Annotated in this window: 61 protein-coding genes, 1 pseudogene and 1 riboswitch (2 of these 63 running past the window's edge); of the genes and pseudogenes, 42 read left to right on the top strand and 20 right to left on the bottom strand. The window is 58.9% G+C overall.

Features of this window, described 5'->3' with window-relative positions:
* From Q0Z71_RS05485 to Q0Z71_RS05510, 6 genes are all read right to left on the bottom strand, one after another.
* Window positions 1-612, bottom strand: the 5' portion of a protein-coding gene (locus Q0Z71_RS05485) for a 3-hydroxyacyl-CoA dehydrogenase family protein (protein ID WP_298019391.1). It extends 321 nt beyond the left edge of the window; the window shows 612 of its 933 coding nt (coding positions 1-612); the start codon lies at window positions 610-612; its stop codon lies beyond the left edge, outside the window.
* 8 nt (window positions 613-620) lie between these two features.
* Complete coding sequence (locus Q0Z71_RS05490; RefSeq protein ID WP_298019393.1) at window positions 621-1,388, bottom strand: 3-hydroxybutyrate dehydrogenase; 768 nt, start codon at window positions 1,386-1,388, stop codon at window positions 621-623.
* A 166-nt stretch (window positions 1,389-1,554) separates the two neighbouring features.
* Window positions 1,555-1,812, bottom strand: a complete 258-nt coding sequence (locus Q0Z71_RS05495) for a hypothetical protein (RefSeq protein WP_298019395.1) — start codon at window positions 1,810-1,812, stop codon at window positions 1,555-1,557.
* A gap of 4 nt (window positions 1,813-1,816) precedes the next feature.
* Window positions 1,817-3,796, bottom strand: coding sequence for a methionine--tRNA ligase (metG, locus tag Q0Z71_RS05500; protein ID WP_298019397.1), 1,980 nt, complete (start codon window positions 3,794-3,796; stop codon window positions 1,817-1,819).
* Window positions 3,797-3,893: 97 nt separating this feature from the next.
* On the bottom strand, window positions 3,894-4,973 hold the full coding sequence (locus tag Q0Z71_RS05505; RefSeq protein WP_298019399.1) for an XAC2610-related protein: 1,080 nt from the start codon (window positions 4,971-4,973) through the stop codon (window positions 3,894-3,896).
* A 16-nt stretch (window positions 4,974-4,989) separates the two neighbouring features.
* Window positions 4,990-6,354 (bottom strand): MATE family efflux transporter, encoded by a 1,365-nt coding sequence (locus Q0Z71_RS05510; RefSeq protein ID WP_298019401.1) that lies wholly within the window; start codon window positions 6,352-6,354, stop codon window positions 4,990-4,992.
* A 122-nt stretch (window positions 6,355-6,476) separates the two neighbouring features.
* Between Q0Z71_RS05510 and Q0Z71_RS05515 the strand changes: the two genes are divergently transcribed.
* On the top strand, window positions 6,477-7,235 hold the full coding sequence (locus tag Q0Z71_RS05515; protein ID WP_298019403.1) for an exodeoxyribonuclease III: 759 nt from the start codon (window positions 6,477-6,479) through the stop codon (window positions 7,233-7,235).
* A 17-nt stretch (window positions 7,236-7,252) separates the two neighbouring features.
* Here the strand turns inward: Q0Z71_RS05515 and Q0Z71_RS05520 are convergent, their stop codons facing one another.
* On the bottom strand, window positions 7,253-7,432 hold the full coding sequence (locus Q0Z71_RS05520; protein ID WP_298019404.1) for a hypothetical protein: 180 nt from the start codon (window positions 7,430-7,432) through the stop codon (window positions 7,253-7,255).
* 92 nt (window positions 7,433-7,524) lie between these two features.
* Between Q0Z71_RS05520 and Q0Z71_RS05525 the strand changes: the two genes are divergently transcribed.
* A complete protein-coding gene (locus Q0Z71_RS05525) occupies window positions 7,525-7,734 on the top strand; it encodes a helix-turn-helix domain-containing protein (protein WP_298019407.1) in 210 nt (69 codons plus the stop codon).
* Between the two features lie 686 nt (window positions 7,735-8,420).
* Here Q0Z71_RS05525 and gpr read toward each other — a convergent pair.
* On the bottom strand, window positions 8,421-9,317 hold the full coding sequence (gene gpr / locus Q0Z71_RS05530; protein ID WP_298019409.1) for a GPR endopeptidase: 897 nt from the start codon (window positions 9,315-9,317) through the stop codon (window positions 8,421-8,423).
* A 185-nt stretch (window positions 9,318-9,502) separates the two neighbouring features.
* Here gpr and rpsT point away from each other — a divergent pair, with 185 nt between their 5' ends.
* The 5 genes from rpsT (at window position 9,503) to Q0Z71_RS05555 (ending at window position 12,408) form a co-directional block, all read left to right on the top strand.
* Entirely contained in the window at window positions 9,503-9,766 is a 264-nt protein-coding gene (gene rpsT / locus Q0Z71_RS05535; RefSeq protein ID WP_298019411.1) for a 30S ribosomal protein S20, read from the top strand.
* A 203-nt stretch (window positions 9,767-9,969) separates the two neighbouring features.
* Entirely contained in the window at window positions 9,970-10,746 is a 777-nt protein-coding gene (locus Q0Z71_RS05540; RefSeq protein WP_298019414.1) for a TatD family hydrolase, read from the top strand.
* Between the two features lie 25 nt (window positions 10,747-10,771).
* Window positions 10,772-11,491, top strand: a complete 720-nt coding sequence (locus tag Q0Z71_RS05545) for a DUF4253 domain-containing protein (protein WP_298019416.1) — start codon at window positions 10,772-10,774, stop codon at window positions 11,489-11,491.
* Between the two features lie 24 nt (window positions 11,492-11,515).
* Complete coding sequence (locus Q0Z71_RS05550) at window positions 11,516-12,136, top strand: TatD family nuclease-associated radical SAM protein (protein WP_298019418.1); 621 nt, start codon at window positions 11,516-11,518, stop codon at window positions 12,134-12,136.
* A 38-nt stretch (window positions 12,137-12,174) separates the two neighbouring features.
* Window positions 12,175-12,408, top strand: a complete 234-nt coding sequence (locus Q0Z71_RS05555; RefSeq protein WP_298019420.1) for a GlsB/YeaQ/YmgE family stress response membrane protein — start codon at window positions 12,175-12,177, stop codon at window positions 12,406-12,408.
* Between the two features lie 55 nt (window positions 12,409-12,463).
* On the opposite strand, the gene Q0Z71_RS05560 is transcribed toward Q0Z71_RS05555, so the two are convergent.
* Window positions 12,464-12,862 carry a VOC family protein gene (locus Q0Z71_RS05560; protein ID WP_298019422.1) on the bottom strand — a complete coding sequence of 133 codons (399 nt, stop codon included), beginning with the start codon at window positions 12,860-12,862 and terminating at the stop codon, window positions 12,464-12,466.
* A gap of 17 nt (window positions 12,863-12,879) precedes the next feature.
* On the bottom strand, window positions 12,880-13,632 hold the full coding sequence (locus Q0Z71_RS05565; protein WP_298019424.1) for a sulfite exporter TauE/SafE family protein: 753 nt from the start codon (window positions 13,630-13,632) through the stop codon (window positions 12,880-12,882).
* Window positions 13,633-13,916: 284 nt separating this feature from the next.
* Between Q0Z71_RS05565 and Q0Z71_RS05570 the strand changes: the two genes are divergently transcribed.
* Window positions 13,917-14,144 (top strand): hypothetical protein, encoded by a 228-nt coding sequence (locus tag Q0Z71_RS05570; protein WP_298019426.1) that lies wholly within the window; start codon window positions 13,917-13,919, stop codon window positions 14,142-14,144.
* A 227-nt stretch (window positions 14,145-14,371) separates the two neighbouring features.
* Here Q0Z71_RS05570 and Q0Z71_RS05575 read toward each other — a convergent pair whose 3' ends face one another.
* Window positions 14,372-15,010, bottom strand: coding sequence for a class I SAM-dependent methyltransferase (locus Q0Z71_RS05575; RefSeq protein WP_363316685.1), 639 nt, complete (start codon window positions 15,008-15,010; stop codon window positions 14,372-14,374).
* On the opposite strand from Q0Z71_RS05575, the gene Q0Z71_RS17090 reads away from it, so the two are divergent.
* A complete protein-coding gene (locus Q0Z71_RS17090; protein WP_363316684.1) occupies window positions 14,964-15,131 on the top strand; it encodes a peptidoglycan-binding domain-containing protein in 168 nt (55 codons plus the stop codon). The genes Q0Z71_RS05575 and Q0Z71_RS17090 overlap by 47 nt on opposite strands.
* Before the next feature lie 91 nt (window positions 15,132-15,222).
* Here Q0Z71_RS17090 and Q0Z71_RS05580 read toward each other — a convergent pair whose 3' ends face one another.
* A complete protein-coding gene (locus Q0Z71_RS05580) occupies window positions 15,223-15,801 on the bottom strand; it encodes a hypothetical protein (protein ID WP_298019428.1) in 579 nt (192 codons plus the stop codon).
* Window positions 15,802-15,927: 126 nt separating this feature from the next.
* On the opposite strand from Q0Z71_RS05580, the gene Q0Z71_RS05585 reads away from it, so the two are divergent.
* From Q0Z71_RS05585 to rpsR, 7 genes are all read left to right on the top strand, one after another.
* Window positions 15,928-16,167 (top strand): helix-turn-helix domain-containing protein, encoded by a 240-nt coding sequence (locus Q0Z71_RS05585; protein WP_298019429.1) that lies wholly within the window; start codon window positions 15,928-15,930, stop codon window positions 16,165-16,167.
* 354 nt (window positions 16,168-16,521) lie between these two features.
* Window positions 16,522-16,794, top strand: coding sequence for a helix-turn-helix domain-containing protein (locus tag Q0Z71_RS05590; RefSeq protein ID WP_298019430.1), 273 nt, complete (start codon window positions 16,522-16,524; stop codon window positions 16,792-16,794).
* Complete coding sequence (locus tag Q0Z71_RS05595; protein ID WP_298019432.1) at window positions 16,791-16,988, top strand: hypothetical protein; 198 nt, start codon at window positions 16,791-16,793, stop codon at window positions 16,986-16,988. Before Q0Z71_RS05590 ends, Q0Z71_RS05595 begins: the two co-directional genes overlap by 4 nt.
* Before the next feature lie 59 nt (window positions 16,989-17,047).
* Window positions 17,048-18,091, top strand: coding sequence for an IS30 family transposase (locus Q0Z71_RS05600; RefSeq protein WP_298019434.1), 1,044 nt, complete (start codon window positions 17,048-17,050; stop codon window positions 18,089-18,091).
* A 186-nt stretch (window positions 18,092-18,277) separates the two neighbouring features.
* A complete protein-coding gene (rpsF, locus tag Q0Z71_RS05605; protein ID WP_298019437.1) occupies window positions 18,278-18,574 on the top strand; it encodes a 30S ribosomal protein S6 in 297 nt (98 codons plus the stop codon).
* A 12-nt stretch (window positions 18,575-18,586) separates the two neighbouring features.
* Window positions 18,587-19,036 (top strand): single-stranded DNA-binding protein, encoded by a 450-nt coding sequence (gene ssb / locus Q0Z71_RS05610; RefSeq protein WP_298019439.1) that lies wholly within the window; start codon window positions 18,587-18,589, stop codon window positions 19,034-19,036.
* A 28-nt stretch (window positions 19,037-19,064) separates the two neighbouring features.
* Complete coding sequence (rpsR, locus tag Q0Z71_RS05615) at window positions 19,065-19,316, top strand: 30S ribosomal protein S18 (RefSeq protein WP_235228553.1); 252 nt, start codon at window positions 19,065-19,067, stop codon at window positions 19,314-19,316.
* 172 nt (window positions 19,317-19,488) lie between these two features.
* Here the strand turns inward: rpsR and Q0Z71_RS05620 are convergent, their stop codons facing one another.
* Window positions 19,489-20,649, bottom strand: coding sequence for a stage II sporulation protein P (locus Q0Z71_RS05620; RefSeq protein WP_298019441.1), 1,161 nt, complete (start codon window positions 20,647-20,649; stop codon window positions 19,489-19,491).
* A 128-nt stretch (window positions 20,650-20,777) separates the two neighbouring features.
* Window positions 20,778-20,883: riboswitch (TPP riboswitch) on the top strand.
* Window positions 20,884-21,122: 239 nt separating this feature from the next.
* Between Q0Z71_RS05620 and Q0Z71_RS05625 the strand changes: the two genes are divergently transcribed.
* From Q0Z71_RS05625 to thiD, 6 genes are all read left to right on the top strand, one after another.
* Window positions 21,123-21,428: a thiamine-binding protein gene (locus Q0Z71_RS05625; RefSeq protein ID WP_298019443.1), complete on the top strand. Its 306-nt coding sequence runs from the start codon at window positions 21,123-21,125 to the stop codon at window positions 21,426-21,428.
* The gene (gene thiW / locus Q0Z71_RS05630; protein ID WP_298019445.1) at window positions 21,425-21,922 is read left to right on the top strand and encodes an energy coupling factor transporter S component ThiW; all 498 of its coding nucleotides are present in this window, start codon (window positions 21,425-21,427) and stop codon (window positions 21,920-21,922) included. Before Q0Z71_RS05625 ends, thiW begins: the two co-directional genes overlap by 4 nt.
* A gap of 9 nt (window positions 21,923-21,931) precedes the next feature.
* Window positions 21,932-22,759, top strand: a complete 828-nt coding sequence (gene thiM, locus Q0Z71_RS05635) for a hydroxyethylthiazole kinase (protein WP_298019447.1) — start codon at window positions 21,932-21,934, stop codon at window positions 22,757-22,759.
* Window positions 22,740-23,402: a thiamine phosphate synthase gene (gene thiE, locus Q0Z71_RS05640; RefSeq protein WP_298019449.1), complete on the top strand. Its 663-nt coding sequence runs from the start codon at window positions 22,740-22,742 to the stop codon at window positions 23,400-23,402. Before thiM ends, thiE begins: the two co-directional genes overlap by 20 nt.
* Window positions 23,395-24,045 carry an HAD family phosphatase gene (locus Q0Z71_RS05645; RefSeq protein WP_298019451.1) on the top strand — a complete coding sequence of 217 codons (651 nt, stop codon included), beginning with the start codon at window positions 23,395-23,397 and terminating at the stop codon, window positions 24,043-24,045. Before thiE ends, Q0Z71_RS05645 begins: the two co-directional genes overlap by 8 nt.
* Before the next feature lie 92 nt (window positions 24,046-24,137).
* The gene (gene thiD / locus Q0Z71_RS05650; RefSeq protein WP_298019454.1) at window positions 24,138-24,944 is read left to right on the top strand and encodes a bifunctional hydroxymethylpyrimidine kinase/phosphomethylpyrimidine kinase; all 807 of its coding nucleotides are present in this window, start codon (window positions 24,138-24,140) and stop codon (window positions 24,942-24,944) included.
* Between the two features lie 85 nt (window positions 24,945-25,029).
* On the opposite strand, the gene Q0Z71_RS05655 is transcribed toward thiD, so the two are convergent.
* The gene (locus Q0Z71_RS05655; RefSeq protein WP_298019456.1) at window positions 25,030-25,212 is read right to left on the bottom strand and encodes a hypothetical protein; all 183 of its coding nucleotides are present in this window, start codon (window positions 25,210-25,212) and stop codon (window positions 25,030-25,032) included.
* Between the two features lie 93 nt (window positions 25,213-25,305).
* Here Q0Z71_RS05655 and Q0Z71_RS05660 point away from each other — a divergent pair, with 93 nt between their 5' ends.
* Entirely contained in the window at window positions 25,306-25,512 is a 207-nt protein-coding gene (locus tag Q0Z71_RS05660; RefSeq protein WP_298019458.1) for a helix-turn-helix domain-containing protein, read from the top strand.
* Window positions 25,513-25,592: 80 nt separating this feature from the next.
* Here the strand turns inward: Q0Z71_RS05660 and Q0Z71_RS05665 are convergent, their stop codons facing one another.
* Together Q0Z71_RS05665 and Q0Z71_RS05670 are read right to left on the bottom strand one after the other, a co-directional pair.
* Complete coding sequence (locus tag Q0Z71_RS05665) at window positions 25,593-26,426, bottom strand: deoxyribonuclease IV (RefSeq protein ID WP_298019460.1); 834 nt, start codon at window positions 26,424-26,426, stop codon at window positions 25,593-25,595.
* Window positions 26,427-26,532: 106 nt separating this feature from the next.
* Window positions 26,533-26,691: a hypothetical protein gene (locus Q0Z71_RS05670; protein WP_298019462.1), complete on the bottom strand. Its 159-nt coding sequence runs from the start codon at window positions 26,689-26,691 to the stop codon at window positions 26,533-26,535.
* A gap of 341 nt (window positions 26,692-27,032) precedes the next feature.
* Between Q0Z71_RS05670 and Q0Z71_RS05675 the strand changes: the two genes are divergently transcribed.
* The 7 genes from Q0Z71_RS05675 to Q0Z71_RS05705 all read left to right on the top strand — a co-directional run bounded on the left by Q0Z71_RS05675 (window position 27,033) and on the right by Q0Z71_RS05705 (window position 35,991).
* A complete protein-coding gene (locus tag Q0Z71_RS05675; RefSeq protein ID WP_298019464.1) occupies window positions 27,033-27,398 on the top strand; it encodes a BlaI/MecI/CopY family transcriptional regulator in 366 nt (121 codons plus the stop codon).
* Window positions 27,399-27,402: 4 nt separating this feature from the next.
* Window positions 27,403-29,385 carry a M56 family metallopeptidase gene (locus tag Q0Z71_RS05680; RefSeq protein ID WP_298019466.1) on the top strand — a complete coding sequence of 661 codons (1,983 nt, stop codon included), beginning with the start codon at window positions 27,403-27,405 and terminating at the stop codon, window positions 29,383-29,385.
* Entirely contained in the window at window positions 29,379-29,957 is a 579-nt protein-coding gene (locus Q0Z71_RS05685; protein ID WP_298019468.1) for a hypothetical protein, read from the top strand. The genes Q0Z71_RS05680 and Q0Z71_RS05685 overlap by 7 nt, the downstream gene beginning before the upstream one ends.
* 150 nt (window positions 29,958-30,107) lie before the next feature.
* Complete coding sequence (locus tag Q0Z71_RS05690) at window positions 30,108-30,701, top strand: TetR/AcrR family transcriptional regulator C-terminal domain-containing protein (RefSeq protein WP_298019470.1); 594 nt, start codon at window positions 30,108-30,110, stop codon at window positions 30,699-30,701.
* 186 nt (window positions 30,702-30,887) lie between these two features.
* On the top strand, window positions 30,888-31,217 hold the full coding sequence (locus Q0Z71_RS05695) for a hypothetical protein (protein ID WP_298019473.1): 330 nt from the start codon (window positions 30,888-30,890) through the stop codon (window positions 31,215-31,217).
* Between the two features lie 101 nt (window positions 31,218-31,318).
* On the top strand, window positions 31,319-32,596 hold the full coding sequence (locus tag Q0Z71_RS05700) for a DNA glycosylase AlkZ-like family protein (RefSeq protein ID WP_298019475.1): 1,278 nt from the start codon (window positions 31,319-31,321) through the stop codon (window positions 32,594-32,596).
* A 338-nt stretch (window positions 32,597-32,934) separates the two neighbouring features.
* Window positions 32,935-35,991: an S-layer homology domain-containing protein gene (locus Q0Z71_RS05705; RefSeq protein WP_298019477.1), complete on the top strand. Its 3,057-nt coding sequence runs from the start codon at window positions 32,935-32,937 to the stop codon at window positions 35,989-35,991.
* Between the two features lie 67 nt (window positions 35,992-36,058).
* On the opposite strand, the gene Q0Z71_RS05710 is transcribed toward Q0Z71_RS05705, so the two are convergent.
* Window positions 36,059-36,691 (bottom strand): hypothetical protein, encoded by a 633-nt coding sequence (locus tag Q0Z71_RS05710; RefSeq protein ID WP_298019479.1) that lies wholly within the window; start codon window positions 36,689-36,691, stop codon window positions 36,059-36,061.
* A gap of 449 nt (window positions 36,692-37,140) precedes the next feature.
* On the opposite strand from Q0Z71_RS05710, the gene codB reads away from it, so the two are divergent.
* From codB to Q0Z71_RS05725, 3 genes are read left to right on the top strand one after another with little or no spacing between them, the layout of a single operon-like run.
* Window positions 37,141-38,400 (top strand): cytosine permease, encoded by a 1,260-nt coding sequence (gene codB, locus Q0Z71_RS05715; RefSeq protein WP_298019481.1) that lies wholly within the window; start codon window positions 37,141-37,143, stop codon window positions 38,398-38,400.
* A 22-nt stretch (window positions 38,401-38,422) separates the two neighbouring features.
* Window positions 38,423-39,025, top strand: a complete 603-nt coding sequence (locus tag Q0Z71_RS05720; RefSeq protein ID WP_298019483.1) for a cysteine hydrolase family protein — start codon at window positions 38,423-38,425, stop codon at window positions 39,023-39,025.
* Window positions 39,026-39,031: 6 nt separating this feature from the next.
* Complete coding sequence (locus Q0Z71_RS05725; RefSeq protein ID WP_298019485.1) at window positions 39,032-39,955, top strand: isochorismatase family protein; 924 nt, start codon at window positions 39,032-39,034, stop codon at window positions 39,953-39,955.
* 144 nt (window positions 39,956-40,099) lie between these two features.
* Here the strand turns inward: Q0Z71_RS05725 and Q0Z71_RS05730 are convergent, their stop codons facing one another.
* Window positions 40,100-41,014 carry an AEC family transporter gene (locus tag Q0Z71_RS05730; protein ID WP_298019487.1) on the bottom strand — a complete coding sequence of 305 codons (915 nt, stop codon included), beginning with the start codon at window positions 41,012-41,014 and terminating at the stop codon, window positions 40,100-40,102.
* 471 nt (window positions 41,015-41,485) lie between these two features.
* On the opposite strand from Q0Z71_RS05730, the gene Q0Z71_RS05735 reads away from it, so the two are divergent.
* Window positions 41,486-42,907 (top strand): GntP family permease, encoded by a 1,422-nt coding sequence (locus Q0Z71_RS05735; protein ID WP_298019489.1) that lies wholly within the window; start codon window positions 41,486-41,488, stop codon window positions 42,905-42,907.
* An 80-nt stretch (window positions 42,908-42,987) separates the two neighbouring features.
* The gene (locus tag Q0Z71_RS05740) at window positions 42,988-43,779 is read left to right on the top strand and encodes an SDR family NAD(P)-dependent oxidoreductase (RefSeq protein ID WP_298019491.1); all 792 of its coding nucleotides are present in this window, start codon (window positions 42,988-42,990) and stop codon (window positions 43,777-43,779) included.
* Window positions 43,780-43,835: 56 nt separating this feature from the next.
* On the opposite strand, the gene Q0Z71_RS05745 is transcribed toward Q0Z71_RS05740, so the two are convergent.
* On the bottom strand, window positions 43,836-44,618 hold the full coding sequence (locus Q0Z71_RS05745) for an IclR family transcriptional regulator (protein ID WP_298019493.1): 783 nt from the start codon (window positions 44,616-44,618) through the stop codon (window positions 43,836-43,838).
* 259 nt (window positions 44,619-44,877) lie between these two features.
* Here Q0Z71_RS05745 and ilvD point away from each other — a divergent pair, with 259 nt between their 5' ends.
* The 3 genes from ilvD (at window position 44,878) to Q0Z71_RS05760 (ending at window position 51,140) form a co-directional block, all read left to right on the top strand.
* On the top strand, window positions 44,878-46,560 hold the full coding sequence (gene ilvD / locus Q0Z71_RS05750) for a dihydroxy-acid dehydratase (RefSeq protein WP_298019495.1): 1,683 nt from the start codon (window positions 44,878-44,880) through the stop codon (window positions 46,558-46,560).
* A 56-nt stretch (window positions 46,561-46,616) separates the two neighbouring features.
* On the top strand, window positions 46,617-50,138 hold the full coding sequence (nifJ, locus tag Q0Z71_RS05755; protein WP_298019497.1) for a pyruvate:ferredoxin (flavodoxin) oxidoreductase: 3,522 nt from the start codon (window positions 46,617-46,619) through the stop codon (window positions 50,136-50,138).
* 99 nt (window positions 50,139-50,237) lie between these two features.
* Window positions 50,238-51,140: a dihydrodipicolinate synthase family protein gene (locus Q0Z71_RS05760; RefSeq protein ID WP_298019499.1), complete on the top strand. Its 903-nt coding sequence runs from the start codon at window positions 50,238-50,240 to the stop codon at window positions 51,138-51,140.
* A 199-nt stretch (window positions 51,141-51,339) separates the two neighbouring features.
* On the opposite strand, the pseudogene Q0Z71_RS05765 reads toward Q0Z71_RS05760, so the two are convergent.
* Window positions 51,340-51,601 (bottom strand): annotated as a pseudogene (locus Q0Z71_RS05765) (ATP-binding cassette domain-containing protein); the annotation flags it as partial.
* A 310-nt stretch (window positions 51,602-51,911) separates the two neighbouring features.
* Here Q0Z71_RS05765 and Q0Z71_RS05770 point away from each other — a divergent pair.
* From Q0Z71_RS05770 to Q0Z71_RS05785, 4 genes are all read left to right on the top strand, one after another.
* On the top strand, window positions 51,912-52,754 hold the full coding sequence (locus tag Q0Z71_RS05770) for a tyrosine-type recombinase/integrase (protein ID WP_298019501.1): 843 nt from the start codon (window positions 51,912-51,914) through the stop codon (window positions 52,752-52,754).
* A gap of 314 nt (window positions 52,755-53,068) precedes the next feature.
* Entirely contained in the window at window positions 53,069-53,419 is a 351-nt protein-coding gene (locus tag Q0Z71_RS05775) for a hypothetical protein (protein ID WP_298019503.1), read from the top strand.
* Window positions 53,420-53,449: 30 nt separating this feature from the next.
* Complete coding sequence (locus Q0Z71_RS05780; RefSeq protein ID WP_298019505.1) at window positions 53,450-54,727, top strand: DNA glycosylase AlkZ-like family protein; 1,278 nt, start codon at window positions 53,450-53,452, stop codon at window positions 54,725-54,727.
* 276 nt (window positions 54,728-55,003) lie between these two features.
* Window positions 55,004-55,096: the 5' portion of an S-layer homology domain-containing protein gene (locus tag Q0Z71_RS05785; protein ID WP_298019507.1), read on the top strand. It continues 3,003 nt past the right edge of the window; the window shows 93 of its 3,096 coding nt (coding positions 1-93); its start codon is at window positions 55,004-55,006; the stop codon falls past the right edge of the window.

The following is a 55,096-nucleotide window of genomic DNA, read 5'->3' on the forward strand; positions in this document are numbered from 1 at the left end:
TTCGATGAGGTAGATGGCTTCCCGGAACAGCGCCTGGGCGAACCGGTTCACCAAAAAGCCCGGCACGCTGCGGTTCAGCACCACCACTTGGCGGTGAAGGGTTTCCAGCAGGGCCATGGTCCGGGAGACGCTCTCCTCGGAAGTCCTTTGGTGGCGGACCACCTCCACCAGCGGCAGCATGTGCACCGGCTGGAAGGGATGGGCGATCAAAAGCTGCTCCGGACGGCCGGTGAGCTTTGCCAGCACCTCTGCGTCGATGGAGGAGGTGCAGGAGGCAGTGACGGCCTCCGGGGTGGCATATCGTTCAATGGCCTGATATACTGCCTGCTTCTGCGCCGTGCCCTCGGCCACCGCCTCAAAGACAAAGGTGCAGCCCGCCAGGGCGGCGGGGTCGTTGGTGATGGTGAGAAGCGCCATGGCCGCCTGCTTGTTTTTCTCCGAGGCAAGGCCCTCGGCGATCAGATCGTCCCAATTCCGGGCAACGGCCCTGCGGCAGCGCTCCAATCCTGCCTCCGAATGGCCGATGACCACGCAGGGCAGGCCGTGGCCGATGATCAGCGTCGCCTGACAGGAGCCGATAGTGCCGGAGCCATAAACTGCGATCTTTTCCACGGCGCACCTCACATCATGGCCCAGCCATGGGTCAGGCGCAGGGACTGGCCGGTCAGGGCGCCCCGGTCATTGGACAGGAACACCAGCATATCGGCCACATCCTCCACCGTGGTGAACTGGCCGTCCACCGTGTCCCGCAGCATGATGTTTTTCACGACCTCCTCCTCGGTGATGCCCAGAGAGGCGGCCTGCTCGGGGATCTGCTTTTCCACCAGCGGGGTTTTGATGAAGCTGGGGCAGATGGTGTAGGTGTAGATGCCGTACTCCGCACCCTCCCGGGCAATGGCCTTGGCAAGGCCCGCCACGCCGTGCTTGGCGAAGTTGTAGGGCTCCTTGAGCTTGGAGCCCACGAAGGACTGGACGGAGCCGGTGAACACGATGCGTCCCCCCTTACCGGAGGCCTTCATGCGGCGGAACGCCGCCCGGGATACCAGAAACGCGCCGTCGGCATGGATGGCCATCATTTTTTTCCAGTCCGCGAAGGGATACTCGTCAAAGGGATGGACGATCTGGACACCGGCGTTGGACATCACCAGGTCGCAGGAACCGTAGGTCTCCACCATCTTGTCAAAACCGGCTTCCACCGCCTGCTCGTCGGAGACGTCCATGGGGACGGCGATGGCGGAGAGGCCGCCTCCGGTCAGCTCCCGGACCAGGGCCTCCGCGGCGGGCAGATTGACATCGGCCACCACAACGCCCCAGCCCTCCTCCGCCATGCGCCGGGCGCAGGCCCTTCCAATACCGGACGCGGCGCCGGTGATCAATGCGGATCTCATATCCAGATACCTCCTAAAGTCAGAGCGGTATTCTCCAATACCTGAAAATCTGTTTTTATTGTATCATGGGAGGCGGAGTTTGCAATTGATCGAATCCACAGACTTGATTTGTACGATTTATAAATAATGATAAATTATAATTATTTATTTTATATATAAATATATTTTATAAATCATCCGGCGGAAGATGCTTGGACAGGTGGCTGATAAAGGCCCGGCAGGAGGTGGACAGGCAGCGGTGGGGGTTCCGGGCCAGAACGATGTCCCAATGCTGCATCTCGTCCACCAGTGGGACGCAGGCCGCGTCCTCCACGATTTTTTGAAAGGGCTCCCTCAGCTGCTGGGCCGCCGGAGAAAAACTGTCCACCAGACAGAAAGAAAAAGCCCCGGAGGCGGCATTTGCCGCTTCCGGGACCTTTTTCATGCGATCAGCAGAGCTTTGCGCCTGCGGGGATGGCGTCGTCCACCATGATGAGGTTCAGCTTCTCCTCCCCCTGGGCGGTGTGGACGGCGGAGATCAGCATGCCGTTGCTCTCCAGGCCCATCATCTTCCGGGGCGGCAGGTTCACGATGGCGATCAGGGTCTTGCCCACCAGCTCCTCCGGCTCATACCAGGCATGGACGCCGGACAGGATCTGCCGGTCCATGCCGGTGCCGTCGTCCAGCGTGAACTTCAGCAGCTTGGCGCTCTTCTTCACAGCCTCGCAGGCCTTCACCTTCACGGCCCGGAAGTCGGACTTGCAGAAGGTGTCGAAGTCCACCTGCTCCTCCAGCTGGGGTTCGATTTCAATGGCGGGCAGCGCGGCCTTTTTCGCAGCGGCTTCCAGTGCCTCCAACTCCTCCAGGGCCTTGTCCATGTCGATGCGGGGGAACAGGTTCTCGCCCTTGGTGACGGCGGCGGTCTCCGGCAGGCGGCCCCAGACGGCAGCGGAATCCCAGGTCTGGCAGTCAGCGGGGGCGCCGATCTGGACGAAGAGCTTTTCCATGCTCTCCGGCATGAAAGGCGTCAGCAGGATACCGCAGATGCGGGTGGACTCCAGCAGGTTGTACAGCACATGGGCCAGCCGCGGGCCGTTGGCCTCCATGTCCTTGGCCAGCGTCCAGGGGGCGTTCTCGTCGATATACTTATTGGCCCGCTGGATGACCTTAAAGACCTCCTCCAGGGCCTTGTGGGGGGCAAAGACCTCCATCTGCGCCTCATAGGCGTCCCGCAGGCCGGAGGCCATGGCGGTCAGGTCCCGGTCATATTCCTCGGGTGCCTCCCAGCTCCGGCAGCCCCCAGGCAGCTGGCCGCCGAAGTACTTGCCCACCATGGCGGTGGTGCGGGACACCAGGTTGCCCAGGTCGTTGGCCAGATCGGTGTTGATGGTCTGGATCAGCAGCTCGTTGGAGAAGTTGCCGTCGGAGCCGAAGGGGAACGTCCGCATCAGGAAGAACCGCAGGGCGTCCACGCCGAACTGCTCCGCCAGGATATAGGGGTCCACCACGTTGCCCTTGGACTTGGACATCTTGCCGCCGTCCAGCAGCAGCCAGCCGTGGCCGAAGCACTTCTTGGGCACTGGCTCGCCCAAGCTCATCAGCATGGCGGGCCAGATGATGGAGTGGAACCGCACGATCTCCTTGCCCACGATGTTGATGCCGGGCCACCAGCCCTTGTCGTAGTCGTCATAGCGGTCGTTGCCGTAGCCCAGGGCGGTGATATAGTTGCTCAGGGCGTCCACCCACACATAGACCACGTGACCGGGGTCAAAGTCCACGGGCACGCCCCAGGAGAAGCTGGTGCGGGAGACGCACAGGTCCTCCAGACCGGGGTCGATGAAGTTCCGGACCATCTCATGCACCCGGGAGCGGGGCTGGAGGAAGTCGGTGTTTTCCAGCAGGTCCCGGATACGGTCGGCGTATTTGCTCAGCCGGAAAAAGTACGCCTCCTCCTCCGCATCCTTGACGGGGCGGCCGCAGTCGGGGCAGCAGCCGTCCTTCAGCTGGCTCTCTGTCCAGAAGGACTCGCAGGGTGTGCAGTATTTGCCCTTATAGGTGCCCTTGTAGATGTCGCCATTGTCGTACATCTTGCGGAAGATATATTGGATGGACTGGACATGATAGTCGTCGGTGGTGCGGATGAAGCGGTCGTTGGAGATGTTCATCAGCTTCCACAGGTCCCGCACGCCCCGGGGGCCGTCCACAATACGGTCCACGAACTCCTGGGGAGTGATGCCGGCTTCCTTGGCCTTCTCCTCAATCTTCTGGCCATGCTCGTCGGTGCCGGTGAGGAACATGACATCGTCGCCGGTGAGGCGGTGGTAGCGGGCCAGGGTATCGGTGGCCACGGTGCAGTAGGTGTGGCCGATGTGCAGCTTGTCCGAGGGATAGTAGATGGGGGTGGTGACATAAAACTTTTTCTTTTCCATGGGGACTCTCCTTTATCACGGCGCATCCGAATGAAAGAGCGCCGGTATTTGCTCGTAATCATTCATTATAACGGTATATTTCCCAAATTACAACACTTTAGCCGGGATTTTCCGGGCCAAGATGATCCATGTCCCGGTAACGGGTGAATTCCTCCCACACCGCCTGGACCTCTGGGGTATCCTCTCTGTCCCTGTAGTTTTCCACCGTAACGGTCCAGAGGACCGTCTCGCTGCCGGCCTGATGATCTATGACGGTAAAGGTCTTATCCTGAAAGTCAGAACTGCTTGCTATGGACAGTGACCGCAGCGGCGTCAGTTCCCCATCCACCCAGCGGAAGCAGGTGTCGCCCCAGTCCGCCGCGCTGAAATGCACATGTTCCCAGACCAGTTGGGTCTCCGGGGCGACGCTGGGCGACCACAGCCCGCTCAGGTCTGCATCATGCTGGAAAAGCCCGGTCTTTGGATCATAGAGCCAGAAGGATTCAGACCAGTTGGCGGCGCCCCTTGTCGAAGTATAGTGAAAGTCCAGATAGCCGTCAAAGTCCACATCTTCTACCGTGTAATTTTCCGGGTAATACGCCGTATCATCGGTAAAAGTCTGGATGACCTGACCGCTGGCGTCAGTGACGGTGCCGCCAATGTACACCGGCAGGAAAAACTCACTCAGTGCCGCCTCCCGCATCGGCAGCCTTTGCAGCGTCACCCGATACGCTCCCACGGCAAAGGTCTCCTCCCAGAACGGCGCGTCCGCCTGGGGCAGCGTGCTTTCAAAGCAGGCGGTCATGCTGGCGGGCAGCGGCTCACTCCATTGAACGTCCCAGGTCTGCTCCGCCTGCCCCCGCTCTGTATAGGCGAAGATGCCGTCAAAGGGGTCCTTTTCCCAGAAATGCCGCAGCTCCACCACTTGACCGTCCTCCACACCGTAGATGGAACGTCCGGTATAGCCGGGACCGGTCTGCGCGGTGTACAGCTCCCCAGTGTCCGGGTCCAGCGTATAGCTGTAATAGCCCTTCTCCGTGGAAGTGCTTAAAAGTCCCGCCTCGCCATACAGGGCCAGCAGCTCCGCTTCACTGGGCGAATTTGCGCCTGACTTGGGCGGCGCCAGCAGTCCGGCGGCACCCATCCACCCAAACAACAGGCCGCAGACCAGCAGAAAACCGAGCCTTTGCCGCATCATGAACGCCTCCCTGCGTTTAATTCTCCTCTGCCAGACTTCCCTTCCGTTTCCAGCGGCCGGAGAGATAATAGAGCACCGACAGCGTGAAGCCCAGCGTCCAGCCCACGCCCACGCCGTAGTACATATAGTCCGGGCCATAGTGGTCGGCAAACCAATAGACCGCCGGAACGCGGACCAGGATCAGGGACAGGACCACGTCGATCATGGGGAACAGGCTGTCGCCCGCGCCCCGCATGGCGTTGTTCAGGCAGAACATGACGGAGAACAGGAAGTAGAAGGGCATGATGCACTTCAGGTAGACCGTGCCGGCCTCAATGACCGCGGGGGTGCTGGAGAACATGCCCACCAGCGTGGGGCCCAGAGGGATCAGCACCAGCATCACCGCCGACCAGACGACGGCGGAGACCACGGTGATCCGAATGCCCTGCCGGGCGCGGTCCAGCCGCCGGGCGCCGATATTCTGCCCCACGAAGGCGGTGACGGCGTTGGAGAGGCTCTGCACCGGCAGGAACGCCAGCTGGTCCAGCTTGGAGCCCACGTTGTACGCCGCGGTGAACTCCTTGCCGTAGGAGTTGATCTTGCTCATGACCGCCATGGCGCCGATGGCCACCAGGGACATCTGAATGCCGGCGGGCAGGCCGATGCCCATGATCTGCCGGAACAGGTGCCTGTCGAACCGGCGGCAGAAGGGCCGGATGGCGATCTCCGGATACTTGCGGTTGATATAGAACAGCCCGAACAGCCAGGAGAAGGCCTGGGAGATGATGGTGCCCAGGGCCACGCCCAGAACGCCCATGCCGCAGGCCAGCACCAGGATCAGGTCCAGGGCGATGTTCATCCCCGCCGCAATGGCCAGGAACAGCAGCGTTGTCCGGCTGTTGCCGAGACCGCCCAGAATGCCGGCGTTTAAATTGTAGCCGATGGTGCCAACCAGACCCGCGCACACCACGATCAGGTACAGCCAGGCCTCATAATAGGCCCCGCTCTCCACCCGGAGGAGGGACAGGATCGGCTTCACCGCCGCCACCGCCAGCAGCGTCACAGGGATGGCGGAAAAGACGAAGGAGGTGTAGATCGTGTCCACCGCGTCCCGCACCCGGTCCATCTTTCCCGCGCCGTAAAACTGGGCGATGACCACCGTGCCGCCGTTGGACAGGCCCATAAAGAGGGACGAGAACATGAAGATCACCGGAAAGCCCATGCCCACGGCGGCAAGGGCGGCGTCCCCCACGTATTGGCCCACCACCCAGCTGTCCACCATATTGTAGAGCTGCTGGAGAAAGCTGCCCGCCAGCAGAGGCAGGGCAAAATAGAAAATGTGACCAGCGGGATTTCCCTCGGTCATGTTGCGGATCCCGCTGTTTGAAGAATTTTTAGCCATGAAAACACCCTTTTTTTATCATTAAGAACACTTTACTCTTTTTATGGGAGAAGAGCAATTGTTTTTTTGCAGAGAATCAGATACAATGTGGAAAAGCCATCACACTTCGGAGGGATTTTGCGATGAAACTGGTATCCTGGAATGTCAACGGCCTGCGGGCTTGCCTGGGAAAGGGCTTTTTGGATTTCTGCGCCGGGGCCGACGCGGATGTGATCTGCCTGCAGGAGACAAAGATGCGGCCGGAGCAGGCGGAATTCGACCTGCCGGGCTACATCCGCTTCTGGAACAGCGCCGACAAGGCGGGCTACTCCGGCACCGCCATCTTCACCCGGCGGGAACCGCTGAATGTGACATACGACTTTGGGGCCGATGAGCACCGCCATGAGGGTCGGGTCATCACGGCGGAGTATGAGGACTTTTACCTGGTCTGCTGTTACACGCCCAACTCCAAGGACCAACTGGCCCGCCTTCCCTACCGCATGACCTGGGAGGACGATATCCGGGCGTATCTCCAGGAGCTGGACGGTAAAAAGCCGGTGGTCTACTGCGGCGACCTGAACGTGGCCCACCAGGAGATCGACATCAAGAACCCCAAGAGCAACCGCATGAACCCCGGCTTTTCCGACGAGGAGCGGGCCAAGATGACGGAGCTGCTGGGAAGCGGTTTTGTGGATACCTTCCGGGCGCTGTACCCGGACAAGACCGGGGCCTATTCCTGGTGGAGCTATCGCTTCAATGCCCGGAAGAACAACGCTGGGTGGCGGATCGATTATTTCATCGTATCTGAGAGACTGCGGGAGAGGATCAAAAGCGCGGAGATCTTGAGCGATGTCATGGGCAGCGACCACTGCCCGGTGGTATTGGAATTGGATCTATCATAAAAGAAACGGCCAGCCCGTCAGGGCTGGCTGTCTAGTTCATCGATAAAATCCAGGACTTCTTTTTCAATTTCCTCGCCCATTTGCTGCGACAGTTTTGCGGTAACCAGAAAGTCGGCTCTGCAAAGGATGCGGTCGGCTTCCTCAATCGCGCGTGCAAGGGTTTCATAGGCGGTTTTATAATCTGGCTCATTGGGCATATTTTTCACCTCCAATTTCATTATAGGTCTAAATCACCCTAATTTCAATAGGTCATTGGGGCATAATTTTTACAGGTGATAATATGACTCCAATGAAAGAACGTCGAAAAGCACGCAAATATACACAAGTAAAAATGCAGATGCTAACGGGGATTGACCAGAGTGATTATTCAAAAATTGAAACTGGAAAACGGAATATGACATTTGAGCAATGTCGTCGGATTGCGATAGCACTGAAAACGAGTATGGACTATTTGGCGGGACTAACTGATGATCCCAATCCATATCCCCGAAAAAAGTAAGATCGGCCCTTGTCGGGGCCGGTCTATTTTTTGTAAGTGCCCACTTACGGGGGATGCGCCCCCATTTTCTTTGGGTCTTGCCCAAAGAAAACGGCCGCGCCCGGTCAAAAGAAAGGCGCTTTGGTGTCCACAGTTGGCCCGTTGGGCCAACTGTGGACGAGACGTGGGGTCCCAGAAAGAGACCGATGGAGGTCGATGCTGGATTCTGCGTTGGGCGCGGGCGCGGTTTTGCTGAATCTTTCGGTTTTTAGCCACGCGAATGGGAATTGCGAGGTCGGGCAAAGACTGAAAGGACCAGCGGTTCCTTTCGCTGCCGCTCTTTGATTCCTTGCGGAAGCGCCTGCGTGTGGGGCTTGTACGGGACCGGACATTGTTGAAAGCCTTTCGATATTTACCCCCAATTTGTACCCAAGCCCCCCAAATGCGGGCACGCACTCCTACCCTCGTACCCGGTATAGCGCACCCGGCAGAAGATTTCCGGGCTTGGTGGCACATCTAACCACCACCTCCCGTCCGTCCACAGTTGGCCCGATGGGCCAACTGTGGACACCAAAAAGCGTTTTTCTTTTGGACCGTGCACGGCCCGTTTTCTTTGGCGCAACCAAAGAAAATGGGGGGTGCATTCCCGTGCCGCAAAGCGGCACACCCCCCATCCCCGCCCCATGGGCGGGAACCATCCGGCAAAGTCACGACAACAGCGCGTTCATCTCCTCGATCTCCAGGTCCTGCAAGGCCCAATTGACCCCATACCCCACCACCTTGGAAAGGTCCCGCACCTGCTGGTCGATATCCCGGGGCGTCACCATCAGACTCTGCTTCCCATGACGCAGCTGTTTTTCGTCAAATTCCGTAATGCCGCTCTCCTCCAGCAGGTCCGCCGCAAGGGTGGCGGCATCCACCACAGTCGGGATACCGATGGCGAAGACCGGAACCCCCAGCGTCTCCCGGTTCAGCGCGGCCCGGTGATTCCCCACGCCGGAGCCGGGGATGATGCCGGTGTCCGAGAGCTGCACGGTGGTGCATACCCGGCCGCAGCGGCGGGAGGCCAGCGCGTCGATGGCAATGACCAGTGACGGCTGTACCTCCGCCACCAGGCCCCGCACCGCCTCGGCGGACTCCACGCCGGTGGTGCCCAGCACGCCCGTGCGGAACACCGCCACGGGCCGGAACCCAGCAAAGTGCTTGGGCATGGCGGAGATCAGGTGGCGGGTGACCAGAATATGGTCCGCCGCCAGCGGGCCCACCGCGTCCGGCGTCATGGCGGCGTTGCCCAGGCCGATGACCAGGGCGGGGCCCTCCGCCGGCAGCAGGGGTTTTAATTGGCTCCCCACGGCCCGGACGGCCCGTTCAAAAAAGTCCGCCTTCCGCTGCCAGAAGGTGGTGAGGTCGATGGTGAGGTAGCTGCCCTGTGGTTTTCCCAGTGCTTCTTCCCCCCGCTGGTCCAGAATGTCCACCCGGGTCACGGGATAGCCCTCCTGCTTCTGCTTCACGGCCTTCACGCCGGCCAGGCGGGTGGTCTTTTCCGCGGATTCCTGCCATAATTCCCGTGCCTCCAGGGCCAGGTCTGTGCGTTTTGCAAACAAAATGGTCTCCTCCCAACACAAAATCTTGTGGTCTTGCACCTAGGTTTTGCGCCGGGGGATACAATATACAAAAAATGAACAGAAATTGCAAAAAAACTCTTGCTTTTTGGGAAGTTCCCTGCTAAAATATCATTCTGCACGGTGGAAAATTCCGCCGCGTGAATTTGCCTAAGGAGGTGTTTGGTTTGCCGAATATCAAGTCTGCCAAGAAGCGCGTTCTGATCGGTGAAGTGAGAAACGCACGCAACAAGGCCGCGAAATCCGAGCTGAAGACCGCCATTAAGAAGTTCGAGGTTGCTGCCGCAGAAGGCAATCGCACCGAGGCCGATGGCGCTTACAAGGTTGCTGTGAAGAAAGTCGATCAGGCTGTTGCCAAGGGTGTTCTGCACAAGAACACGGCCGCTCACAGAAAGAGCGCCATGACCCTGAAGCTGAACAAGATCGGCTGATCGCGCTGATACGGTAAAGAGAGGACATCCGTTGGGATGTCCTTTTTTTCATGTGCGGCGCGAATAGCGGGAGCGTTGGGAGAGAAAATGGGGCGGAAATGTCCCCAAGTTTACTGGACCCACGGAAAATTTACAGACTGACCCTTTTTATTTGGAAAAACTATGGTATGATAGCCATACCAGAATTGATATGAGGTGACAGTATGCCGCTGTTCGATACCCACGCCCACTATGATTCCAACGCTTTTAACGCCGACCGGGACGAGGTGCTGTCCGCCCTTCCCGCCGCGGGCGTCGGCCTGGTGCTGGACCCCGGCTGTGACGTGGAGAGCTCCCGGGCCGCGGTGGCCCTGGCGGAACGGTATCCCCACGTCTACGCCGCCGTGGGCCTCCATCCCGAGGACTGCGCCGGAGCGGGCGAGGCGGAGTTTGATGCCATCCGGGAGCTGTGCCGGCATGAGAAGGTGGCGGCCATCGGCGAGATCGGATTGGACTATTACTGGGCGGAAAACCCGCCCAGGGAGTTTCAGCAGGAGGTGTTCCGCCGCCAGCTGGACCTGGCCCGGGAGCTGGACCTGCCGGTGATCGTCCACGACCGGGAGGCCCACGGGGATTCCCTGGCCATCGCGCTGGAATACCCGGAGGTCCGGGGCGTGTTCCACTGCTTCTCCGGCAGTCCGGAGATGGCGGCGGAGCTTTTAAAGCGGGGCTGGTATCTGGGCTTCGACGGCCCCATCACCTATAAAAACGCCAAGCGTGCCCCGGAGGTGGCGGCCATCACGCCATTGGACCGCATCGTGGTGGAGACGGACTCCCCCTACCTGACCCCGGTCCCCTTCCGGGGCAAGCGGAACGACAGCCGGTATCTGCCCTATGTGGTGGAGAAGCTGGCGGAATGGAAGGGCGTCACGCCCGAGGAAATGACGGAGATCACCTGGCGCAACGGCCTGCGGCTGTATGGGCTGGAGGGACGGATCTAACAGAGACAGAAAGAGGGAAAGCACTATGGAAAACAAAACTATCGACAAGATGATTGCCTGCATTGGGTGTCCCTGCCATCTGTTTCATCCCAGCGAGGAAAGGCAGGTTATCATGGCGGCGTATTGGGAGGCAAGGGAACGTGGGGAGCGAGAGGGCTTTATCCCTGTCTTTGTAGCCGCCGAGGACGTTACCCTGTTGGAGTGTTTGGAGATGAACCAAGAGGACGGCAGCGGGGCGGAGGCGGCCCGTCAGGCGGCACTGGCCGCTCCGGTGGAGGACGGCGAGTCCTACTTCGCCTCCCTGCTGGCAGGCAGGAAAGAGGAAGCGGCGGACGGCGGCTTCGATTGGCTGGAGGATGTGCTGGGGGAGCAGGGCGGCGGCGAGGCGATGGATGACTTCTACGGCATGGAGGAACCCATGCTCCTGGCGGAGATCCCTGTGAAAAATCCCTGGGAGGTATTTGCCTACCTGCCCTTCGGCGGCTGGAACGAATGCCCGGATACGCCGGGGCTGATGGCCGCCGCCAAACACTGGCATGAGAAATACGGCGCGGTGCCCGCGGTGATGACCCACGATGTTTTGCAGTTTGCAGTCCCCGCTCCCGTGGACCTGGAGCAGGCCATGGACCTGGCCCTGGAGCAGTACGCCTGGTGTCCCGATATTGTAGACCAGGGGTGTCAGAGCGTGGGGGCGCTGGCGGATGGGCTGGCCCAGTCCACGGTGTGGTTCTTCTGGTGGGACTGAGAGATCAAGTAAGGAGCGATACACATGAAAAAAGGCTTTACCATCACCTATGAATACGGCGGCAACCTGTATGTGAACCCCACCAACCGCTGTAATTTCAACTGTGAATTCTGCCTGCGGCACAACGGCCATGACGGCAGCATCTACACCCACAACCTCTGGCTGGAGCGGGAACCCACCAAGGAGGAGATCCTGGCCTCCATTGAGAGCTGGGACCTGAACCAATACCGGCAGCTGGTCTTTGTGGGCTTCGGAGAGCCCAGCTACCGCATAGACGACATCTGCTGGGTCATCGACCAGCTGAAGGCTCACGGCAAAAAAATATTCACCCGCATGGATACCAACGGCACCGGCAGCCTCATCCACGGCCGGGACATCTGCCCGGATTTCGCGGGGCGGTTCGACATGGTGTCCATCTCCCTGAACACCGACACGGCGGAGAAGTACGACGCCCTGTGCCACCCGGTGCAGGCGGGAGCCTATCAGGCCATGAAGGATTTCGCAAAGGAGATCCAAAAGTACGTGCCCAAGGTGATGATGACGGTGGTGGACACGATCCCCAAGGAGGAGATCGAGAACTGCCGGAGGATCTGTGAAGATGAGATCGGCGCCATCTATCGGGTGCGGGAGTATATCGAGGACTAAAGAGGACCGGCGCTGCCGGAAAGAAAGGAAGAGGACAGATGATCGGTGCATTGATCATGGGCGCCCTGGTGGGCTGGATCGCCGGAAAGCTGATGGGCGTGGAGGGCGGCCTTCTGCGGAATATCGTGGTGGGCGTCATCGGCTCCTTTGTGGGGAGCGCGGTGTTCCGAGCCGTGGGCTTTTACGCGTACGGCACATTCGCCAACCTGCTGGTTGGCGTGGTGGGCGCCTGCCTGTTTATCTGGGTGGGGCGGAAGCTGTTTCATGGTTGAAGGCCCTGTGGAGGGATCTATAAAAAAGAGACGCCGCAAGGCGTCTCTTTTGGATTTACAGCATTTTCAAAAGTTCGATCTGCTCCCCGGAGGGGCCGGTGAAAAACCAGTTCTCCAGCCCGCCGAACAGCGACGGCAGCACAGCTTTTTCCGGCGTCTTGAAGGTGTCCACTCCGGCGGCTTTGATGGCCGCGGCGGTCTGGTCGATGTCGTCCACATAGATGGCGAAGTGGGGGACATTGCCCTCGGTCATGGGCATGGGGGTGGGCGCTTGGATCAATTCCAGCGTGATGCCGCCGAAGGACACCAGCGCCAGCTTCTTCTCCCCCTCCGGCGTGGAGAGAGACGCCTGCTGGGACAGCGCGCCGCCGATCTTTTCATAGAACGCGATGCTCGCGTCCATGTCCGCAGTGTAGATGGCCACATGGCCCAGACCCTGGTAATGTTCTTTCATATGTATTTCCTCCTATATCAAGTGTGGAACAGCAGGGATTTCACAATGATGCTGACGCCGCCGAAAATAAACAGCACGATGGCGCCCTTTTGCAGCTTCCTCTCGTCCAGCCGGGGACCCAGCCAGTTGCCGAAAAACATGGAGAGAGCGGCGGCGGGGACAGATACAAGGCCAAACAGCAGCACGTCCCGGGTCAGCAGGCCGCCCACGGCGTAGGTACACAGGCGGAACAGGTTCTCCCCCAGAAAGAGGAAGCACATGCTGCCCTTGAATTCGCTGTAATCCCTGGCGGTCCGCTGTAAGTAGGCCACGATGAACATGTTGATGCCGAACAGCCCGGCACAGACGCCGGAGAAAAAGGCCACCACCAGCCGGAGCCAGGGGAGGTCCCACCCCGCGCGGACCGGGCGGTGGTCCCGGGTGGCCATTTCCAGGCCCAGAAACACCACCACGACGCCCAGGACAGTCTTGATGACCCAGGGCAGGGAGAACCGCAGCAGCAGGGCGCCGGGGATGACGCCGCACAGATTGGCCAGCAGCAGCGGCAGGATGCGGCGCCACTGAAAGCTGTGCCGGTTTTTCCAGGTGATGTATCCGTTGACCGGACAGTCCAGCAGCAGCGTGCCGGGGGTGATGACGATGTTGTCCAACCGCATGGACAGGATCGGCGCTGAGATCAGCGGATTGCCGAAGCCGATCAGGCCTTTGACCGTGTAGGCCAGGCACTGGGCCAGAAAAATGAACGCAATGATCCCGGGGGTAAAGGCCATAGAACACGTTTCCTCCCTTCTGGATTAACACCTATTGATATACCACGATTCCGCGGAAAAGGAAATCCTTTTTTTCAAAAATGCCTGGAGACAAACAGAGTCCTGCGGATCCGCAGATCAAATATCCATAAAATTTGAGGGTAAATGGAACAATGTTTTGTCCCATTTACCCTTTGTGTCGTTAAAACAGGGTACCGGCGGTTTTACGGACCGCAAATTGACGCTTGGAACTGGCTATGATAAAATCAGTGCGACAAATCATTTTTTAGAAAGGAGCCAGTTTCATGAGTACAGGCTATGAATTCTTAGCCGAAAAAGAAGCAATATGGGCGGAAATGCTTATACGGGTCTTAAAGAAAAATCATATTCCCTGTACCTCCATACCGGTATACGGCGCAGGACTGGTTTTGAGAGGAGGAATGCAGGAACGATTGAAAATTTATGTTCCAAATGAAGATAGGGCCAAAGCGGAAGAATTACTTGAAGAACTCTTTTCTGAAGGAAAAGAGTGAATCACGATCTATGGAGCTTTTAGATACGGGAAAAGCAATATTTGCGGCGGGCGTAACAGACGCAGCAAGCATTGCCGGTTTTCCGGTTGCCCTGTTTGATTCACGAACAGGAACTTGGCGTGGTAATTGCCGCTGCCGCCGCTCGATTTTTTAAATTCCCTGTTAAAATGACCAGACGGGCAGTTACCCACCATGGATAACTGCCCAACAAGCCGGAAGTTTTGTTATTATTTTTTCCACCATAAAAGGTATCTGTAAAATAGTCCGTATTTAATCTTGGACGAAGGCAACAAAATATCAGCAGTAGTCCGGATCTCATTCATTTCTTGAAAATGATATGATACCGATATATGATTGTCCTCGCTCGACTGCATATGCCTGATTTTAGACACAATCGTACAAGGGATAACACGAAACGCCTCCACCACCCAATCAAAAAAATTTGATGGTTTTGCAAGGCCGACGATCAGTATCATACCATCGGGTTTCAATATGGATTTTGCTTTATTCAGTGCCACTGTCATGTCCATATGATGAATAGAGGCGACAAAAACCACCGCGTCAAATTTCTTTTCAAAATTGTATGCTTCAAAGCGGTTATAAATAAATTGTGCGTTATTAGAACCAGATTCATTCAAAGCGCGTTTTATACATGCTTCATCACCATCAATACCAACAAGCGTTCGTTTCCCATCATCCAGATAGCGGACAAGCGAACCATCCCCGCATCCAACATCAAGTATATCCTTACACGCCATCGTAGAGTTCTTAATCCAGTCATAATACGCTACATTATGATTCCAATATGCCGGATGCCGTATGAGCCAGTCACCTCCCCTGAAAACTCGATTTGCCGTTCTGATAATAGCATATGGGCGGGAAACCGCTTACGCCGTCCGCTGTTTCCAGTCTGCAAACCGTCTGATTGTGGACGGGCGCGCCGGACGCTATACCGTCGCCGCGCTGGGCGGCGTGTGGGAAGGGTAACGCGCCGGGAAGGTGTAAATACTTGAACGCATGGGAAAGCCCCCACGCTGGCCTTGTGGCTGGCGTGGGGGCTTTTTTGTCGTTTATGGGGTTATTGCTTCCGGAAACGCAAGGTTATTTCCGCGCCGTAATTCCGGCCTTCGCCGCCGCCGTAAACGTCTATGTGCGTGATACCGTCGAGGCGGGCAAAGTTTTCTTCTACGAAGGGCGCGTGTTCGGCGGGAATGTTCCCGATTTGTTCACCGTTCACGAAAACGCCGAAGGCGGGCTTGCCTTCAAATTCGCCGCGTTCAACCGTCAATTCCATGTCGCCCTTGTCAAACGGCGCGTCATGGAAGTGCATTGCACGAAGGATCGTTTGCCGGGAACGTCGCCCGTTCTTGAAGGTTACGCCCGCAACCTTTGTTCGCAGGAAATCAAAGCCGCTTTGCGTATAAACGGCGGGCTTCCCTTCGCACACGCTGGCGGCGGGAGCGGGCGCGCTGGAAACGGGCGCGGCGGCTTCCTGCTTCGGCGGTGCGGCCTTTTTTCGGAAGCCGATAACGCCCAGCACGGCGGCGATCACAACGCCGCACACGCCCGCCGCAATGTCCCCTTGCGCGAACAACGTTGCCGCGGCAATGAGAAACAGCGCGGCAACGATCCACAGGATCAACACTGTTTTCTTCATGGTTTGAATAGCTCCTTTCATTTTGGGAAAAATTAAGGTTTAGTCACCTTTGGGATATTATATCGCATTTTTTGTGCTACCGTCAATATGCGGAATACTTATCTTTGGCATAAGGGAGCGGGACGCATGAAAATATACCGTTATGCCGGAAGGTGCAACGCTTCCGGGTTGAAAATAAAGAGGATCAGAGAAAAACGGGAGATCACGCAAGAACAGCTTGCGGCAAAAATGCAGATTGAGGGAATACCGTTAAATCAAAAAGCAATAAGCAGGATTGAAGCGGGAAGCCGTGTCGTTGCAGATTATGAATTGATGATATTTGCAAAGGTGCTGGGCGTTCCGGTTGCAGACCTTCTAAAAGAATAAAACGGCGGGGAAACCCGCCGATTTTTTATTTTTTTCGCATTTTTTTGTTAAAACCCCTTGACACTATACAACTAAAGTGGTATAATACAATCACAGGCAAGGGGAAGCCGAGTAAAGAAGAAAGGAGCGAAACACCACCGGAAAGGGGGTGAGCGGGTGAAGGAAGAGCAGATAAAAGAACTGCTTGAACTTCTACGGAAGGCTTTAGAGAGTGAAGCGGTGGAGCGCATCACAATCACGATAAAGCCGAAGCAAAAGCCCAAACAGTCCTAACGATCAAGGCGGCGGGAAATCCCCGCCCGTCGCCTATATTATAACCGGATAAACGCGAATTTGTCAAGGGGGCGCGCGAAAATGCAGATTGATATAAAAGTGTCCTACAAGAACGAAAGGCTTAAAACGCTTCGCACGGCGGCGGGGCTTTCGCAATCACAGCTTGCACGGGAAACGGGGCTAAACGTCCGGACGTTGCAACACTACGAACAGGGAACAAAGGATTTGAACGCGGCGCGGCTTTCCACGATCCTTAAATTGTGCGCCGCCCTGCATTGCAGGCTTCGGGACATTATCACAGAGCCGGAAACGCTGGAATTGCTGGAACAGTACGAAGGAGGGAAAGAAGAATGAACTTCAAGAAGGTAAAGAACGCGTTCATGTTTTCAAAATATGTCCGTGAAGACGGAAAGTACACAATAGAAAGCGTTGATAGAAGAATAAACGGGACATTGAAGAATGTGTTTGAAGTGTCGGACGAAACGGGGAAAGTAATTGACACGCTGGCGAGGCTGAAAGACGCAAAGGAAAAATACAAGGAGGCATAAGGCTTCGGAGAGGGGCGGCAGAAATGCCGCCCTTTCATCTTCTTTATGGAGGGCTGGACATGGGACACTTCTTTAGTCACCTGACAAAGACGGATCGTTACAAGATCGAAGCGTTGTTGAATGCGGGGCATTCCAAAAAGGAGATTGCCGCGGAAATTCATGTGCATATAAGCACGATATATCGGGAAATCAAGCGCGCCCGCATGATCCACCGTAATTCGGATTGGACGGAAGAAGAGCGTTACAATCCGGACGAAGCCGAACGAAGATACCGGGAAAACCTTGCGGCGAAGGGCGCGCCGTTGAAGATCGGAAGCGATTATGAGCTTGCGGACTATCTGGAAGGCAAAATGCTTGATAAAGAAAGCCCGCGTTCGCCCGCCGCCGCCCTTGCCGATATTGAGCTTGAAGGGAAGCAATTCAAGACCACAATTTGCGTGTCTACCCTTTACAGCTATATAACAAAGGGCGTGTTTCTGACGCTGACGAACGACGACTTGCCGGAAAAGCCGAAGCGCAAGCGGAAGTACAGAACCGTGAAGCAGGCCAAACGCGCGCCCCGCGGGGAAAGCATAGAGAAACGCCCAGCGGAAGCGGACGGGCGCGCCGTCTTCGGGTATTGGGAAATGGACACGGTTTACAGCGCGGCGAAGACTTCAAAGCGGGCGTTGCTGGTTTTGACGGAGCGGAAGACGCGGAAAGAGATCATAGAACCGATTTTTGACCGCACAAGCGAAAGCACCATTAAAGCACTTGACCGGATCGAACGGAGGTACGGCAAGATGTTCCGGAAGATATTCAAGGCGATCACCGTTGACAACGGCGGGGAATTTTCGGACGTGGAGCGGTTGGAGCGTTCCGCGATCCGGAAGGGAAAGCGGACGAAGTTTTATTATTGTCACCCGTACAGCAGTTTTGAACGCGGTTCCAACGAAAATCAAAACAAGATGATACGGCGGCAACACCCGAAGGGAACAGACTTCGGCAAGGTGTCCACCGCCGCGATCAAGAAAACGGAAGCGTGGATAAACAACTACCCGCGAAAGGTGCTGGGCTGGAAAACGGCTGACATGGCGTTCGCGGAATGCGTGGCCGCGCTGTAAAACGGCCTTCAAAAAAATTTTTCAAATTTTTTCGCATTTACTCTTGACATTTGGCACTCATTTTAAAAGGGATAATTTTTCTTGACATTTGCGCAGATTCATATATAATAATAAGGCTCGCAGTCTGCGGGCAATCCTTGCTCTCATCTGAGAATGAGGGCCATTTGTCCAAAAGGAGGTGCAAACATGGCAAAGGTTTCTGCCAATTATGAGGTCGTGTATATCATCGACCCTGCACAGGGTGAGGAGGGCATCGCCGCTCTGGTGGCGAAGTTCAAGACCCTGGCTGAGCAGAATGGTTCCGCCGTTGAGGTGGAAGAGTGGGGCAGCCGCAAGCTGGCTTATCCCATCAACTTCAAGACCGAGGGCTACTACGTGCTGATGAGCTTCACCAGCGAGCCTTCCTTCCCCAAGGAGCTGGACCGTGTCCTCGGTATCACCGACGGCATCATGCGTTCCCTGATCGTCTGCAAGGGCGAATAAGGAGGGGTATCCATGCTCAACAAGATCATCATCATGGGTCGGCTGACCCGTGACCCCGAGCTGCGCCGCACCGGAAGCGGCACGGCCGTCACATCCTTCTCCCTGGCCGTGGACCGAGACTTCAAGTCCCAGAACGGCGAGAAAGAGACGGATTTCATCGATGTGGTGGCCTGGCGCAGCACCGCGGAATTTGTCAGCAAGTACTTCACCAAGGGCCGCATGGCCGTGGTGGAGGGGCGGCTGCAGATCCGCGACTGGACGGACCAGAACGGCGGCAAGCGCAGAAGCGCGGAAGTCGTGGCTGAAAATGTCTACTTCGGGGATTCCAAGCGCGATGGTGCCGGAGATTACGGCGCCTCTCCCGCGTACAGTGCCCCTGCCGGACGGGCCCCTGCGGCTCCTGTGGGCGGGCACTCCGACTTCGCCGAGATCGGCGAAGAGGACGGCGACCTGCCGTTCTGATTGATTTTGATAAAGGAGGAACCATTTCATGGCTTTCGATCGTGAAGCGAGACCCGCTCGTCCCATGCGCGGCAAGCGCCGTAAGGTTTGCCAGTTCTGCGCTGAGAAGTGCGAGAGCATCGATTACAAGGACGCCGCCAAGCTGCGTCGTTTTGTCTCTGAGCGTTCCAAGATTCTGCCCCGCAGAACCACCGGTACCTGCGCCATGCATCAGCGTCAGCTGACTGAGGCCATCAAGCGTGCCCGTCAGATCGCTCTGCTGCCTTATGTCACCGATTGATTTGAAAAAGACCCCGAAAGGGGTCTTTTTTCTATGGAACGATCATGCAGAAGGCCCGTCCGGAAGGACGGGCTTTCCGATTATCTTACGTGGTTTGCGGCGGCTGAGGAGATACAGCTTTCATGGGGCCTCCGCCAGAGAGTGGCTGCCGTCCCAGCATGGGCGGCGTTTTCTATTTGCTGCGGGCCTCCAGGACCTCCACCATTCGCTCCGCGAACAGACGGCCCGCCAGCGCGGCCTCCTCCGGGGAGTTCCCGGCGGCCCCCACCTCCACCAGCAGGGAGCCGGTGGTGGCATGCTGATTATACCGGGAGTTCCGCAGCAGGATGGGCCGCATTAGGGAGGGGTACATTGTCAGCGCGTTCTGCTGGATGGCCACCGCCAGCTTCAAATTCTCCATCCAGTTGGGATGGGTCAGGCCGCTGCCGTCACTGCCCACCACCAGCGTCAGCTGGGCGGAGGTGCCGGTGCCGTCGATCTCGGAGACCACCTTGTACTCATTGCCCTGGGCGTCCTCAATGGCGTCCCGGTGAACATCCAGGATGAACCGGATGGAGGGATACTGGGCCAGATAGCTTTGGATGGCCGCCAGGGAGCGGTCATAGGCGCCGGTATAAGAGGGATAGTCGTACAGCGTCCGGTCGTGGAGCACGGAGATGCCGGCCTCGCCAAAGACCTCAGCCATTTCGTCCCCCACCTTGACCACGTTGTACCGGGAGTCGGTGGTGCGGTGGTCGCCGGACCAGACGACATCCGTATCCGCGGCGGGGGTGTAGGCCTCACTGCCGTGGGTGTGGAGGATCAGGACCTGTGGCTCCTCCGGCGTCAGCTCCGCCGCGAAAAGCTCCTGCAAAGCGGGAATGGACAGGGTATGGCTGGTGGAATTGCTGATATAGGCCCGCCCGCAGACGGTATAGCCGCTGGGGTCCGTGGGGATCAGCGTCTTGGCGGGGACGCCGTTGTCGGTGGCGGTAACGGTGTCCAGCGGGGTTTCCTCCACGGGAACAGTGACCACCTCTTCCTCCTCACTGTCCTGGGAGGGCTGTTCCGCCCGGTCCGAGGACCACAGCTCCGCCACAGCGGGCCGTGCCGCCAGCAGCAGCGGGGATTCGCCGATGGTCATCACCGCGGCGGGGGAAAGCGTGTCCTGGGTCCACAGGTCTCCCAGCTCCCACCGCAGAGCGCCGAGGGGCATGGACGCCCGCAGGGCGGAGAGGGCGGAAGCGGCGGTGTCGCTGCCCGCGGTGACACTCACCGCCCACAGCGTTCCTGCGGCCAGAACACCGGCCTCCAGCCGCCGCAGAAGGCCGGAGGCGAAGATCTTTTGTTTCATGCACGTCACCTCTGGGACAACCTATGCGAGAGGGAGAACAGATATGACTGCCGGGGACTCTATATTCCCTGCGGCGGGGGCCAGGGAGCGAATTTTCTGTTGACAACCATTTTTTTCGGGTATATAGTAGGAAAAAACAGGGGAGCTTGTAAGCGGGCTGAGAGGAAGTCATCAACTTCGACCCTTTAACCTGATGCGGGTAATGCCGCCGTAGGAAGTCATGCGATGATTCCCAGAGGCGCCTCGGTCAGGCGCCTCTGTTTTTTTATGAGATGAAAGGAAGTGAGTGCCGCTCCGCGTGGATGCGCGGCGGGCCGAGGGGGAGCGCCCTGGGTCTGACGATGGGCGATGGGAAGCCGTGTTCCGGCGTGAGAGGAGGCCAGGAAGCCTCGACCGTCCTGCTGCCAGGCAGGAACAACACACAGTGGCCCGCCTTTGCTTACGGCGGGTCCGCGGAACAAGGAGGAACTATGATGAACGCAAGTGTTGCCATTCAGGTATTGCCCAAAGTAGCGACCAACCAGGAGACCGTCCGCGCGGTGGACGAGGTCATCGCCTATATCAAGTCCTTTGGCCTGCACACAGAGGTGGGTCCCTTTGAGACCACCGTGGAGGGGGACTACGACACCTTGATGGAGATCGTCAAGGGCTGTTCCAAGGTCTGCGTGGAGGCCGGTGTGCCCGGCGTGATGACCTATGTGAAGATCAACTACGCCCCCGCCGGTGTGCTGACCATGGAGGAAAAGACCGCCAAGCACCGGGAGGAGGGACACGAATGAAGTATTCCACCCGGAAGCTGGTCCTGACGGCCATGCTGGCCTGTCTCTCTTTCGTGCTGTGCACCTTTGTCTACTTTCCCTCCATGGCGCCCTTTCAGCACTTCGTGGATGTGATCGCCGCCGTGCTGCTGGGGCCCTGGTACGCCTGTGCCGCCGCCTTTTTGTGCGGCGTGCTGCGGATGCTCAGCGGCCGGACCATCCAGGCGGTGGTGGGGGCCGTCTTCGGCCCCATCGTGGGCGGACTGCTGTATGAGAAGACCCACAGCGTCTGGATGGCGGCGGTGGGCGAGGTCTTTGGCACCGGGATCCTGGGCGCCCTGACCGCCTATCCGCTGATGAAGGCCTTTTACGGCCTGGATGCCCAGGAGTGGTATTACTACATCCCCTTCTATACCCCCTCCGCCGTTATGGGCGCGCTGATGGGCGTGGCGGTGGTCCTGATGCTGAAGCGCACCGGCGTGCTGGACCGGATGCAGCATGAGCTGGCAAGGTGAGGGGCCGGTATGGAGCTTTATGAATGTTTGAAGCGGGTCCGGGAGCGGGCTCCGCTGGTACAGTGCATTACCAATTTCGTCACCGTCAATGACTGCGCCAACATGCTGCTGGCAGTGGGGGCCTCCCCCACCATGGCCATGGACCCCCGTGAGGCGGCGGAGGCGGTGTCCGGCGCCAACGGCCTGGTCTGCAACCTGGGGGCCATCGAGCACGTGGACTCCATGGTCCTGGCGGGCAGGCGGGCCAACGAGCTGGGCATCCCCGTGGTGCTGGACCCGGTGGCCGCCGGGGGCACCACGCTGCGGCGGGAGCAGTCCGCCCGGCTGCTGCGGGAGGTCCGGTTCGCGGCGATCCGGGGCAACGCCTCTGAGATCCGGGGCCTGGCTCGGCAGGGCAGCGGCGGCAGCGGTGTGGATGTCACCGCTCTGGATGCCGTCACAGAGGAGAACCTGCCCCAGTCCGTGGAGTTGATGCGGCGTCTGGCGGCAAAGCTGCGGACGGTCATCGCGGTCTCCGGCGTGCTGGACGTGGTGTCCGACGGAGCGCGGACCGCCGTGCTGCGCAACGGCTGCGCCACCATGGCCCGGATCACCGGCAGCGGCTGCATGCTGACCACGCTGATGGGGGCCTTCTGTGCCGCTGCGCCGGAGGCGCCCTTTGACGCCGCCTGCGCCGCCATGGCCGCCATGGGCGTGGCCGGAGAGCTGGCAGAGGCCAGACGGCTGCAAAACGGCACCGGCAATGCCACGTTCCGCACCGACCTGATCGACGCGGTATTCAATCTGACGGAAACAGACATGAAGGAGAGGGTGCATTATGAGCTTTACCAGGGATGAGATTCGGAGCGCCATGCTGCTGTATGCGGTGACGGACCGCATGTGGCTGAAGGCGGGGGAGACCCTGCCGGAGGTGGTGGAGGCTGTGCTGGAAAACGGCGCGACCTTCTTGCAGATCCGGGAGAAGGACCTGGCAGCGGAGGCATTTGAGAGGGAGGCGGCGCAGCTGAAGGCGCTGTGCGCCCGCCATCACGTGCCTTTTGTAGTGAACGACAGCGTGGAGATCGCCCTGGCCTGCGGCGCCGACGGCGTCCATGTGGGCCAGTCCGATATCCGGGGCCGGGATATCCGGGCCATGATCGGCCCGGACAAAATTCTGGGCATTTCCGCCGGCACGGTGGAAGAGGCCGTGGCCGCGGAGAGGGCCGGGGCGGATTACATCGGTGTGGGCGCTGTTTTCGGCACCAGCACCAAAAAGGACGCCCGCTCCATGACCGTGGACCGCCTGCGGGAGATCGCGGCCTCCGTGGCCATCCCCGTGGTGGCCATCGGCGGCATCAGTGAAAGGAATATTTTGCGGCTGAAGGGCAGCGGCGTGGACGGCGCGGCGGTGGTCTCCGCCATCTTCGGCGCGGCTGAACCCGGTCCGGCCACGGCCCGGCTGCTGGCGCTGTCCCGGGAGATGGTGGGCGGCTGTGGATAAACGGTTTGCCATCTTTGATATGGACGGCACCCTGGTGGACTCCATGTCCTTCTGGCAGCGGCTGGGCCGGGAGTTCCTGGCCAGCCGGAATGTGACGGAGGGCGTGGAGTCCATTCTGGAGCGCATCAAGCCCATGACCATGACGGAGTCCTCCGCTCTGTTTATCCGGGAGTGCAACATCCCCGGCACGCCGGAGAGCGTGGCGGCGGAGATGAACGCCATCATGGACGGGCATTACCGCCGGGATATTCCGCTGAAAGCGGGGGCGGCCGGTTATCTGGACGGGCTGTGCCGCCGGGGCGTGCGGCTGTGCGTGGCCTCCGCCACGGCGGAGCCGCTGATGGCTGCCTGCCTGGAGCGGCTGGGCGTGGCGGACCGGTTTGAATTCCTGCTCTCCTGCGAGGAGGTGGGAACGGGGAAAGACCGGCCGGACGTGTATTTTGCCTGCGCACACCGCTTCGGCGCAGAGCCGGAGGACATCGCGGTATTTGAGGACGCGGTGTACGCCGCCAGGACCGCCAAGGCCGCCGGGTTCCACACGGTGGCGGTCTATGACTCCGCCGGCGCGGGAAACTGGGAGGAGCTGACGGCTCTGGCCGACGAGACGGTCCTCACCTGGACGGACGCCGCCCGGGCACTGTAATCGATTTCCGGAGGGGAGACCCTCCCCGCGGCACATTGGGGGCACCACCTTGCGCCGCGTAAAAAAACTTCAATGCAAAAGGGAGAAGCGATATGAGAACAGCATTGACGATCGCTGGGACCGATCCCAGCGGAGGCGCCGGTATCCAGGCGGATATCAAGACCATGACCATGAATGGCGTATTTGCCATGAGTGCCGTCACGGCCCTGGTAGCGCAGAATACGACCGGCGTGAAAAGCATCATGGAGGTCACACCGGACTTTCTGGCGGAGCAGATGGACTGCGTGTTTACCGACATCTTCCCCGACGCGGTAAAGACCGGCATGGTATCCAGCGTGCCGCTGATCGAGACCATCGCGGACAAGCTGCGGCAGTATGGTCCGCGGCACATCGTGGTGGACCCGGTGATGGTGGCGACCGCAGGCTCCAAGCTGCTGCGGGACGATGCCATCGACACCCTGAAAAAGCAGCTGCTGCCCCTGGCCTCCGTTGTCACGCCCAATATCCCGGAGGCGGAGATCCTCTCCGGCAGGAAGATCGAGAGCGCCGCCGACATGGAGGCCGCCGCCCGGAGCATCAGTGAGACATACGGCTGCGCGGTTTTGTGCAAGGGCGGCCACAACCTCAATGACGCCAACGACCTGCTGTGGCGGGACGGCGCGGGCAAGTGGTTCCAGGGCAGGCGTATACAGAACCCCAACACCCACGGCACCGGCTGCACCCTCTCCAGCGCCATTGCCGCCAACCTGGCCAAGGGATACGGCCTGGACGAGGCGGTGGAAAGGGCAAAGACCTATATCTCCGGCGCCCTGGCCGCCATGCTGGACCTGGGCCATGGCTCCGGTCCCATGGACCACGCCTTTGACCTCAAACCGGAATACCGGATCGAGAAGCAGTGACCAGATCAGGCAAAACCTCCGGCCCAGCCGGAGGTTTTGCCTGATCATATAGAAAGCAGAGGGACCGCCGGCGGCGGTCCCTCTGCTATTTCGGCTTCCGGGGCGTCCAGGAGGGACAGGTGCTGCCCTCCTCCCGGTCCTTTGTCCGCAGGCAGATGCAGTGGCCCATGGACAGGGAGATGTACCGGGAGCCATCCCGGACATAGTGGCGGAGAAAATGGGCGCAGTTTCCGCAGACGGTGTCGTCGTGCTTGGGATATCGCGGCATATTTATCACCTCATCTACAATAATATTCGTGACACAAATATTTGTCAATATTTGTGTTATAAATATTGTATGGTATCATCACGAGGTGATGGTATGTATTATCGCAGAATTGGAGAATTGCGCATCGACCGAGATATCAAGCAGATCGAAGTTGCAAAATATCTGGGAGTTGAGCAGGGGACATATTCTGGATATGAAAGTGGGAGAATCAGGATTCCTGTGGAAAAGGTCGTAATGCTGGCAAAATTTTATCATGTCACCGTAGACTATTTACTGGGCCTTTCAGACAAGCCGCAGTAAAACGGATCTTAGGAGAACGATGGAAGCCTATGGAACAACCAGCCTGCCGCAAGCCATTCGGCTCACGGCAGGCTTTCCCTTTACAGCGCCGCCCGCTCCCGCATGAGGGCGATCTCCCGCGCATATCCCGGCAGCTCGTTGGGCGTCTCCAGGCAGAACGGCAGGTCCCTCAGCGCCGGGTGCCGCACCACGGCGGACAGGGCCTCCAGGCCGATGCACCCCTCGCCGATGCGGGCGTGGCGGTCCTTGCGGGCGCCGGTGGGATTCAGGCTGTCGTTGAGGTGGATGGCCTTCAGCCGGTGGAGGCCGATGATTCGGTCAAACTCCGCCAGCACGCCGTCCAGGTCGTGGATGATGTCATAGCCGCCGTCGGAGACGTGGCAGGTGTCCAGGCACACGCCCATCTTGTCCGACAGCTCCACCCGGTCCAAAATGGCCCGCAGCTCCTCAAACCGGCCGCCCACCTCGCTGCCCTTCCCCGCCATGGTCTCCAGCAGGACCGTGGTGGACTGGTCCTCCCGCAGGATGGCGTTCAGACCCTTGGCGATGTAGGCAATGCCGGTCTCCGTCCCCTGCCCCACATGACTGCCGGGGTGAAAATTGTAGTACTGCCCGGGGATGTGCTCCATCCGGCGGAGGTCATCGGCCATGGTCTCCCGGGCAAAGACGCGGTTGGCCTCCTCCTTTCCGCAGAGGTTCAGGGTATAGGGCGCGTGGGCGATGATGGGGGCGAAGCGGCGCTCCCGCATCAGATCCGCCAGCGCCGCCGCATCGGCGGGGTCCAGGTCTTTGGCCCGGCTCCCCCGGGGATTCCGTGTGAAAAACTGAAAGGTGTCCGCCCCCAGCTCCAGAGCCTGCCGTCCCATGGCGGCAAACCCCTTGGAGGAGGACAGATGGCAGCCGATGTGCAGCATAAGATGCCTCCCATGTGTGATTTTTTTCAGTATACCAGAAAAAACGCCGCCTGTCCGGTGGAAATGCAACAAAACGTCCCCGCCGAAAACGGCGGGGACACTTTGGTCAGCTGGCCTCCTGCGTGACAGAGATCTCCTCTTCCAGAAAAAGATCCTCTGCCTGCTGCTGGATCTCGATCAGCCTGGTCCGCAGCTGGCACAAAGCCTCCTCCGTGTCGGTGATGGCGTTGAACAGCAAAAGATATTCTTTGGCGATAGACTTCATTTGGCATCATCCTTTCTGAATGACCACAAAATATGGGGAAGAACATCCTTATCATACACAAATATTTGGGCATATCCTGTCTGAATTTGTCGATGGCTCCGGAATTTTGAAAAGAATTGAAAAAACAGGGGGCGGCAGGGCGAAAAGACGGGATTTTCAGAAATTTATGCGGTTTTTCACCGGAGCGCCTGTCTGTCCCCCGGCGGAGGCCGGAGCCTTGAAAAAGGCGGGCGTGACCGGGAACTGGGAGAACAGCCCTCCGGGCGGTTCTTTTTTGTTGACAAGAGCCTCCTACAAGTGTAGTATAAATGCATGTACTACACTTGTAGGAGGAATACGCCATGACAAAGCTGTCTGAACGGGAGTGGGCGGTGCTGACGGCCCTGTGGAGCACCGGAGGCGCCACGCTGGGCGAGCTGTCGGACGCCCTGCGGCCGGATACCGGATGGAGCCGGAACACCGTGCTGACCTATCTCACCCGCATGGAGGCCAAGGGGCTGGTGACCATCGACAAGGAAGCCTGCCCCCACATCTACCGCGCGGCGCTGGACCGGGAGGCCTGTCAGGCCTGGGAGCGGCACAGCTTTCTGCGCCGGGTCTACCAAGGCTCCGCCGGGGACCTGGTGGCGGCTTTTCTGCGGGAGGAGCACATCTCTCCGGAGGAGCGGGACCGGCTGCGGAAGCTGCTGGACGAGATGGAGGTGTGAGGCTGTGACGGATCTTTGGGGCTTTCTCCTCCAAACACTGACGGCCTCCGGTGTGGCGGCGCTGCTTCTGGTGGTCAAGGCCATGTTCCGGGACCAGCTGCCGCCCCGGTGGCAGTTTGCCGCCTGGGGCGTTCTGGGACTGGTGCTGCTGGTCCCGGCGGGCATGGGGGGACGGTATGTGCTGCTCAACTGGCCTTGGCTGGTGGAGACGGTCAAGACGGTTTTCAGCGGGGACTATTCGCTGACGCGGGTCACTGCCCCCATTCCCCTGCCCCGTCTCCGTGTCCCGGAAACGGCGGCGGAGTGGCTGTACGCGGTCTACGCGGCGGGCGTGCTGGCGTTTTTGCTCCGGTATGCCGCCACCTATCTCCGCCTGCGGATGGCCCTCCGCCGGGGTACGCCCGCCGGAGAGGACCGCGCCGCCCAGATCGGGGCGGTGGCGGAGCGGTACGGCCTTCCGGTCTGCCCCGCGGTGGAGGTGCCGGGGCTGACCTCCGCCTTTATCTGCGGGGTGTTCCGGCCGGTGCTGGCCCTGCCCGCCGGGGAGGCGGTGGACGACAAGGTCCTTCTCCACGAGCTGCTGCACCTGAAGTACAGGGACGCCGCCTGGGGGCTGGTGATCTGCCTGTTCCGGTGCGTCCACTGGTGCAATCCCCTGCTTTGGATCTGCGCTGGCCGGGCGGGCAACGATCTGGAGGCCCGCTGTGACCAGAGGGTGCTGGAGCGGCTGGAGGGAGAGGCGCGCAGGGACTACGGCCGCATCCTGCTGTCCATGGCGGACGAGCGGTACGCCCGCGTCCCCGGCACCTCCTCCATGGCCAACGGCGGCAAAAATATCCGGCGGCGCATCCAGGCCATCGCCCGGTTCAAAAGATATCCGGCGGGGATGGCGCTGGTGTCGGTATGCGTGACGGTGACGCTGGCGGTGCCTCTGCTGCTGGGCGCCCGGGCCAAGGGCGTCTACGAGGGCGGCTATTCCGTCCCCTGGGGCATCGACATCTCCGCCGTCCTGGCCTCCGCACGGACCACCCCCTGCACCACCTATGCCGGAGCGCTGGACACCTATGCCAAGGCGGTGCTGGACCAGAACGCAGTCTACCGGGCCATGTGCGCTCCCCTGGAGGAACAGGCGGCGCTGGCGGAGGAATTGAAACAGGCGGCGGACCGCAGCGAGTGGCCCAACGTCCGGTGGGACTCCGGCCTCCCCTGCTGGCCCAATACCCAGGCCGGCTATTCGATCTACAATCTGGAGCCTGCGGACCGGGAGGCCTATGAGGGCCTTCTGGTGGTGGAGCTGAACTACCCGCCGAATGGCCTGCCAGCGGAAGAAAGCCGCACCTATCTGGGTACCCAGAGAGTGCGGGCGGAGAAACAGGCGGACCGCTGGGTGGTCCTGCCCCAGGAGCCGTTCCGAACCGTGGAGACGGCTAACGAACTGGGGTGGAGCTGGGGCTGCGAAGACCTGCCGGCCTATGTGTATCAGAGCACCGGCGGCGGGTTTATGGTGGTGGCCCGGTATCAACAGGTGTTTGTGGTGGACAACACCGTGGAAGAGGACCATGATATGAGCTGGCTCTCCGGCGCCTCCTCCCGGCTTGACACGACGCCCAAACCGAACGCGGAATTTGACAGGGTGAACTGGGCGCACCTTATCCAATGCCGCTATGTGGGGGAGCAGGCGGACAAGGCGGAGATCTGGCGGGTGGGCGTCAGCGCCGCGCCCACGGATTCCCTGTTGGAGCGGCCCCAGCTGCGCAGGTCATATGGAGAGGTGAGCGGTTCCGGCGGCGGAGAGCTTTGGGCCAGCCAGAGCATCAGCGGAGACTGGGAGGATACGGTCTTTATGGGTGGCGGAGGAAGCAGCGCCCCGTTTGACGGGAACAGCTTTGACCCGCCGCGGTTTTACGCGGCGGACCTCTATGTCAACGACAGGCTGGAGGCGGAATTGACGCTGCCCCTGCTGAAAGGAGGGCAGCCCCGATGGTAGCGCGAAGAGACATCTATGACGGCCTCTCCCGGGCCGCCTGGGGATATCTGTTCCTCTATCTGGATATCAACCTGGGCACCGTCAGCATCCTGCCCCGCTTCGTGGGCTGGCTGCTGTTCCTCTCCGCCATTGAAAAGCTGAAGGCGGAGCGGCGGGACCTGGCCCTTCTGCGGCCGCTGGGGATCCTGCTGCTGCTTTGGAGCGGCGCGGACTGGCTGGCGTCCTGGGCGGGGGTCGATGTGGACGGACACATTGTGCCCCTGGACCTGATCGTCACGGTGGCGCAGATGTATTTCCACTTCCAGTTCCTCACCGACTGCGCCGCCCTGGCGGAGCCATACAGCTATGCGGGCATCCACCGCCGTCTCCTCCGCTGGCGGACGCTCCAGACGCTCCTGCTGACCGGCATGGGGATTTTGATAGAGGCTGGAGCGTGGCTGGGGAGGATATCGGGGTACATGTTGGCGGCTTCCGCGGTGGTGTATCTCATCGCGGGCCTGTGCCTGATGGCGGCGCTGTTTGCCCTGCGAAAGTTTTATCAGGGGGATCCGGCGCCGGACGGAGCGCCTTAGGCGGGGCACGATCCCTCCAAAAGATGCGAAAAGGACAGCCGCAAGGCTGTCTTTTTCCGAATTTCCCGGAAAGATGAAAAGACTGTCGCCTCTTGACGAAAGGGAAATGCGCGAGGTATGCTTATAAAAATACCGGGCGGGAGGTGACCTATGCCAGTGGAGATCAGAGAAGACCGGACAAAGCATGGGCTGGACAGCGCCCTGCGGGAACTGCTGAAACGAAAGCCCCTGGATCAGATCCGGGTCCGGGAGCTGACGGACCTGTGCGCCATCCGGCGGCAGTCGTTTTATTACCATTTCACGGATGTATATGCACTGTTTGACTGGTCCCTCCGGCAGGAGCGGGCACGCCTGCTCCTGCGGCAGGAGAACTGCCTGACATGGCAGCAGGCCCTGCGGGACCTGCTGGCCTATACCCAGGAGCAGCGGAGCTATTATTTGGCCTTGCTGCAAAGCCGGGGCCGGAACGGCCTGCGGGAGGTCCTGAAGGACGCCGTCCTCCAGCTGCTGAAAAAAACCATGGCCTATTACCGGCAGCGCTGCGGTGTGTCCAGAGACCCGGAGGCAGAGCGGGCGCGGCTGGCCTGCGAGGAGACGATCATACTGGCGCTGATGGAGGGATGGCTCTGCGGAGACCTGGACCAGCCGCCGGAAAGTGTGATCGGGCTGATGGAGAGCGCCATCCAAAAAGAGGCCATAGGCGCCGTATGGCTGAGCATCCCGCAATGGGAGGCGCAAAATTGAAAACTACACAAAAAATGTCGGGCAAGGACAGGGATTTCCCCCTGTCCTTGTTTTTTATGCGATGACAGCGGACACACGGTATTTTGACAATTTTAAAATCTTGTCAAAAAACAGACGTTTTTGCAGAAATTGACCGTTTTTGAAAAAATTGGGCCACCATATAATGTGCCGCACAGGAGTGATGTTGTGAAAAAAGTTTGTTACACAGTGGTCCTGCAAAGCCAGTTGGGGCCTCGGGCCGGAGAACTGCTATTGCAGGAGAATGCGCAGGTGGTGTCCGGGTCCTTTAGCCTGCTGGGGCATTGCAGCCGCTTTTCCGGCAGTGTGCTGAAGAGCGGAAAGTACCTGATCTCAGGCACTTTGCGCTCGCCTGTGGATCAGGAGCCCTATGACGCGATCTTCACCGTACAGAACGGCCGGCTCACCGGCGGCCTTATCACCCGGCACGGCTGCTGGGACCTGACCGGCGTTCAGACTGTTCCTGCCGCATCACGCTTGAGACCTACCGAATGCTGAATAGGGCCGCGCTGCGGAAGTCAGGCGGATTTTTCCAAAAATCCGCCTGGTTTGTCATGCAATGATAACCAAACGGCGGCCCGGACAAAAGGGGGAACGTCGTGCGGGAATATGTTGTGAACCGGCCGGAGGAGGCCGCCATGCGCCGGATCCTGGAGCGGGAGCAGACCGGTCCGGAGGGCGTTGTCCTGCGGCTGGCCTGGCTGGAGGGCCTTTCCCGGGACGAGATCGCCGGCCTAACCTGGGAGCAGGTCTCCTTTTTGGACGACCGCCTGGAACTGCCGGACCGCATGGTCCCGCTGGCCCCAGAGATGCGGGGATGTCTTTGGCGGCTCCATGAGGCATATGGGGAACGGTCACAGTACGTGGTCCTGTCCTCCCGGAGCAGGAGGCCGATGCAGCCGGAGTCCATTTCCCGGCTGGCGCGGCAGGCGCTGGACCGGGGCGGCCAAAAGGAGGTCCGCCTGATGGACCTGCGCCATGACTGGATCATCCGCCAGCTGGAGACCCAGGACTGGCCCACGGTGGCCCGCGTCAGCGGCGTGGAGGTTCCGGCGCTGCAGGCCCGGTTTGCCGGCTATGTGCCGAAGCGCGCCGCCTGGGCCAGCCGGGAAGCCGCGCCCCAAGTGGATGAATTTAAGCTGTGGAAGATCCTTCAGGCGGAGCGGGACACCCCGGCGGGTCTCGCCCTGTGGCTGGCGTGGCAGATGGGCCTCCAGGCCCAGGAGATCGTGGCCCTCACCTGGGACCAGGTCGATTTTGCGCAGAACCGCCTGGTGCTGCCGGACCGGGAGATCCCCCTGACCAACGCGGTCCGCCGCCTGCTGGAGGACATCCAGGTCCGCCGCGTGCCGGCGGATGACGCCCACGTCCTGCTGACGGATCAGTCCCGCAGGCCGGTGGACCTGCCCCGGCTGTCCCGGATGACCCGGGCGGCGCTGATCCGAGGCGGCATGGAGCACATCCTCTTGCGGGACCTGCGGAAAAACGAGGGCCGGGAGAGCGAGGACGCCCGTATTCTGGAAAGGGTCCTGGAGGAGGGGCCTGTCTCCCGGGGAGACGTGATGGAGCTGCTGGGCCTGTCCAAGACCGCTGCCCACGCCCGGCTGCGGCGGCTAACGGAGCAGAAAAGGCTGGTCCGCGTGGGCGGAAAATACTACCTCCCCGGCACGGTGGTACCGCCGGAGCGGCATCTCACCGCCATCCGGGCGTATTTGGAGCGGGCGGGCTTCGCCTACCGCCAGGACATCGCGGAGCTGCTGCACATCCAGCCCAAGCAGTGCACGCTGGTGCTGCGGCGGCTGGTGGAGGCGGGCGAGCTGGTCCAGTCCGGCCAGCGGTATGCCCTGCCCACAGAGGAGACGCGAAGGGCGGAATAGCTTCCGGAAAAGGAGCCTTGCAAGACGGTTTGCAAGGCTCCTTCTTTTTGCGCGCCGCCGCATTACCGTGTTACAGTTGGACCACCCAAAAAATTCTGTCAGTTATTTCCTCCTGGCAAGCGGAAGTTACTTATTATATGCCGGTTTTCAGTTCCGTTAAAAGACAGCCGAAACCCTTGTGTATCAAGGATTTTTATCGTAGATTGACCTTGCAGAAAGCGGCGGACGCTTCCCTGCCTGTCCGGGACACCGGGGTTGGCTAGCCCCCGATTCCCTTTGCCGGGCAGGTGGGGAAGGCTGGCGCGTTTTGCAAAAATCTTAAAGGAGGAAAACACCCCATGAAGAAGTTCCTTTCTCTGGTTCTGGCTCTGGTGATGGTCATGTCCCTGGTCACCGTCAGCGCCGGCGCCAAGGACTTCACCGACGACAGCAAGATCAACTATGAAGAAGCTGTTGACGTGATGTCCGCCCTGAAGGTTATCGACGGTTATCCCGACGGTTCCTTCGCTCCCCAGGGCAGCCTGACCCGTGGTGCTGCCGCCAAGATCATCTGCAACCTGATCCTGGGCCCCACCACCGCCTCTGCCCTCCGCGCTGATACGGCCCCTTACAAGGATGTCCCTATCAACCACACCTTTGCCGGTTACATTGCCTACTGCGCACAGCAGGGCATCATCTCCGGCTACGCTGACGGTTCCTTCCGTCCCGCCGCTACTCTGACGAACTATGCGTTCCTGAAGATGCTGCTGGGCGCTCTGGGCTACAACGCCGAGATCGAGGGCTACATTGGCGACAACTGGTCCATCCAGGTCGCCAAGCGCGCTCTGAACATCGGCCTGACCAAGGGCCTGAAGGGCGACCTGAACGGCACCGACTATGCCACCCGTGAGCAGGCCTGCCTGTATGCGCTGAACACCCTGAAGGCCACCATGGTGGAGTATGACGCCAAGATCACCGCCAACGTGAACGGCGCTCAGGTCATCGTGGGCAACTCCGTCGCCAACGACGTGAAGTGGAACATCGCCTCCAAGACCGATGGCAACATCAAGGACGACGATTATGTCCAGTTCGCAGAGAAGTACTTCGAGAAGCTGGAGCTGGAGATCACCAACGGTATGTATGGCCGTCCTTCCAACACCTGGAAGCTGAAGAAGTCTGAGATCGGCACCTATCCCTCTATCGAGACCACCTATGTCTACACCGAGGGCACCGACAGCAAAGACGTCTACAAGGATCTGGGCAAGGCCATCGTGGAAGAGTACGATTGGGAAGCCTATGTCAACGGTGTTGAACAGAAGAAGCCTGTCCTGCCTGTGAAGGGCTCCGACGACGAGTGGGACTACACTGGTGAGGGCACTGTCACCGAGATCTATGTTGACAACGATACCGAGAAGGTGACCGTTGTTGAGATCAACCACTATCTGGGCCAGGTCACCAAGGTCAAGAGCGACGATGACGGCGAGTATATCACTGTCAAGACCCTGTCCAAGGGCGCTAAGGAGCTGGATGAAAAGACCTTCTATGTTGAGGGCTACAAGGAAGACGACTATGTTGCTTTCACCATTGACTGGAACGATGATGACGACGAGTATGTCATCGGCGAGGTCTATGAGCCCGAGACTGTGACCGCCGAAGTCACCCGCGTTGAGAACGATGCCGCTAAGGACGAGGTCACCAATGCGGTGTACGGCAATACCTATCTAAAGGCCGACGGCGAGAAGTACACCTACTCTGACGGTGATCATGCCGATAAGAAGAACGGCTCCGCTAAGTTTGTCCAGCAGGACCACATGGTCTATGACCTGGATGAGCCCTGCACCAGAGTCCATCCCGAGCTGAGCAAGGACTATGTCCTGTATCTGGATGCCAACGGCTATGTGCTGGCCTTCGAGCTGGCTGAAGAGGATGCCACCAGATACCTGTACGTCAAGGACTCCGACGAAGAGCTGAAGGACTGGGTCGCCAAGGCCGTTCTGGATGACGCCACCACCGCAAAGGTCGATGTGAAGAGCAAGTATAACTACACCAAGGCCGACGGCAAGAAGGATACCCAGTCTATCGTGTGGTGCGACGACGACTATATCAAGGACAACAAGAGCTCCATTGATGAACAAATCTGGAAATACAGCGCCAGCGACAAGGGTGTGTATACCCTGACCAAAGTCGAGCAGACCTTCTTGCCCGCCAAGGACGCTGACGGCAACTTCAAGGAGATCATCACCTCTGGCACAGCCGGGGATGGCGAGACCTACGGCACCAAGATTTTCAACGGCAAGGCTTACATCACCGCCAATGGCACCACCTTCATCGTGGACAACAAGACCATCTTTGTCGACATCGAAGGCGGCAAGGCTTACACTGGCTACAAGGAAGTTCCCAATGTGGAGAACGCCCAGCTGGCTGTTGTTACCAAAGACAGCAACAAGAAGAACTCCATCGCTGAGATCGTCTTTATCATCGAGGGTGACATCTACGATAAGGATTCCACCTACTTCATGCTGACCAAGAATACCCGTGAGTCCCTGAAGTATGACGGCGATTATTACTGGGAGTACTTTAACGCCTATACCAACGGTGAGAAGGGCTCCGTGTATGTCGCTTATGACGCCAGCAGCACTGTTCTGGAAAAGGGCGTCCTGTATAAGGCCACCAAGGTCGTCGATGAGCAGTACATCACCGGGATCGAGAAGATTACCGAGGAGAAAGTGCCCTTCGAGACCGTCTCCGCTGCTGGTATCGACGCCTTCTGGACTGAGGACGATGAGAAGAAGCCCAACCAGTATGACACCGATGAAAATACCATTTTCGTTCTGGTCGATGTTGAGCTGGACAAGGACGGCGATCTGGATAAGATCAGCATTTCCGATGGCAACATCAACGATATGAAGGATCAGGACGGCTATACCAAGTACGTCCGCGTCGTTGAAAAGGATGAAGAGACTGCTGAACTGGTCTACATCTACTCTGTCAATGTCGATGGCGGAGATGACGGGGAAGATCCTGAGGAGAAGCCTGAGTATGATATCCACGCCTGGGCGGGCAGCACCAAGGGCAATGTTCAGATCGCTGTCCTGAAGCACACCTATGGCGAGGATGGCAATCTGATCAAGGACGAGTGGCTGGATGTTGAGGAGCTGAATGCACTGAAAATCGGTGCGAAGGACATCTCCATGAAGACTGCCGGCCAGACCTTCGAGCCCACCACTGAAGAGGGCTATCCCATCGCCCTGAACATTCTGGACTATGATGCCGTTCATAAGGATCAGGATGGTTACAATGCCGACTTTGCTGGCGCTGGCTTCCTGAAGGTCCACTTCGAGAACGGTTCTGTGGTGATTGGTGGTTATGCTACTGTTGCCATTGACGGTATCGGCACCTGCAAGCTGACCTACTGATTCCCGCGCACATCAGATATGATCTGATATAAAAGCAAGCCCCCGGACTTACGTCCGGGGGCTTCTTTTACTTTTTCAGACCATACAGCAGCAGCCGGGAGCCTGCCGCTAGATTTGCATCTTTGCTGACTAGCTTGAAAATTGCAGAACCGCTGGGGTCAAAATTGTCAGTCATGGCCTTTTTGCTAATAGAGCGGGAGTATTCTCCATCGTTGCTCATGCCCTCCGTGCGAAACAGGGCTCCGGCTTTGCTGCACCGGATGACCTCTGCTGTACCGACGACCTGAATGGCAGGGTCGGTTAACGAGAGGATAGCATTGGTCCAATTGGCGCTGAAAAATTGAAGCTCTCGCGGACCAGCAGTCCTGTATTGGCAGTAAAAATAGTCGTAAAGCTCCGCATTGGGGACCGTGACGCTTAATTCGGCGGCCGCCTTAGTCAGCGTCGCTTCCCCCAGCTTGACCCACAGGTTTTCCGCCCGCAGGGCTGCCACATCCGCCGCCAATGCGGTTTTCTCCGCCTTTTTGCTCACCTGGGCGGTCAGGCTGTTCACTGTGGAGGCGTCGGCCTTCCCTGCGGTCTGTTCCGCCAAGCCGTGCAGGGCCGCCTCCACCTTCTGGTTGTCATGGTTGAAATCCTCCATCTGGATGCGGTCATCCAGTTCCCATTGGTTCAGTTGATAATGTTCTGTTTGCTGCAAAACGAGTCTCTCCTCTTCCTCCTTTTATTTACCAGACAGCTGCCGCAAAAGCCTCTTTCCAATTGGCGGGAACTGGGCGGATCTCACAAGAGCCTGTCGCGCTGGCTCCTTACGAGTGGTTCAGTGAACCAAACGAAATTTGACAGGCCTGGAAAAAGGCCCTCACAGCTCTCGCCCCAAGGCCCAAAGTTGCACGATGCGCGGCAACGTCCCAAAAGATTTTTACAGAAAAACAGAATGCATAAATACACATATTTTATAAAACGACTACCGGGGCCGGACAAACTCTGTATCATATATTTTCTACATGGGAAAACCTTCCCCCAGGGGAAGGGATTGGACATTCTGCACAACTTGAAAAGACAAACACGTTTGCCTTATAATACAATTATTCAAAGAACGATCCGGACGGGCTTTGAAAATCTATGTTATAGGAAAGGACTAGAATTATGGACGAAAACAAAAAAGTCAATGCGGAAGCTGCACAGGATGATGAATACAGTAAATCCGCGGTACCCATGTCCGCCCGCAAACCCTTTATGTCCGCCCTGATCATTTCTCTTGGCTACGTGTTTGTTGTCACCAGTATGCAGGCGGGCAGTACCATCGGTGTCGGTCTTTCCTTCAATAAGATGGTGGGAGCCGTGCTGGTCAGCAGCTTGATCCTGACGATCCTCTCCTGCATCATGGGCGTGATCGCCACCAAAAGCGGCCTGTCCTTTGGCCTCCTCAGCCGTTACAGCTTCGGCCGGGCCGGTACCTGGGTCCCCATCGTCATCGTCGCCATCACCACCATCGGCTGGTTCTCTATCGATGCTTACCTGATCGGTGACTCCGCCCATCGGCTGTTCACTGCCTTGCCCATCCTCCCCATCGCCATTCTGGGCGGCCTGGGCATGACCCTCACCGCCATGAAGGGTACCAAATGGATGAACATCCTCAGCAATATTGCCGTGCCGATCATTCTGATTTTCGGCGTGATCTCCATCGTCAGAGCGTTCCAGGACGTGGGCGGCATCGCCGGCATGAACGCCATTGTCAAGGAGGATACCCTGTCCTTCGCCAAGGCCGTCTCTCTGGGCGTCGGCTCCTACGCCGTCGGCTCCGTCATGTTCACCCCCGACATCATGCGTTTTGCCAAGGACGCCAAGACCTCCATCGTTGTCATGATCATCACCATCATGATCGGTAACTCCTTTATGGTATTCTTCGGCGCTATCGGCGCTGTGGTCTACAATGACCCCGACATCATGGGCGTTTTGGCTCTCCAGGGCCTGCTGGCTCCTGCCTTCATCGTCATGGTGTTGAACATTTGGTCCACCGCCCAGGGCTGCGTCTACTCCGGCTCCATGAGCTTGAGCAGCGTTATCAAGATGCCTCGGAAGACTCTGGTGGTTATCTTCGGCCTGCTGGGTATTGTCTTTGCCTGCATCGGCTTCTATAATATGTTCGGCACTTACATCAACTTCCTGTCCTCCACAGTGCCCCCGGTTGTCGGCATCATGCTGGCAGACTATGTGCTGAAATACAAGAATGGCTATCCTGACCTGGACAGCCTGCCCCCGGCGGATGTCGGCGGTTTTGTGGCCTGGATCGCCGGTTTCCTGGTGTCCTATATCAATATGGGCCTGCCCGCCATTAACTGTGTCGTGGCTGCCTTTATCGTGAAGGCTATTTTTGATGTTGCGCAGAACAAGAAGAACGCTTGAATTTGAAAGGAGAACAATTATCATGTCTGAAAAAGGATTTGCTGAACATTTTGTTGATGACGGCAGCGATTTTACCGTAGAAAAGCCCGCGGTCCTGATCGTGGATATGCTGAACGACTTCTGCAAAGAGGGCGGCTGCATGGTGCTGAAAGAGGGCGGGGAGGTCTATGACTCCATCGCGAACCTGATCGCCCAGGGCCGTAAACACGGCTATCCCATCATCTACGTCAACGACTGCCACCGGGCGGGCAAGTATGATAAGGAGTTCGACAAACGGATGCCTCACTGCATCGAAGGCACCTGGGGCGCCGAGGTCGTCGAGGAACTGGCCCCGCAGGAGGAGGACTACTGCATCAAGAAGCGCCGCTTCAGCGGGTTCTATCAGACAGACCTGGACCTGGTCCTGCGGGAGCTGGGCGTTAAGACCGTGGTGGTCACCGGCGTTGTGACCAACATCTGCGTCCGCTCCACCTGCCACGACGCCTTCTTCCTGGGCTATAACGTCATCGTCCCCAAGGACTGCGTGCGGGCCACCGGCCCCCGGGAGCAGGAATCCACCCTGTGGGATATCGAAACACACTTTGGCGCCGTCACCACCAGCGACAAAGTCATCGCCAAGTTTTGACCGCCTATGGGGGATAAGGGGGATTTAGTCACCATTCGGACGGCGGCAAAACTGACGGGATTGACACAGAAGGCCATCCGGCATTACGAGTCCATCGGGCTTTGTCCTCCCTCAGCCCGGTCGGATTCGGGTTACCGCCTGTACTCGCAGGAGGCGATCCAGCGGCTGCAGCAGATCCAGTATTTCCGCAAGCTGAAATTCGGCCTGCCCGAGATCGCGGCGCTGCTGGACGCGCCCTGGGACGTGCTTCGCGGGGAGATGCGGCGCCAGCGCGACTATGTGGAGACGCAGCTCCATGAATACCGCCAGGCCCTGGCGGTGCTCAACGCCGCCCTGTCCTCCGAAGAGGAGCCGCCTGCGGAAGCGGTCGATTCTCCGCAGGTGGCGGTGGTGGCCATCGATCTGCAAAACGACATCATGCAGGGCGGCGCGCTTCCCTGTAAGCGGATACTGGATATCCTGCCGCCGCTCAAGACGCTGTTCGCCGAAGCGCACGACCTGGGCGTGCCCGTCATCTATATTTGCGACTGCCATCGCAAGGGGGATCCAGAGCTGCAGCTTTGGAACGACCACATGATGGAGGGGACCTACGGGGCGCAGATCATCAGCGAGGTGGAGCCGCAGGCCGGAGACTACGTGGTACGGAAAAACCTGTTCAACGGTTTTGTCAATACCGATCTGCAAAGCGTCTTGGACACGCTGAATGTCCGCACCCTGCTCTTTGCGGGCTGGCGTACAGAGGTATGTGTGGCGCAGACTGCCATCGAGGCGTTCTACCGCGGCTACCATGTAGCCATCGCGGAGGACGGGACCAGCTCCACCACCCAGCGGGAGCATGATTATGGCATGACCCTCATGCAGATCAACTATGGGTTCGAAGCATATCCCTGCGCCGGTGCGCTGAAAACGCTGCTGGAGCAGGAGGCGTGACCAACGGCTTTCCTGTCCCCCAACGGACACACTGCAAACCTGCATAGAAAAACATCGAGGTTCGAAGCTCAAGAGCTTTCGGACCTCGATGCTTTTTATGTAATGGCTTGTGCGGGTCTCGGGACAACTCCCAAAACGCTTCGTTCAGATCAAAAGCGTCAGCAGCGGGATCGTGAGGATGGAAAAGAGCGTGGAGGTAAAGATGAGCTGGGAATAGAAGGGGGCGTCGCAGTCATACTGGTCCGCCAGGACCGCTCCGGTGCTGCCGGCAGGCATTCCGGTCATCAGCACGGCGATGCCGACCAGGATGCTGTCCAGATGGAACGGCAGCAGGGCCAGATAGACCAGGAGGGGCAGCGCCAGCAGGCGCAGGAAGGTGTAATAGAGGACCGACTTGGAGAAAAGGGATCTGATCGAGGCGTCCGCCAAGATCGATCCGATGACAAACATAGAGATGGGCGTCGTACACTTGCTGATGGCGGAAATGGTGTTGTCCAGAAAAGCTGGCAGCTGTATGGGGAGGACCATCATGAGGAGCCCGATAAAAATAGAGACGATGCATGGATGCCTGGCCAGCTTCCGGAAGGCGCCCTTTCTGTCAACACTGGTAAACAGGGCCAATCCCGCAGTCCATATGGTAAAGCGGATGGGAATCTGAAAGAAAGAGGTATACATGACGCCCAGACTGCCAAACAGGGTTTCCGCAATGGGCAGACCCACAAAGCTGGAATTTGAGCTGATCAGGCCATAGGAGAGGACGCTTTTCTGCTTGCGGGGATATTTTTTAAAAAGCAGCCTGCTCCCGTAAGTGGCCGCCACCTGGACCAGCGCGGAGATCACCACCATCAAAATGCAATTTCGTAAAAAATCGCCGGAGACCTGCGTGCCGCTCATAAAAGAGTGGACGATGTTGCAGGGCAGGATGACGTTGATCAAAAGGTCGGAGAGCACCTTCCTGCCGGCATCGCTGATGACACCAATTTTTTTGATCAAAATACCGGCGACGATCAGACAGAAGAGCATCAGCTGCACAGACAGCATATTCGTGAAAAAGTCCATGATCCCAGCACCCCAATAACATTCTCTGATACGTTTATTCTACAGGAAATCTGCGATTCCGCAAGAAGGGATTTCCCCAGACATTTCGGCCATTCGATATGTATATCTATACAAATTATCGGGCAAAACTTCGCGAAAAGTTAATAATCAAATTTTCGTACTATAATATAGAATAATAAATTGAAATATTGAACAAATTCATTTCGAAAAATTTGTCTTGATAGACAATTTTTCAGCAGTAAAAACAAAAAAGGTTCAAAAATCTCCTGCAAATAATCGGTTAATCAAAGAAAAAGAGAAAAGGGGATTGACAAGCGCTGCGGGAATGTGCTAATATGCAATTGTTCTTTAATACAGAATATAAAGCGGTAAAAAAGAACAGACTTCAAAGCGAAAAAAGGGAGGTCGCTTTGATATACGTGCCCCGCGCAAGTCACGAGCAATCAAAACATAGAAAAAGGAGAGAAAAAAATGTCTGCTGGCGTATTTATTGTCGTTTTGATCGCGGCGATCCTGCTTTTGATGCTGCTGATCATCAAGATGAACGTCCACCCTGTCATGGCCCTGTTCACCACCGCACTGATCACTGGCATCGTTCTTGGTTACGGTGTTTCCGGAACCGCTGATATGATCGGCAGTGGTTTTGGCGGTACTCTGGGCAGTGTCGGCATCACCATCATTCTCGGCGCCATTATTTCCATGGCCATCGAGGATACCGGCGCGGCGAAAGCGATCGCCAACTTCTTTATCAAGCTGTTCCGCGGTAAGAATATGGAGCTCGCTCCCTCTCTGACCGCTTTTATCATGTCCATCCCCGTGTTCGGCGACATCACCATGGTGCTCACCGCCCCCATTGCCTCCATGCTGTCCAAGCGGAAGCACATCTCCATGTCCACCATGGCTTCCTTCACCGGCCTGGGCCTGTTCCTGACCCACGGCCTGGTCCCGCCCACCCCCGGCATCCTGGCCATCGCCATCATGTTTGAGGCCGACCTGGGCATGACCATCGTCTGGGGCCTGATTATCTCCCTGATCGGCTTCTTCGGCACCTGGCTGATCCTGAAGAAATGGACCGAAAAGGAGTGGATCGATCCGAACCCCGATATGGTCAAGGGCCTGTCCGAGACCAGCGGCGACAGCATCGACGACATCCTCATCAAGGACGACACCCTGCCCAACACCTTCCTGGCCTTCCTGCCCCTGCTGCTGCCTGTGGCGCTGATCTCCCTGTCCTCCTTCGCCTCCATGTACGCGGACCCCGAGGGCATGGTCTACAAGGTCTGCACCACCATCGGCCACAAGGTCATCGCCCTGTTCATCGGCGTGCTGTACTCCCTCTGGCTGGGCTACAAGCAGCGCAAGGCTGTGGCGAAGGCCTATCAGGAGAGCTTCCCCGAGGAGGCTGACTCCAAGCTGTCCGACATCATGCTGCACAAGTGGGTGGCCCGGGGCCTGATCGTCTGCCTGTCTCCCCTGCTGATCACCGCCATGGGCGGCGCTTTCGGCACCATCCTGAAGAGCGCTCCCGCTCTGACGCCCCTGTCCGAGGCCATCGGCAACAGCCCCATCCCCGCCATCCTGGTGCCCTGGGCCGTGGCTGCCATCATGATGACCGCTGTCGGCTCCATGACCACCGCCGGTATGACTGCCGCCGGCATCGTTCTTCCCATGCTGCCCGCGCTGGGCCTGTCCCCCCTGGCCGCTGTTCTGGCCATCGGTGCCGGCACCCTGATGGTGGACCATGTGAACAACTCCGGCTTCTGGGTCATGGGCCAGTTCTTCCATCTGAACACCAAGCAGTCTCTGAAATATGTGACCTTCCCCAGCGTGGTCGCCTCCATCATCTGCATCATTGCCATCGCGATTGTCAATGCGGTGGGCCTGCTGGGATAATCCACGTATACATACCTCCCTGTTCCGGGGACACTCCATTCACCGGAGTGTCCCCAATTTTCATATAAGAGGTGGAATTTATGATGAATATTCGTTTTGACGGACAGACGGTCCTGATCACCGGCGGCTCCGCGGGCATCGGCCTTGCGGCCGCGGAGCTCTTTGGCTCCCTGGGGGCCAAGGTGGCCATCTGCGGCACCAGCGCCGGAAAGCTGGAGCAGGCGGTGGAGCACTTGAAAAGCAAAGGCATTGCCGTCCTGGGGGAGACCTGCGACGTCACCGACAGCGCGGCGCTGGAGCGCTTTGCCGCCCACGCGGAGGCCGCGCTGGGCCCCATTGACGTTTGGATCAGCAATGCCGGCATCTATCCCCAGTACAGCATCATCGACACGGAGGAGGCTCTGTGGGACCAGACGGTGGACACCAACATGAAGGCCGTCTATCTGGGCGCCCGCACCGCCTACCGCACCATGAAGGACCGGGGCGGCGTCATGCTGCTGGCCTCCTCCTTCGCGGCGGTGTTTCCCTCCGTGGGCAGCGGCGTGTACGCGGCCACCAAGTCCGCTGTCAGCTCTATGGTAAAGACGCTGGCGGCGGAGCTGGCGCCCTACGGCATCCGCGTCAACGGCTATATCCCGGGCGTGATCGATACCGATATGACCCGGGCGCTGACAGCGGCCAACGGCGAGGCCATGCGGAGCGCAATTGCCATGCGGTCCTTTGGGGAACCCATCGACGTGGCCTGGGCGATGGCCTTTCTGGCATCCGGCTATGCCCGGTATATCACCGGCACCACCCTGGAGATCACCGGCGGCAAGATGGGGGTCCAGAATCCCGGAAAGGCCTGGGCTGACAAAGAGCGCCGGAGCTGAAAACAAAAAGCAGCGAAGGCTTTAGCCTTCGCTGCTTCCCAAGCAAGATAGGGATCTCAAATGTCTCTGGAACAGTCGTAATCAAACGCGTTTTTGGAGATGGACGCGGCGATCCACTTCAGCTCGTTGACCAGGCCGTTTTCCTGGGCGATCCGAATACGGGAGGTCATGCCGGAGACGCTGATGGCGCAGGCCACCGTCTCCGGTCCGGAGAACACCGGCACTGCCACACAGGTCAGGCCGATGGAGATCTCCTCATTGTCCATGGCATATCCGGCCTGACGGACCTTGCGGATCTCCTCCCGGAGCTGCTCCGAGTTGGTGATGGTGTTGTAGGTCATGGTCTTCAGATTGCTGGCGTAGATGCGCTCCTGATCCTCCGGCGGCAGATAGGCCAGGATGCATTTGCCGACGCCGGTGCAGTGGAGGTCGTTCCGGGTGCCGATCTGGGTGCTGATGTAGATGGAGCCGGTGGCCTCGACCTTGTCAACATAGATGACGCCGTCGTTTTGGGCCACCGCGCAGTGCACGGTCTCCCCGTATTTGCGGTTGATCTGCTCCAGATAGGGATGGACCGCACGGATGATGATGTTCTGGACCTTGACGGTGTTGGAAAAGCTCAGCAGCTTCAGCCCCAGCGCATATTTCTGGTTTTCCACGTTCTGTTGGAGGTATCCCAGGTTGGTCAGGGTGTTGATCAGGCCGAAGGTGGTGCTTTTGTTGAGATCCAGGGCCTCGGAGATCTCTTTCACGCTGTGTTCGGCGCAGCCGGAGTGCTGGAACAATTCCAAAATGGAAAAGGCCCGTTCAATGGATTGGATATTTTTTGTGGTAGCCATAATCGCCTCTTTATATATTCTGCAATACAGAACAATTGTTTTAATCATTATAGAATATAGAAGAGACCCTGTCAATAAGCACGAAAAAATAAGTTTTTATTTTATATAAATGACTATCGTACGATATTGACAAATGAAAGGCGCGGTTTTATAATAAATTCAAGAATACCGGACAGTAATGTAGAACGGCAGACAGAGGACGGACCCGTTCAGCTGCCGGTCAAACGAGAACAGAAATAGATTTGAGGAGGATCTTTTCATGGCGCTTCGCAGTAAAACGATTCTGGGAGAAGAGGACAGCGCATTTGCCCGCTCTCTCTTCAAGTCCATGGGCTACACCGACAGCGAGCTGAAAGAGGGAAAGCCCCTGATCGGCATCGCCAACACTTGGAACACAGTCGTCCCCGGCCACTACAACCTGGACAAGGTGGCAGAGTATGTGAAAAACGGCATTTACGCAGGCGGCGGCACCCCTGTGGAATTCGGGACCATCGCCGCCTGTGACGGCGTGGCCCAGGGCCACGAGGGAATGCATTACATCCTGCCCTCCCGTGAGATCATCTGCAACTCCGTGGAGATCATGGCCCAGGCCCACCGGCTGGACGGCCTGGTGCTCCTGGCCTCCTGCGACAAGATCGTGCCCGCCATGCTGATGGCCGCGGCCCGTCTGGACATCCCCTGCATCGTCTGTGTGGGCGGACCCATGCTGGGCGGCATCGAGTTCGACGGCCGCAAGTCCGATCTGACCTCTATCTCCGAGGCCCTGGGCATGGTGAAGGCCGGCAAAATCACTGAGTGCGAGTACGCCGCCCTGGAGAACACCGCCTGCCCCGGCTGCGGCTCCTGCTCCTTCTACGGCACCGCCAACACCATGTGCTGCGTGTCCGAGGCCCTGGGCATGTCCCTGCCCGGCAGCGCCCTGATCCCTGCCGCCTACGCCGCCCGCCTGCGCAGCTCCTTTGAGGCCGGCCGGGCCATCGTGGACCTGTGCAAAAAGGGCATCACCGCCCGGCAGATCATGACCCCCGCCGCCATCCGCAACGCCATCAAGGTCACCATGGCCACCTGCGGCTCCACCAACGCCGTTCTGCACCTGTCCGCCATCGCCAACGAGGCAGAGCTGGACATGAACGTGGTGGAGGAGTTCGAGGAGCTGAGCAAGACCACCCCCCAGATCGCCAAGGTCAACCCCGCCGCCAAGCCCGAGATGGAGGCGTTCTTCCGCGCCGGCGGCATCCCCAAGGTGGAGGAGCGGCTGGGCGATATCCTGGACACCTCTGTGATGACCGTCAGCGGCAAGACCCTGAAGGAAAACCTGGCCGAGTACGTGTATGAGTATCCCGAGGATCCCGCCATCATCAAGACCGTGGAGGAGCCCTTCTCCAAGACCGGCGGCGTGGCCGTGCTCCACGGCAACCTGTGCCCAAACACCGCTGTGACCAAGCCCGGCGCCATCGACCCCGCCATGCACCGCTTTGTGGGCAGGGCCAAGTGCTACAACAGTGAGGAGGAGGCGGAGGAGGCCATCCTGGGCGGCAAAATCCGGGCCGGCGATGTGGTGGTCATCCGCTATGAGGGCCCCAAGGGCGGTCCCGGCATGCGGGAGATGTTCAAGGCCATGAAGTACATGTACGGCGTGGGCCTGAGCAAGTCCGCCGCCTTGATCACCGACGGCCGTTTCTCCGGCACCAACAACGGCTGCTTTGTGGGCCATATTTCCCCCGAGGCCGCGGAGGGCGGCCCCCTGGCCATCGTTCAGGACGGCGACGAGATCCTGATCGACGTCAACGAGGGCAGACTGGAGCTGCATGTGTCCGACGAGGAGATCGCGGAGCGCTATAAGACCTGGAAAATGCCCGAAAAGCACATTCCCAACGGCTACCTGCGGCTGTACGCCAAGACGGACACTTCCGCCGACCAGGGCGCCATCATCAAGATGTAAGCTGCCTCTCCGGCGGGGAGCGCTTCCCCGCCGGAGGAGACATTAGGAGGATCGATATGTCTGAGAAAAAGATCATGAGAACCATGGACGGCAACGAGGCCTGCGCCACCGTTGCCTACCATTTTACAGAAGTTGCCGGCATCTTCCCCATCACCCCCTCCTCCCCCATGAGCGAGAAGGTGGACGAGTGGGCCGCCGCCGGACGCAGGAATATGTTCGGCCAGCCTGTCACCCTGGTGGAGATGCAGTCTGAGGGCGGCGCCTCCGGCGCCCTCCATGGCGCCGCCGAGGCAGGCGCCATGGCCACCACCTTCACCTCTTCCCAGGGCCTGCTGCTGATGATCCCCAATATGTACATCATGGCTGGCCACCGGATGCCCGCTGTGTTCCATGTGGCCGCCCGGTCCGTCGCCCAGCACGCCAACAACATCTTCGGCGACCACCAGGATGTGATGAGCTGCCGCACCACCGGCGTCACCATGATGTCCACTGCCAGTGTGCAGGAGGTCATGGACCTGGCCGCTGTGGCCCACCTGACCACCGTCAAGAGCCGGGTGCCCTTTGTGCACTTCTTCGACGGCTTCCGCACCTCCCACGAGATCCAGAAGATCGAGATGCTGGATCTGGACGCCGCGGCGAAGCTGATGGACCAGGACGCCCTGGAGGCCTATCACCAGATCGCCATGAACCCGGAGCATCCCCTGCACCGCACCACCGTACAGGGCCCTGATGTCTACTTCCAGAGCCAGGAGGCCAACAACGCCACCTATGATGCCATCCCCGGCATCGTGGAAGGGTATATGCAGGGCATCAACCAGATCACCGGCCGGGACTATCACATTTTCAATTACTATGGCGCCGAGGATGCCGAGCGGGTCATCGTCCTGATGGGCTCTGCCTGCGAGGCCGCCAAGGAAGTGGTGGACTACCTGAATGCCCAGGGCGAGAAGGTGGGCATGCTGCAGATCCATCTGTTCCGCCCCTTCGATATGAAATATTTCCTGAACGCCATGCCCAAGACGGTGAAAAAGGTCACCGCCATGGACCGCTCCAAGGAGCCCGGCGCCATCGCCGGCGCCGTGTACCTGGACGTCTGTGCCGCATACGCCAACGACAAAAACGCCCCTGCGATCTACGGCGGCCGCTATGGCCTGGCCTGCAAGGATGTGACCCCCGCCCAGATCAAGAGCGTCTTTGACAATATGCAGGCTCCCGATGGCAAGCAGCTTTTCACGATCGGCATCAATGACGACGTGACCCATCTGTCCCTGCATGTGGACGAGCCTCTGGTCACGGAGTCCGCCGACACGGTGTCCTGCAAATTCTGGGGCCTGGGCTCCGACGGTACCGTGGGCGCCAACAAGAACTCCGCCAAGATCATCGGCGACCACGCCGGTATGTACACCCAGGCGTACTTCGAGTACGACTCCAAGAAGTCCTACGGCATTACCAAGAGCCACCTGCGGTTCAGCAAGAGCCCCATCCGCTCCACCTATCTCATCAAGGCGGCGGACTTCCTGGCCTGCCATTCCCAGTCCTACGTTGCGAAGTATGACATGATCCACGAGATCAAGGACGGCGGCACCTTCCTGCTGAACACCTCCTGGAGCGGGGAGGAACTGGAGAAGAACCTGCCCGGCGATGTGAAGAAGTACATTGCCGACCACAACGTCCAGTTCTATACCGTGGATGCCAACAAAATTGCCCGTGATCTGGGCCTGGGCAACCACGCCAACCTGATCCTGCAGGCCGCTTTCTTCAAGCTCTCCGGCGTCATGCCTGTGGAGGATGCCGTCCGCTACATGAAGGAGGCCGCCCAGAAGACCTACGCCAAGAAGGGTGAGAAGGTCGTCAACATGAACCTGGCCGCCGTGGACGCCGGCATCAACAGCCCCGTCAAGGTGACGGTCCCCGCCTCCTGGTCCGACGCCAGGGACGAGCGCGTGGTGGATGAGGGCCTGCCCGACGTGGTGAAGAATATCGTGATCCCCTGCAACCGTCAGCGCGGCGACGATCTGCCAGTTTCCGCTCTGGTGCCTTATCAGGACGGTACATATCCCATGGGCACTTCCAAGTACGACAAGCGGGGCATTGCCAGCGCGCTGCCCTCCTGGGATCCTGCCAAGTGCCTGCAGTGCAACCAGTGCACCTTTGTCTGCCCCCATGCCGCCATCCGTGCGTATCTGGTAAACGAGGAGGAGGCGAAGGCCGCTCCCGCCGGTTTTGAGATGGTGGACGCCAAGGGTGCTCAGGGCATGAAGTACCGCATTCAGGTCAGCACCATGGACTGCACCGGCTGCGGCTCCTGCGCCGCCTCCTGCCTGGCCAAGGACAAGGCCCTGACCATGAAGCCCGTGGATGAGACCATGTACGACGAGACCAACTGGAACTACGCCCTGTCCCTCAGCGACAAGCCCGGCGTGTTCAACCGCAAGACCCTCAAGGGCAGCCAATTCTACCAGCCCCTGGTGGAGTTCTCCGGCGCCTGCGCCGGCTGCGGCGAGACCCCCTACGCAAAGCTCCTGACGCAGCTCTATGGCGAGAAGACCTACTGGGTCAACGGCGTGGGCTGCTCCACGGCATGGGCCGGCGCATTCCCCTCTCTGGCCTATACGGTGAACAAGGAAGGCCGCGGTCCCTCCTGGTATGCAACGCTCTTTGAGGACCAGGCGGAGAACGGTCTGGGTGTGGTGCTGGCTGTGAAGCAGCGCCGCAGCAATGTGAAGATGCGTGTGGAGCAGCTGCTTCCCATGGTGGACGGCGCTCTGGCAGACGCCTGCAGTCAGTGGCTGGCCTCCTTTGATGATCTGGACGCCAACTTCGAGGACACCAAGGTTCTGGTCAAGGAACTGGAGCAGGCGGCGCTCTCCGGCGAGGCGAAGGCTCTGGCCGACGAGCTGCTGCTGCATAAGGACCAGCTGAGCAAGAAAGTCGTGTGGCTGTTCGGCGGCGACGGCTGGGCCTACGACATCGGCTACGGCGGTCTGGACCACGTGATGGCCTCCGGCGAGGACATCAACGTCTTTGTGGTGGATACCGAGGTGTACTCCAACACCGGCGGACAGTCCTCCAAGGCCACCCCTGTGGGTGCCTCCGCCAAGTTTGCCGACGGCGGCAAAAAGACCGCCAAGAAGGACCTGGGCCGTTTGATGATGACCTATCCCAACGTGTACGTGGCCTCCGTGGCCATGGGCGCCAACCCCGGCCAGCTGATGAAGGCTGTCACCGAGGCCGTGGACCACAAAGGCCCCTCCATCATCATCGCTTACGCACCCTGCATCAACCACGGCATCAAGGCCGGCATGAACAATGTCCAGGCCGAGATGAAGAAGGCCGTGGACTGCGGCCTGTGGCCCCTGTACCGCTACAATCCCGACAAGGCGGAGAAGCCCTTCTCCCTGGATTACAAGCAGCCCAGCGTGCCTGTCAGTGAATTTCTGAACGGCGAGGTCCGCTATGCCGGACTGAAGGTGAAGTATCCCGAGATTGCCGAACAGCTTTTTGCCGAGGCCCAGCGTCAGGCCGACGCACGCTATCAAACTTACGTCCGGCTGGAAAAGAGCTATAACGAAGCTTGATTTTTCTCTTACCCCCTTTCTCTGTTTTGGCCCGCGGCGGAAGAAGCCTTCTGCCGCGGGCCGAAGCAATATCCTGAAAATGACACGGAGGAACAGACGATGGCAAAAATTATCGTTCCGGTGGTGACGGTGTTTGACCACGATGGAAAACCGGATCATGAGGCCAATCAGAAGGTCATCGACTATCTGATCGGGAACGGCGTGGATGGAATCCTGGTCCTTGGCTCCACAGGAGAGTTTACAGAGCTGTCCGTGACGGAGAAAAAGGACTTTCTGAAATTCTATGCCGACTATACCGGCGGCCGCGTGGAACTGTATGCGGGAACGGGGAGCATCACCTTCCACCAGACGCTGGAGCTCTCCAACTGCGTCTATGAAATGGGTTACCGCGCCCCTCTGGTGATCGGGCCTTTCTATTACAGCATGGATCAGGAGAAGATCTTCACCTATTATGACACCCTGGCCAAACGGCTGGACGGCGGCATGTATATCTACAACTATCCCGCCCGCAGCGGCCATTCCGTCGCCGCGGAGACGGTCCGGCGTCTGGTGGACGCGAATCCCAACATCATCGGCATGAAGGACACGGTCAGCGAGCCGTCCCACACCAATCAGGTCTGCCGGGCCATGGAGGGAACCGGATTTGAGGTCTACTCCGGCTTTGACGACCAGTTCCTTTATAACATGGCCTCCGGCGGCGCAGGCTCTATCGGCGGGCTTGCCAACATCGTTCCGGACATCTGGAGCGATCTGATCTCCTCGGCAAACGCGGGGGACTTTTCCCGCACGATGCGCTTGTCCCGGCTGCTGCATAAGCTGATGCCGATCTATGAGATGGGTTCCAGCTGCTCCCTGCTGTTCAAAAAGCTGCTGGCCTACCGGGGCGTTGAGATCTCACCAAAAGCGATATTTCCCTTTGATGAGGCGGATAACGCGGCGTTCAGCACGGTCCGGCATATTCTGCAGGAAGTTCTTGCGGAATATGAAAAGATGTCCCGCTGAACATCTCACCGGAAACCGTTATTTAATATTTAAATAGAGAAATAAAGAGCAAAGAGTGATCGGAAGAGGAAAACCCCTTCCGATCACTCTTTTTCTTCGCGTGGACCAAATATCCGAACGCTTCGCTGACAGGAGCGCCGGCTTTTAGAGCGCCCCGGACCTACTGCTGGCGTTCCGCCGTCTGACGGTACAGGCCGCCCTAGGCCATCAGCTCTTCCGGGCTGCCCTGCGGGGCCGCGCCGCCATCGGCCGGGACGACCACTTTGCCGGCCCCGGCCACGGTCCGCATCCGGTGGGGCGATGATGAGGACGGTTTTGCTTTTCACCAGCCGGGAAATAGCCTCCTGTACGGCGGACTCGTTTTCCACATCCAAAGACGCGGCGGCCTCATCCAACAAGATCACCGGAGCGTTCTTCAGCAGCACCCGGGCAATGGAAATCCGCTGGCGCTCGCCGCCGGAATCGGCTGGATAAAGCTGTTGCCGCTAACGGTGGAAGAAGCCGGCATTCTTGCCGATCTGCCGCAGCCAGAAACCCACAAAAGTTCCAGCCCCCAGATTCCTGGATAGCCGCTAGGTGGATTTTTTCAGTGTCGTGTATTTCTTCTGCTTCATGATGACCTCCTCTGAATCTAACAGTGCTGAAAAACTGATTTTCCCACATCGTCAAGGGGCAAAGTGATTTTCTTCCAGCCAGAGGGCTGTGCACCTTGCATAGCGGGCACCCGTTCAGGCAAAATACAAGCACTATGATTGTTCGGAGGCGTTTGAAATGGATGGATATGACCTGACTCATGCGCAGATATCGGCATTTGGGGCCCATTTGCTGGAGGAGGAGCGCGCGCCCGGTACCGTGGAGAAATATCTGCGGGACCTGGAGGCGTTCCACCGCTGGCTGGGCGGCAGACCCGTGACCAGAGAATCGGCGGCGGCCTGGAAGGAGGCCCTGTTGTCCACAGGCCACGCGCCGGTGACAGTCAACTCCATGGTGGCGGCCCTCAACGGACTGCTGGGGTTTCTGGACTGGGGATTTAAAGTGAAGTTTCTGAAGATCCAGCGCCGGGTCTTTCGGGACCAGCGCCGGGAGTTGACACGGGAGGAGTACGGCCTGCTGGTAAAAGCGGCACAGGAGCACGGCAAGGAGTGGCTGGCCCTGCTGATGGAGACCATCTGCGGCACCGGCATCCGCGTGAGCGAGGTCCCCTATATCACCGTGGAGGCCGCCAGGCAGGGCCGGGCTGAGGTTGCCCTGAAGGGGAAGATCCGGGTGATCCTGCTGCCTGGAAAGCTCTGCCGGAAGCTCCTGAAGCACGCCCATAAACAGAAAATCGCCTCCGGTGAGATCTTTGTCACCAGAAGCGGGAAGGGTTTGTCCAGAAAACAGATCTGGGCGGAGATGAAACGGCTTTGCGCCTGGGCCGGGGTGCCGCCGGAGAAGGTGTTTCCCCATAATCTCCGCCACCTGTTTGCCAGGGTGTTTTACAGGGCGTGCAGGGACATCGTGCGCCTGGCCGATGTGCTGGGACACAGCTCCATTGAGACGACCCGCATCTACCTCCTGACCACCGGCGCGGAGCACCGGAGGCAGTTGGAGAGACTGGGGCTGATATCCTAGGACAAAATTAATAATTTGTTCTCAAAATTGCCAAAAGCAAATCACATTTGCATACATATTTGTCCTAATTATAACACTTCGCATCGCAGAACACAAGATATTTGACAATTTTTAAGCGCAAAAAGCAGAGCCGCATCACAGTTGTTTTTCGGCTCCGGATTTTCGCGCCCAGTTTCCCCGGTGGTGGGGAGCTGGGCGCGTTATTTTTTTGCGCCCAAACGGTTTTCCTGCCGTTATGGAGGAGGTCTCACGGACAAATTATTAATTTTGTCTGTGAGAGGAACGCCCCTTTCACAGCGGTAAGGAGCGCGAACATGCGAATATTGCGGTTTCACACGACGGTCAAAAACCGGTACCAGGAGACACAGGGGGAATTGACCCTGCAAATTGACAGGGCCGACATCTTTGGCAGTTTGACGCTGGACGGCCGCCAGAGCTATTTCCAAGGGAAGATGCTCCGAAAAAACCGGTACGCCGCCTCCCTGCGGTTCAAAACAGAGGTCTGCGAGGAGGACTGCGACATGCTGCTGCGCGTTCGGGAAAACGGCAGCATCCGCGGCTCCATCATCGGCGATTGGGAGGACTGGTCGCTGAAAGGGACCGCTGCCGCTGCGGAGCCGTTCCTGCGGGCGGAGGAAAATGCCTTGCTGGAAAGAAATCAGTAACATAGTTGTGATATTGGAGCGTGAAATTTTATGGAAGCCTATACCGTACATCGTCCGGAGGAGGCCGCGGTACGGCGGCTCCTGGAAAAACACCCCTGGGACGCCGTTGGCGCGGCGGTGCGCCTGGCCTGGCTGGCCGGCCTCATGCGGGGCGAGATCGTGTCCCTGCGGTGGAGCGCCGTCAACTTTTTGAACCAGGCCATCGACCTGCCGGACCGGAGCGTCCCCCTCTGTCCGGAGCTGGAGGAATATCTGCTGCGGATGAGCGAGCGGCTGGACTGGGGAGACGACCATGTGCTGCTGTCGGACCGGCTCCATAAGCCCATGCAGCCGCAGCCCATCTCCCGTATTGTGCGGAAGGCGTTGGACGAAGAGGGCCAGACGGAGGTCCGCCTGATTGACCTGCGGCACGATTTCGTCATCCGTCAGCTTTTGGAGCACGACTGGCAGTATGTGTCCCGCATCGCCGGGATCGAGGCGGTGGCGCTGAACCAGCATTTTTCCGCCTACCTCCCCCAGGGGCGGGTGTCCACAAAGATCCAGGCGGAAAGGACGCCGGACGTCGATGAGATCCGGCTGTGGAGGCTGCTCCAACTGGAGGGGACCTCGGCGGCGGGGATCACCCTGCAGCTCACCTGGCAGGCGGGCCTCACGCTGGAGGAGATCGCGGCGCTCACGTGGGAGCAGGTCGACCGGCAGCGGTGCGTGCTGCTGCCCGGCCCCGGAAAGGAGGTCCCCATCAGCGATGCGCTCCTCCAGTTTTTGGAACTTGTGCGGGCGGAGCGCGGCGGGGCTGTTGACCCGGCGGAAACGGTGATCCGCGCGCCCCGCTCCGGCATGCCCATGCGGCCCGACAGGCTCTCCCGCGTGGTCCGGGCGGCGCTGATCAAGGCCGGGATCGATGACATCACCCTCCGGGACCTGCGCCAGGACTACGCGCTTCGGGCCGGCGGCGAGACCAGGATCCTGCAATACGCCCACCAGCACGGATACATCACCCGCAACGACCTCATGGAGCTTTTGCAGGTCTCCAAGACCACGGCCTATCACCGTCTGGCGGCGCTGATTGAGCGGGGCCGCCTTGTCCGGGTGGGGACGCGGTACTATCTGCCCGCGGCAGTGGTCCCGCCGGAGCGGCAATTTGAGGTCATCCGGGACTATCTGCAGGCGGAGGGCCCCGCGTACCGGCAGGACATCGCCAAGGTGCTGCGCATCGCGCCGAAGCAGTGCACGGTGATTTTGAAGCATCTGGTGGAGGCGGGAAAATTGAAGCGGGACAAGTACCGCTATATGCTGCGGGACGCCTGAAAGACGGCCCCCCGGCGCCCCGTTCCCACTCAAACAAAAAATTTGAAAATCACAACTTTGTTACTGAAAAACTGCATCAATTTTACACGTTTTTCGCTTTTGTAACACTTCCGCCAAAAGTATTTACATTCCCCGAAATGGGATGTTACAGTAACGCCAGCAGCAGAGCGGTGCGGTCTGGATGATGTTTTCTATGGAAGTATGGCTAGCATTTCCATAGGCAACATCCGCCGGGCCGCCTGCAAAGCTGACAATCTAAAAGGAGGAAAACACCCTATGAAGAAGTTCCTTTCTCTGGTTCTGGCTCTGGTGATGGTCATGTCCCTGGTCACCGTCAGCGCCGGCGCCAAGGACTTCACCGACGACAGC

It is taken from the genome of uncultured Dysosmobacter sp. (assembly GCF_947631635.1).
In the GTDB taxonomy this organism is placed as follows: Bacteria; Bacillota; Clostridia; order Oscillospirales; family Oscillospiraceae; genus Oscillibacter.

Coding starts and splice junctions, on each gene's coding strand:
- Q0Z71_RS05490 (WP_298019393.1), bottom strand. CDS start 1,388: ATGAGATCCGCATTGATCACCGGCGCCGCGTCCGGTATTGGAAGGGCC.
- Q0Z71_RS05495 (WP_298019395.1), bottom strand. CDS start 1,812: ATGAAAAAGGTCCCGGAAGCGGCAAATGCCGCCTCCGGGGCTTTTTCT.
- metG (WP_298019397.1), bottom strand. CDS start 3,796: ATGGAAAAGAAAAAGTTTTATGTCACCACCCCCATCTACTATCCCTCG.
- Q0Z71_RS05505 (WP_298019399.1), bottom strand. CDS start 4,973: ATGATGCGGCAAAGGCTCGGTTTTCTGCTGGTCTGCGGCCTGTTGTTT.
- Q0Z71_RS05510 (WP_298019401.1), bottom strand. CDS start 6,354: ATGGCTAAAAATTCTTCAAACAGCGGGATCCGCAACATGACCGAGGGA.
- Q0Z71_RS05515 (WP_298019403.1), top strand. CDS start 6,477: ATGAAACTGGTATCCTGGAATGTCAACGGCCTGCGGGCTTGCCTGGGA.
- Q0Z71_RS05520 (WP_298019404.1), bottom strand. CDS start 7,432: ATGCCCAATGAGCCAGATTATAAAACCGCCTATGAAACCCTTGCACGC.
- Q0Z71_RS05525 (WP_298019407.1), top strand. CDS start 7,525: ATGAAAGAACGTCGAAAAGCACGCAAATATACACAAGTAAAAATGCAG.
- Q0Z71_RS05540 (WP_298019414.1), top strand. CDS start 9,970: ATGCCGCTGTTCGATACCCACGCCCACTATGATTCCAACGCTTTTAAC.
- Q0Z71_RS05545 (WP_298019416.1), top strand. CDS start 10,772: ATGGAAAACAAAACTATCGACAAGATGATTGCCTGCATTGGGTGTCCC.
- Q0Z71_RS05550 (WP_298019418.1), top strand. CDS start 11,516: ATGAAAAAAGGCTTTACCATCACCTATGAATACGGCGGCAACCTGTAT.
- Q0Z71_RS05555 (WP_298019420.1), top strand. CDS start 12,175: ATGATCGGTGCATTGATCATGGGCGCCCTGGTGGGCTGGATCGCCGGA.
- Q0Z71_RS05560 (WP_298019422.1), bottom strand. CDS start 12,862: ATGAAAGAACATTACCAGGGTCTGGGCCATGTGGCCATCTACACTGCG.
- Q0Z71_RS05565 (WP_298019424.1), bottom strand. CDS start 13,632: ATGGCCTTTACCCCCGGGATCATTGCGTTCATTTTTCTGGCCCAGTGC.
- Q0Z71_RS05570 (WP_298019426.1), top strand. CDS start 13,917: ATGAGTACAGGCTATGAATTCTTAGCCGAAAAAGAAGCAATATGGGCG.
- Q0Z71_RS17090 (WP_363316684.1), top strand. CDS start 14,964: ATGAGCCAGTCACCTCCCCTGAAAACTCGATTTGCCGTTCTGATAATA.
- Q0Z71_RS05580 (WP_298019428.1), bottom strand. CDS start 15,801: ATGAAGAAAACAGTGTTGATCCTGTGGATCGTTGCCGCGCTGTTTCTC.
- Q0Z71_RS05585 (WP_298019429.1), top strand. CDS start 15,928: ATGAAAATATACCGTTATGCCGGAAGGTGCAACGCTTCCGGGTTGAAA.
- Q0Z71_RS05590 (WP_298019430.1), top strand. CDS start 16,522: ATGCAGATTGATATAAAAGTGTCCTACAAGAACGAAAGGCTTAAAACG.
- Q0Z71_RS05595 (WP_298019432.1), top strand. CDS start 16,791: ATGAACTTCAAGAAGGTAAAGAACGCGTTCATGTTTTCAAAATATGTC.
- Q0Z71_RS05600 (WP_298019434.1), top strand. CDS start 17,048: ATGGGACACTTCTTTAGTCACCTGACAAAGACGGATCGTTACAAGATC.
- rpsF (WP_298019437.1), top strand. CDS start 18,278: ATGGCAAAGGTTTCTGCCAATTATGAGGTCGTGTATATCATCGACCCT.
- ssb (WP_298019439.1), top strand. CDS start 18,587: ATGCTCAACAAGATCATCATCATGGGTCGGCTGACCCGTGACCCCGAG.
- rpsR (WP_235228553.1), top strand. CDS start 19,065: ATGGCTTTCGATCGTGAAGCGAGACCCGCTCGTCCCATGCGCGGCAAG.
- Q0Z71_RS05620 (WP_298019441.1), bottom strand. CDS start 20,649: ATGAAACAAAAGATCTTCGCCTCCGGCCTTCTGCGGCGGCTGGAGGCC.
- Q0Z71_RS05625 (WP_298019443.1), top strand. CDS start 21,123: ATGAACGCAAGTGTTGCCATTCAGGTATTGCCCAAAGTAGCGACCAAC.
- thiW (WP_298019445.1), top strand. CDS start 21,425: ATGAAGTATTCCACCCGGAAGCTGGTCCTGACGGCCATGCTGGCCTGT.
- thiM (WP_298019447.1), top strand. CDS start 21,932: ATGGAGCTTTATGAATGTTTGAAGCGGGTCCGGGAGCGGGCTCCGCTG.
- thiE (WP_298019449.1), top strand. CDS start 22,740: ATGAGCTTTACCAGGGATGAGATTCGGAGCGCCATGCTGCTGTATGCG.
- thiD (WP_298019454.1), top strand. CDS start 24,138: ATGAGAACAGCATTGACGATCGCTGGGACCGATCCCAGCGGAGGCGCC.
- Q0Z71_RS05655 (WP_298019456.1), bottom strand. CDS start 25,212: ATGCCGCGATATCCCAAGCACGACGACACCGTCTGCGGAAACTGCGCC.
- Q0Z71_RS05660 (WP_298019458.1), top strand. CDS start 25,306: ATGTATTATCGCAGAATTGGAGAATTGCGCATCGACCGAGATATCAAG.
- Q0Z71_RS05665 (WP_298019460.1), bottom strand. CDS start 26,426: ATGCTGCACATCGGCTGCCATCTGTCCTCCTCCAAGGGGTTTGCCGCC.
- Q0Z71_RS05670 (WP_298019462.1), bottom strand. CDS start 26,691: ATGAAGTCTATCGCCAAAGAATATCTTTTGCTGTTCAACGCCATCACC.
- Q0Z71_RS05675 (WP_298019464.1), top strand. CDS start 27,033: ATGACAAAGCTGTCTGAACGGGAGTGGGCGGTGCTGACGGCCCTGTGG.
- Q0Z71_RS05685 (WP_298019468.1), top strand. CDS start 29,379: ATGGTAGCGCGAAGAGACATCTATGACGGCCTCTCCCGGGCCGCCTGG.
- Q0Z71_RS05690 (WP_298019470.1), top strand. CDS start 30,108: ATGCCAGTGGAGATCAGAGAAGACCGGACAAAGCATGGGCTGGACAGC.
- Q0Z71_RS05705 (WP_298019477.1), top strand. CDS start 32,935: ATGAAGAAGTTCCTTTCTCTGGTTCTGGCTCTGGTGATGGTCATGTCC.
- codB (WP_298019481.1), top strand. CDS start 37,141: ATGGACGAAAACAAAAAAGTCAATGCGGAAGCTGCACAGGATGATGAA.
- Q0Z71_RS05720 (WP_298019483.1), top strand. CDS start 38,423: ATGTCTGAAAAAGGATTTGCTGAACATTTTGTTGATGACGGCAGCGAT.
- Q0Z71_RS05725 (WP_298019485.1), top strand. CDS start 39,032: ATGGGGGATAAGGGGGATTTAGTCACCATTCGGACGGCGGCAAAACTG.
- Q0Z71_RS05730 (WP_298019487.1), bottom strand. CDS start 41,014: ATGGACTTTTTCACGAATATGCTGTCTGTGCAGCTGATGCTCTTCTGT.
- Q0Z71_RS05735 (WP_298019489.1), top strand. CDS start 41,486: ATGTCTGCTGGCGTATTTATTGTCGTTTTGATCGCGGCGATCCTGCTT.
- Q0Z71_RS05740 (WP_298019491.1), top strand. CDS start 42,988: ATGATGAATATTCGTTTTGACGGACAGACGGTCCTGATCACCGGCGGC.
- Q0Z71_RS05745 (WP_298019493.1), bottom strand. CDS start 44,618: ATGGCTACCACAAAAAATATCCAATCCATTGAACGGGCCTTTTCCATT.
- ilvD (WP_298019495.1), top strand. CDS start 44,878: ATGGCGCTTCGCAGTAAAACGATTCTGGGAGAAGAGGACAGCGCATTT.
- nifJ (WP_298019497.1), top strand. CDS start 46,617: ATGTCTGAGAAAAAGATCATGAGAACCATGGACGGCAACGAGGCCTGC.
- Q0Z71_RS05760 (WP_298019499.1), top strand. CDS start 50,238: ATGGCAAAAATTATCGTTCCGGTGGTGACGGTGTTTGACCACGATGGA.
- Q0Z71_RS05770 (WP_298019501.1), top strand. CDS start 51,912: ATGGATGGATATGACCTGACTCATGCGCAGATATCGGCATTTGGGGCC.
- Q0Z71_RS05775 (WP_298019503.1), top strand. CDS start 53,069: ATGCGAATATTGCGGTTTCACACGACGGTCAAAAACCGGTACCAGGAG.
- Q0Z71_RS05780 (WP_298019505.1), top strand. CDS start 53,450: ATGGAAGCCTATACCGTACATCGTCCGGAGGAGGCCGCGGTACGGCGG.